This is a genomic window from Chryseobacterium vaccae (genome assembly GCF_009602705.1).
GTDB classification, from domain to species: domain Bacteria; phylum Bacteroidota; class Bacteroidia; order Flavobacteriales; family Weeksellaceae; genus Chryseobacterium; species Chryseobacterium vaccae.
Window position 1 is genome coordinate 4935418 of sequence record NZ_VSWH01000001.1, and the last position, 57671, is coordinate 4993088.

Consider the following 57671-nt stretch of genomic DNA (forward strand, 5'->3'; position numbering starts at 1 on the left):
AGACATTTTTATTTTTTAAATTGAGATTAATCAAAATGAGAAAATAGGTTGGGAGACTGTTTCTGATATCGTAAATTGCATCTTTAAAAATGAAGTATGAAAAATATCTGCAGAATAGTTCTGATTGGTTTGGTTTTCGCATTGATAAACTGTCAATCTGTAAATAAAAGCAACATGTTTTATGATGGGGTACAGCCTGAAAAAATTTCAGATCAGTTCAGTTTTACGGAAGGTCCTTCATCCGATAAAGAGGGAAATGTGTATTTCACGGACCAGCCTAATGATAAAATTTACCTGTGGGACTGGAAAACCAATCAGGTGACTTTGTTTCTCGATAAAACAGGACGAGCTAACGGAACCCATTTTGATAAAGATGATTTTCTGATTACCTGTTCCGATGAGCAGGGCGAAATGTGGAAAATCTCAAAGAATAAAAAAGTGGAAATTCTGTTTAAAGGTTTTGAAGGAAAACGCCTGAACGGGCCCAACGATATCTGGAATGATGCTTTTGGAGGAATGTATTTTACAGATCCTCTGTATGAAAGAGATTACTGGACGGATTTCAAACAGGAGCTGCCGCACAAAAGTCTCTATTACAGAAATAAAAATGGAAAAATCAGTAAATTAGAGACCTTCACCCAGCCCAATGGAATTGTAGGCAGTGAAACCATCAGGAAACTGTATATTTCAGATATTGATGCCGGAAAAACCTATGAATATGATATCCTTGGCGAAGGCAAATTATCCGAAAGAAAACTGTTCTGTGAAATGGGTTCGGATGGGATGACCTTAGACAAACACGGAAATCTTTATCTAACGGGTGATGGAGTACACGTCTTTAACCGCAAAGGGAAAAAGATCTATCACATCCCGATTCCTGAAAAATGGACTTCTAATGTAACTTTCGGAGGAGAAAACAACGATGTTTTATTCATTACAGCATCAAAATCAGTGTATATTTTACCAACAAAAGTACGGGGAGTGAAATAACCTTTAAATTCGGTTGAAATTTTTTTAAACTCCAACTTTCTATCGGAATCGATGATAACCTGTAATTTTTATAGAGCTTATTCAATAGAGGCGGGCTTTAGTCCGCCCAAATAATAAAAGAAATCCATTTGGCTTTAGCCAAAACTTATGCTTATACAGCCAATTTTTAAAATCACAATACATAAAAATTAGGTATTCGTGTCAATAAAGGACACATGAGTTTTGGAAATCTACAAATTCTATTGGCCTCTGAATAAAAGATCTGCCTAATCAAGATCAGCGAGCGATCTGAAAATAAAAAATTCGTGTATTCATGGCACCCACAAAAAAATGTGCAAACTTTCCTAAATAAAGTTTGCACATCAATATCTCAAAATGGCTAAATCTTTTGCGTCTTTGCAAATACCTTTTAATAAGCAACCTCCATTTTTACTTTCTTGCCTTTCAGTTTTTCATTCTGAAGCTTTCTTAAAACAGCATTCACCTTATTTCTGGCAACAGCAACATAGGATGTGGTATCTTTTACTTCGATAACCCCAACATCTTCTTTCTGTAGCTCTCCTTTTTTAAGTAAATATCCTACAATATCCACCTTATTTACTTTATCTTTTTTTCCTGCACTGATGTAAATTGTCTGGAAAGGCGTCTTCTGAGGGGCCCTGTCAAATCCCGTAACGCTTTCTTCCGGAGTGTTATTTTTAATGAAAGGGAAATTTTCATCTTCAGTCATAATCAGATAAACAAAACCTTTGGCGTTCATCCTTGCCGTACGTCCGTTTCTGTGAATAAAAGCATCTTCTTTTGGAGGGAGCTGATAATGGACGATGGATTCCACTTCGGGTATATCAAGTCCGCGGGCAGCAAGATCGGTGGTGATAAGAATTCTGGCCGAATCATTTCTGAATTTCAATAAGGCGCGTTCTCTTTCGTCCTGTTCCATTCCGCCGTGGAAGGTTTCCCTGTCGATTCCCATTTGATGAAGAAGCTCTGAAATACGGTCCACAGCCTCGCGGTGATTACAGAAAATAAGGGTTCTTTTATTTCCTATTTTACAGATTAAATGAAACAATGTATCCAGTTTTTCCTCCGAAATGGTCATTACTTTTCGTAACTGAATATCCGGTTTTACTTCACTTAACTTTAAAAAGTCAATCGTTTTCTCATTTTTTAAGCCTGTAAACTTTGGAATCTCGTCCATGGCTGTGGCTGAAGTTAAAATTCTTTGTGAAAGACCTTTTAGTGAACCTGCTATAAACTCCATATCTTCATGGAAGCCCAGCTCCAGGGCTTTGTCAAATTCATCAAGAACTAAAGTCTGAATGCTTTTCGGATCAAAATTATGATTTCTCACATGATAAGCAACTCTTCCGGGAGTTCCGATTAAAACAGCAGGAGCTTCAATTAAATTATTGACCTCAATCTTTTTATCATGTCCGCCATAACAAACGGAAACCTTAAAATCTGTTCCCATTGCTTTGAAAACCTGCTCAATCTGTATAGCCAGTTCTCTTGCCGGAACTAATATTAAAGCCTGAACACCCTGTGCATCCTTTTTCAGATTCCTGAGAACCGGAAATAAAAAAGCAAGGGTTTTCCCTGAACCTGTAGGGGAGAGCAGGACGATGTCCGTATTGTTTTCAGAGGCGTTGTATGTGGATTTCTGCATCTGATTCATATCCTGAATCTGCAGTTTTTGATAAATTGATTCTAATTCCATGGTGCAAAGGTAGTGATTTGAAGAGTAGATTTTATAAAGAGTCAATAGTGAATGCTCAATCCGCTTCGCTTGTGAATTTTTGATGTTGTAATCATTGACATTTCACTTGCGCAGCAAAATTCACAATTCATCCTTCTCTAGATCAGTCGTTTACAGACTGTAAAGGTCAGGGTGGAAATATTGCTTATCTCAAATAAATTTTATATCTTTGCACCCACTTTTGTGGCGAAAAGGTTTGATGAGTAAATTACTTATAATTAATTACTTCCGTATTTTTTAATCCGCATTTATTCAAACCGTTAAAAAAGAAGGAATACAAATTTTTATTAGAAAATGTCAAAAGAGACAAATTCAGCAGAGGTTTTATTAAACCAAAACGTAGCACCAGAACAATTTGATTGGGATTCTTTCGAATCAGGTCTTGATGCAGATGCGAGAAAAGAAAAAAGCGATTTAGAAGAAATCTACAACGGATCTTTAAACAACCTGGACGATAATGACGTTTTAGTTGGTAAAGTTGTAAGATTAACTGACAAAGAAGCTATCGTAGACATCAACTTCAAATCTGAAGGTGTTATCTCTCTAAACGAATTCCGTTACAACCAAGGCCTTAAAGTAGGTGACGAGGTAGAAGTAATGGTTGACAAGAGAGAAGACAAAACCGGACAATTACAATTATCTCACAGAAAAGCTAGAACGCTTAAAGCTTGGGATAAAGTAAACGAACTTCACGAAACTGGAGAAATCGTTAACGGTTTTGTTAAATCTAGAACTAAGGGTGGTATGATCGTTGACGTTCACGGAATCGAAGCATTCTTACCTGGTTCTCAAATTGACGTTAAGCCAATTAAAGATTACGATCAGTTCGTAGGAAAAACTATGGAGTTCAAAGTTGTGAAAATCAACCCTGAGTTCAAAAACGTAGTAGTTTCTCACAAAGCATTGATCGAAGCAGATATCGAAGGTCAGAAAAAAGAAATCATCGCTCAGCTTGAAAAAGGTCAGGTTCTTGAAGGTACTGTTAAGAATATTACTTCTTACGGTGTATTCATTGACTTAGGAGGTGTTGATGGATTGATCCACATTACAGACCTTTCTTGGTCTAGAGTGAACCACCCATCTGAAATCCTTGAGGACGGACAGACTGTAAAAGTTGTAATCCTTGATTTCGATGATGAGAAAACAAGAATCCAGTTAGGTATGAAGCAATTAGAAGCTCATCCTTGGGATGCTCTTTCTGCTGACATGAAAGTTGGAGATAAAGTAAAAGGAAAAGTAGTAGTTCTTGCTGACTATGGTGCATTCGTAGAAATCGCTCCAGGTGTTGAAGGATTAATCCACGTTTCTGAAATGTCTTGGTCTACTCACTTAAGATCTGCTGGAGATTTCGTAAAAGTAGGTGATGAAGTAGAAGCTGAAGTATTAACTTTAGATAGAGAAGAAAGAAAAATTTCTCTTGGTATCAAGCAATTGTCTAAAGATCCATGGGAAAACATTGAAGCTAAGTATCCGGTAGGATCTCAGCATGTAGGAACGGTAAGAAACTTCACTAACTTTGGTGTATTCGTAGAGTTAGAAGAAGGTATCGACGGATTAATCTACATCTCTGATCTTTCTTGGACTAAGAAAATCAAGCACCCATCTGAATTCTGTGCAGTAGGTGATAAATTAGATGTTGTAGTTCTTGAGCTAGATATCCAGGCTAGAAGATTATCTCTAGGTCACAAGCAATTGACTGAAAACCCATGGGATAAATTCGAAACTAAATATGCTGAAGGAACGATCCACGCTGGTAAAGCTGTAGAAGTTCACGATAAAGGAGCTTCTGTACAATTCGAAGATGCTGAGGTTGAAGCATTCTGCCCTTCAAGATTATTAGAGAAAGAAGATGGATCTAAAATCAAGAAAGGTGAAGATGCTCAATTCAAAGTAATTGAATTCAACAAAGAATTCAAGAGAGTTGTAGTTTCTCACACAGGGATCTTCAGAGACGAAGAAAAGAAAAACGTTAAAGAATCTTCTTCTAGAAACGTATCTTCTTCTTCAAACAACGAAGAAAGATCTACTCTTGGAGACATCGATGCATTAGCAGAGTTGAAAAGAAAAATGGAAGAAGGTAAATAATCTTTGAACCATTGATAAATATTGAGCCGCTCATTTGAGCGGCTTTTTTTGTTTTATATTTTTCAGGAGCTTTTTCCCGCTATCCACTCATACTCCTCACGCCATGGCTTCCCCTGGCCTGAATCCTTCACTTCTCCATTCATGTTGCGGGGTAACCGTTACTATCGAGGCTATCTGTAATGACGGAATAAACCTGTTAGGTTTGTGAGTAGACTTGAATAAAAATAACATCTATTTTCTCAGGATTAAACCTTCGTTTTTGAACTTGGACTTTGAATATTTTTAATTTTTTTCTAATTATGTTAAAATATTTCACCAATTAAGGAAATTATGTTATTTTTAGCCAGCTAAAACAAACTTTTAACTATGAAAAAAACATTTTTATTTTTATTCATGGCATTCATGATGTCGTGGAGTGGTCTTAAAGCACAAGGACTTGATTACATTTTTATGCTGGATAACGGAAGTTCTATTACCGCTGCCGAATACGCTAACATGAAGCGGGGGGCTATTAAACTGATGGAAGAGCTTCTAGCCTGTAATAACAGAAACAGAGTAGCTGTTGTACAGTATGGAACAGGAAAGTATGGGGATACCAGCGGGACATATAAGCCCATGATTTATATTGAATCCGATTTTACCAGCGATCAGTTTGTCGCCCAGAATTTTGACAGACGCTTGGATTTCGGAGATCTTTTTAATGAATCCTTAGGAATGATTGGCGATGCACTTGATGGAAATCCCAATGCTAATATTATGAGTCCTCAGACAACTTTAGGGCTGGTGCAGGATCTTAGAGTGGTTGTATTTACTGACGCAATGAGAAATCTGGGTAGTGCTCTTACAGGCTCTTATCTTGTGAACTCTAGCAGCCCGGCCTATGGTACTACTGCAGCATTTGTGAATGAGCTGAAGTTCAAATATAGCAGAGGGGCAAGGTTTACCATGGTCCATACCAGTACAGTGATGTCTGCAATGAGGGCAGCAGCAGCTATTGCCTCGCATGGTTCAGGGTCATATTCCGGAGCGGTAGAACCTGTTCAGGGAGATCCTAATATTAACTCAACTCCAAGAACATATTTTAACAGACCTAATGGGTTTGAAGTTGGCTCTGGTGAAATGGGTTATTGGAGAGACCTGGCACAGAATATATGCGAAACGAATGGTATGGGAACCGTAGATTTCAGATACGAGCCGGGAGAATGTATAGGATATACACAAGGTGTTGGCGGATATCATCATCTTCCAGCAGGGGCTACTTTATTGAGTCTTAAGCTGGAGCTGGTAGGCTTACAGACAGGAACTGTTTTCCCTGTGCCATATAACCCTTCATTCGGACCAGGTAACTTTTTTGTCTATTATCCACAGACTTCAGACTTTGCTGCTGCTATTAATGGCGGAGCAACAGGACCGCAGAAGTTCAAATTGACCATGGAATACTCTTATAACGGTCAGACTGAAGTAGCATATGCCTGGAATAACTATCCGTTTTTTGATTATGACATTAATATGGAATGCCCGGTATTAAAAACAGCGAAACCATTAGCAGAAGAAAAGATGTTCAAGCTTACTCCTAATCCTACCAATGGATTATTTAAAGTAATCCTGAATAAAGAAGCTAAATCAGGAAAACTTGAGATCAGAGACCTGAGCGGGAATACAGTTTATAATAAAATAGTACGCGGGGAAAAAGAAATAAATGTAGATCTGAGCTCTCGAAAAGAAGGAGTATATGTGGTGAATGTAACGACGGATAAAAATGAAACCTATTCAGAGAAAATAATAAAGAAATAATCGAAATGTAAATAACAGAGCTGCCTGAAAAGGCAGCTTTTTTTTATAAATGGCCTGATAGTGCAGAGTTAGCATAATCGTAAAAAAATGATGATTAATTTTGTATGGTATAATGAGTGTTATTTTTAAAAATATTCTACTAAAACATGTATTGACTGTGAATTATTTGTAAATTAGCGCCTTTATTAGTAAAAAATGAAAAAGATAACTCTACCACTCTTATTTGCTGTATTCACAGCATTTCCTTTAACTTTGTTTTCACAGGATAATAATAATCTGATTAAAGATTATATTTCTCAAAACACAATCAGAGAATATAAAAAGTCAGACCTTACTAATTTTGTTATTGATAATATTGACCATTCAAAATCAATGAATGGGGATGTTGTCAAATTCCAGCAGACATATAACGGCCTTCCTGTATATGGTACTGCAGGAACAGCATTGGTAAGAGATCAGAAAGTTATTTATTATACTGATAACTTTATCAAAGACTATAAAGTATCTGCTTTAGCCAATGCAAGGCTGACGAAAGAAGAAGCCCTGAAGAAAATTGCAGGTGATCTGGGAAGTGAAGAAATTTCCAACCTTAAGATCATGGCTTTCTTTGAGAAAGGACCGGGAAAAATGACAGCAGCCAAACAGCGTTTGGTTTATACAGTCGATAATAACCAGGACCTGAAGCTGGCTTATGAATATTTGTTAAATGAACCAGGTACACCCAATCACTGGGATATCCTGGTAGATGCCCATGACGGCAAAATTTTAAATAAAACGAATCTTACAGTTTCATGTAATTTCAGTGAAGGGGCTTACGCTCATGATGAACATGTAGCTGCGGCATTACCTCAATACGAAGGAACTTATCATATCAATCGTACAAATTTTGTTACGCTGGCTCCAGATAATGCAACATACAATGTATTCCCTCTACCGGTGGAGGCACCAACCTTTGGTTCCAGAGCTTTGGTAAGCAACCCATGGATTCTGGCTTCTTCTCCGGAAGGATGGCATTCCAACGGTACTACCCATTATACCGTAACAAGAGGAAATAACGTGTATGCGTATGATGATAAAGATGCCAGGGAAAGTACATATGGGGTTTCTCCGGATGGAGGGGCTTCCAGAACTTTTGATTTTCCATATGATCCTAATGCATTAACATATAACAATTTATCTGCGGCCACAACCAATTTATTTTATATAAGTAACATGGTGCATGATATTTTCTATAAATTCGGATTTACAGAGTCTGCCAAAAATTTCCAGAGCAATAACTTCGGAAAAGGAGGTCTGGATGATGATGAGGTTTTTGCACAGTCTCAGGATGGAGGCGGTTTCAATAATGCTAATTTTGCCCCATATCCGGATAATTATAATCCTGTTATGCAGATGTATCTATGGCTGGCTTCAAATCGAAAACTATTCTATAGTGCACCGTCTGATGCTGTTGGTCGTAATGTAAACGCAGGAGTTGCACAGTTTGGAGCACCTGTGAATGATATAGGAATAACAGGAGATGTAAAATTGGCCAGTGTTATTGATGGCTGTACTGCTCTGCCGGCTGGTGAAATGACAGGAAAAATTGGTTTAATTGAGAGAGGAGGAACCTGTAGCTTCCCTGCGAAAGTAAAAAATGCTCAAAACGCAGGAGCAATAGGGGTTGTTATTTATAATAATGCTGCAAGTGGTTCTACATTAGGAAATATGGGAGGAACAGATACTACAATTACGATTCCTTCTATATTAATTACCAATTCTGAAGGAGAATATATCAAAACAAAATTAGCAGCCAATACCACTGTAAATATTGCCGTAAGAGCTGATACAAAATATGACGGAAGTTTTGATAATGGTATCGTTACTCATGAATATGGCCACGGGATTTCCAACAGACTTACAGGAACAGGATCTAACTGTCTGAATTCAGGAGCTGATAAAGAGCAGATGGGAGAAGGATGGTCAGATTTCTTTGCATTGATGCTGACTAACAGACCAGGGGATAATGCTTCTGTAGCAAGAGGAATGGGAACTTATCCTATCGGGCAGCAGACTAACGGAAATGGAATCAGACCATTAAAATATTCACCTGATTTTAACGTGAATTACGCTACCTATGGACATACCAACGGAATGGAATACAACAACGGTTCTGCTATAGTACCTGATGTACACTCAATTGGCTTTGTTTGGGCCACCATGCTATGGGATCTTCATTGGAAATATGTTGAAAAATACGGATATTCTTCAGATGTAACTTCAAATACACCAAACGGAAGCACCAAAGTATTACAGTTAGTAACCGATGCCCTTAAGCTTCAGGGATGTCTTCCTACTTTTATTGACGGAAGAAACGCTATTCTAAATGCGGATTTAGCCACAACAGGCGGACAGGATAAGTGTATGATCTGGAGAGTTTTTGCTAAAAGAGGCCTTGGTTTCGGTGCTTCAGCAGGATCTAAAACGGATATCAATGATCAGGTGGAAAACTTTGATCTTCCTGCAGGATGTTCTGCTCTTTCCACAGAAGAAGTAAAAGCAGCTAAAAATAAAATTTCTATCTATCCGAACCCGGCTAAAGATGAATTCTACATTAACTTCCCTGGCGATATGCTTGGAAAAGTTAGTGTTGAAATTTACGATATGTCAGGAAAACTGATTTCTTCAGAAGATAAAGTTTCTCCGGATGCTAAAAAAGCCGTTTCAACCAATAAAATGGTTAACGGAACGTATATGGTAAAAGTAAAAGGCCTTGGTTTTGAATCATCATCTAAAGTGATTGTAAAGAAATAATCATCTTTTTTAATCCTATAAAAATCGCCGCAGAGAATACCTGCGGCGATTTTATTTATCTATCATGCTGACATTGCCGGCGATTTTAATTATTATATTGTAAATTTGCAGGCTGTTTTAAAAAAATATGAAGAAGAAAAATATACTGAAAGGAGTTTTATTTGTAGGGATCGGTGCTAGTATATACGGTATGTTGGCTACATTTGTAAAGATGGCTTATAAGGATGGTTTTACCACCTCTGAAGTCACAACATCCCAATTTTTACTAGGATTAACCGGACTTTTGGTCCTGAATTTTATCCAGACCATCACCTCTAAACAAAAGTTGTCGTCTCCAAGCGGCAAAGAAGTTAGAATGTTAATGCTGGCAGGAACCTCTCTGGGATGCACCAGCCTGTTTTATTATATTGCGGTTCAGTACATAGATGTTTCCATTGCTATTGTATTACTCATGCAGTCCGTTTGGTTCAGTGTGGTGGTAGAAAGTTTTATCTCCAAAAAATTACCGAATGCAAGAAAAGTAATATCAGTAATTATTGTACTGGCAGGAACTATTCTGGCAACCAACCTGATGAATATGGAGATTGAGCTGGACTGGCATGGAATATTCTGGGGACTGATGGCTGCAGCTTCCTATACGCTGACAATGTTTACATCCAATACTCTGGCGACTCATCTTCCGGTGTTCAGGAAAAGTATTATTATGCTTTGTGGTGGTGCGGTAGTGGTATTTGCTTTCCTGTTTTTCGCACAGATCGGGCCGATGTATTCAGACAGCCTGAAGTCATTTTACCTGAATTTTACAGAGAATACAGAGCATATTCATTCTTTCAACTATTCTATATTCTGGACATATGGATTTGTACTGGCACTCTTCGGAACTATTATTCCACCAATTTTGTTCAACGTTGGATTCCCGAATGCCGGACTTGGATTAGGAAGTATTGTTTCATCACTGGAGCTTCCGGTTTCCGTGACGATGGCCTTTGTTTTACTGGGTGAGAAAGTAATATTCGTACAATGGATAGGAATTGCACTGATTCTTTTTGCTATTGTATTGATGAATCTGCCTTCCAAACAAGAATACAAAGCCGTGGAATTATCTTAAAAAATAGTAATTAATCTAAAAATAACAATCTTAGACCGTTCCTTTGGAGCGGTTTTTTTAATTTTATGTTTCTAAAATAAATCGGAATGAAAAATTTCAGAAATGCAGTTACGGTAATAATGCTGTCAGCAGCTCCGGCCCTTATGTTTTCGCAGGTAAAACCTTTAGATGCTGTATTGTCGGAATACAAATATCCCTATGAAGTTCATTATCTCGATCTGAAATCCCAGAATAACGACCTGAAAATGGCGTATATGGATGTACAGCCTCAAAAAGCCAATGGAAAAACCATAATGCTTCTTCATGGAAAAAATTTTAATGGAGCATATTGGGAAAGAACAGCTAAAGATCTTTCTGCTAAAGGATTCAGAGTGATTATTCCCGATCAGATAGGATTTGGAAAATCTTCAAAACCTCAGAATTATCAGTTTTCCTTTTCACAGCTTGCAGAAAATACAAAAGCCATTCTGGATCAGCTGAAGATTGAAAAAACAATAGTTTTAGGACATTCTATGGGAGGAATGGTTGCTACGAGATTTACATTGCTTTATCCAGAAAGAGTTCAGAAACTCATTCTGGAAAACCCTATCGGGCTTGAAGATTATAAAACTTTTGCTTCTTACCAGACCATTGACCAGGCTTATCAGTCAGAATTAAAAAATACAGCGGAAACCTACAAAAATTATCAGCTGAAATTCTATTATGACAACAAATGGAAAGATGAATATCAGCCGTGGCTTGATCTCATTGCCGGATGGACACTGCATAAAGATTATCCTAAGGTAGCATGGGATGCTGCACTGACTACCGATATGATCTATAACCAACCAGTTTGCTATGAATTTAAAAACATTAAAATACCTACGCTCCTCATTATTGGAACAAGAGACAGAACGGCAATCGGGAAAGACAGGGCTCCCAAAGAACTTCAGCCCAAAATGGGGCAGTACCAGGAACTTGGTAAAAAAACACAGCGTGAAATTGCCGGTTCAAAATTAGTAGAGCTTGAAAATGTAGGCCATCTTCCTCATATTGAGGTATATCCTAAGTTTTTTAGTACGTTATATGATTTTATAAGATAATTCTGAATCTGACCTTAAAATAGTAGTTTACTAACAAAACAAATAAGGCTGAAAAAAGGAGTGCCATTCTGGTAACCCCGTATTTTCAGCCATAGAGCCTGTCCGAAATTCAGAATTTCTTTTTGTTGATTTCTGCTTTATCCATAGGCGTTTTTAAATTATCCGGCTTATAAAAAATCTTTGATTTTTTCCTTAACTGATCTTATCCCTTAATAAATCTTAATGTTTCAAATAAAATTTATCTTTTAGTTCATAACTTACTTTTTCCCACGGAGCAGATAAAATGATACAAGTCCGATTCCTGAAAAAAGAAGACATGAAATCCCCAGATTCTGAATATAACCGATGCTTATTAATCCCAGTCCAATAAGGATATAATAAATCAACCCGAGCAAAGCACCCGCACTTCCGGCTTCATTCTTATATCTGATCAGAGCGGTACTCAGAATATTAGGAATAGCTATACTGAATGCCATCACAATAAAGCAGAAAGGAATCAGAAAAAACATTCCCCGGCCGAAGACCCATACAAAGACTGAAGCAGTAAATGAGATCCATACACCTGTTTTTACCAGCGTTTCAGAAGATATACTTCTCAATAACAAATATCTGTTAAGCTGTGCACCGATAAAAGTCCCGATTGCTAAAATAAAACTACTGTATCCAAAATCATAAGAACTAAGCTGGTTTTCTTTGAAAATAAACGGAGCCAGTGAATAATAGGAAAATAAAAGGACATTAAAACTCATAATCAGCAGACAGCTTCTGATAATTTCGGGATCCCTGAGCATGCGTTTCAGCAAATGAATCAATGTTCCTGAATTGATTTGCTTTTTTACCTGAATGGTTTCTGATATTTTGTTTTTTGAAAGAATCCAAAACAGAACGGCAAGTAAAGCCAGTGTAATAAATACTCCCTGATACCCTGAGAATGAAGCCAGCACAGAACCGGAGACCATCCCGATCACAGGGCTTACCGACAAGCCAATTCCAATCCAGGAAAATACTTTACTGATGCTGTTTTTATCATACAGATCCCTTAAAATGGTCTGGGCAATAATAGAACCTACAGAAATTCCAAAAGCAGAAACAACTCTGGCAGCAAGCATGAGGGTGAAATCAGTTGCTAAAAGTGCAGCCAGTGCCCCGATACCATAAGTGATCAGTCCATATTCCAGTGCTTTCTTTCGCCCGATACGGTCACTCTGGATTCCCCAAAAAGCTACTCCTAATGCGAAAGATATAAAATACAGACTTATCGTCAATGCTGCAGATTCCTCACGAATGGAAAAATGTTCCTGTATCATAGGAAGTACAGGGCTGTAAATGGTTTCTACAAACTGGGGAAGCATCACCAAAAGAGTAAGCAGCCACAGTGGATTAGTCTTTTTCATTTTTTTCTGCAAAGTTTTGAAAAATTGAACGTATATTTATAATGATATAAATACAAAAAACATCGAAAATAAGACATGGCTATACTCCAGCAGAATGAAGAATTTAATCCCGACAATATTGCTGAAAAAGTGATAGGCATAGCATCCGATATGGTGATGCATGATTCTGGTTTTCATTTCCATCAGACCAAAGCTCAGCTTCTGTATGCTCCTTCGGGGTGTATGACGGTTACAACCTCTGAGAAGCAGTTGGTTCTGCCGCCTTTCAGAATGCTCTGGATTCCTGCAAAAGAAGTTCATAGAGTCAACTTTCGGAATGTTGTAGCGTACAGATCTATCTATTTTGATGAAGATTATGCCGGGAAACATATGAAGGCGGATCTTAAAGTATTGCAGGTAAATCCTTTACTAAAAGAAATTATCGAAAGAATCTGCTTTTGGAAATGGACTGTGCTAAGTCAGCATCAGGAAAATATTCTGAAAGTATTCTGGAACGAATTAAAAACAGCTCCTGAAGAAAAACTGGATCTAAGAATGCCAATTGACAGGCGTTTTAAAAAAGCAACGGAAGAGTGGACACAAAGAAATTCTGTACCACCCATGTTAAAAAAGCTGACAGAAGAAATAGGAGCTGTAGAAAAAACAATCAGCCGGATCTTTAAAAAAGAAACCGGATTATCTTATCAGGAATGGAGACAGCAATGGCGCTTGCAGAGGTCGATAGAGCTTCTGGTAGAAGGTAATTCAATAGGCGAGGTGTCTTATATTCTGGAATTCTCGTCAGACAGTGCGTTCATTGAATTTTTCAAGAACCATACAGGATCTACACCACTGCAGTATCTGATGAAAAATGAACAGTGAACCGGAATGTATTTCTTGTCTTATGCAAAGTCTGCTAAGAAATATTTTACATAAAATTGTAGTAATCAATGGTATAATTTTATGCATAACTAAAAACAAAATTCCATGAATAATTACACCCATACCATCGAAATCAAAACAACAGCAGATAAAGTATATGGCGCATTGGCATATAACATTTCTCTCTGGTGGACGGAAATGTTTAGCGGCTCATCAGAACAAGCTGATGACCTGTTCACGATAAGATTCGGGGAAAATATTTACAAAACAATGCGGGTGAAAGAATTAGTTCCCAGTTCAAAAGTAGTCTGGTATGTAGAAGATTCGCTGATCAATCTTCCTGAATTAAAGAATCAGACCGAATGGATAGGAACTACCATTATATGGGAAATAGGGCAGGAGAGGAATAGTACTGTAGTTAAGGTTACACATCTTGGTCTTCATCCGGATATTGAATGCTATGAAATATGTTCTGGAGGTTGGCTGCAATTCACCAACAGTCTGAAATTATTTCTGGAAACAGGAAAAGGAAACCCTTATAGAAAATAATTTTTTGCTATTAATTCACCAACCCTACCTGTCAGAATCAGAAATTTTTATTCCGAACTAAAGTCAATACATAGAGCTTATGTTGGTTTAACGCTAAAGGGCGTAATGCTTTTTAGTGCTTATGTTATTAGGGTGCAAGGGCGTTTCACTCAGCAATGGTTTCATAAAATTTTATTGATGTTGAAGATAAATCTGCTCAATCCGCAGAGTCTGCGGAAAAATACTGTCCCGGGTCTCCAAATAAAGAACAAAAAAGAAGCTGTTCACATGGTAAACAGCTTCTTTTGTATGTATTGTTGTCTGAATTATTTCTTCTTGTAAGCAGCGTCTTTAATTCTAGCTTTCTTACCTCTAAGATCTCTGAAGTAGTAAATTCTAGATCTTCTAACTCTACCTCTTCTGTCAACTTCAATTTTTTGAAGAGCAGGCATGTTGATTGGGAATACTCTTTCTACTCCTACATCACCACTCATTTTTCTGATGGTAAATGTTTTTGTAGCACCAGTACCTCTTAATTGGATAACGGTACCTTTGAAGAACTGAGTTCTTGTTTTTTGTCCTTCTTTAATTTCGTAATACACAGTAATTGTGTCTCCTGCTTTGAATTCAGGGAAATCTTTTTTAGTAATGTACTGGTCTTGTACGTACTTTAATAAATCCATTATTAATAAAATAAAATGTTAAAGCTAAGCAACTTACACGTTTTTCGTCAGAGGTTAAATAACAGGTTGCAAATGTACAAAATAGTTTTTGAATGTACCAAATAAATTATATGCTAAAAACTATAATTTTTTCACCCTGATTAAGGCTAAAACTTAACAGATCTTTTAAGTTCCCATCAGACTGAGTTTACATATGAGTTCTACTTTTGCCCGAAAATAAAAAGGCTGGAATGCTTTTTTATAATCTGCTGATTTACAAATTGAAACTTAAAAATAATTATCTACAACAAAACCACTATGAAACACTATTTCTTTTTTTTCTGTTTTGCCGTCCAGATGGCATTCGGGCAGGTATTATTTCCGTACCTCCAGAATCCGACGCCGAATTCAATGATCGTGAACTGGAAAACAGCTTCCAATAACGAAACTACAGTAATCTACGGAACTTCTCCCACTACCCTGAATGTTACCGTAACCGGAACAACCAACATTTTTTCAGATACAGGCTATAATAATAACTACTATTATCACACCGCGAAGATTGTCGGTCTTCAGCCCAATACAAAATACTATTATAAAATAAAGACCGGAACCAGTGAGTCGGCGGTGTATAATTTCAGGACACTTCCGCTTCCGGGGCAGCCTGTAACGGCTAATGGAAAAATCCGCTTCCTGATCATGGGAGATAACCAGATTAAAGCTGAGCCAAGATATGACAGTCTTACGCTGAATGCATTCAAAAAGCTGAAAGAAAAATATGGGGTAGATGCAGATCCTTCCGATAATATTGCACTGACGTTCATGGTAGGTGATCAGGTGGATGTAGGAACACTGGATCATTATGAAAATGTACACTTTAAAAAGAACACCAAATTATCACCTTATCTTCCGATTCAGACCACTGTGGGGAATCACGAAACATATGGAACCCTTGGGATGAATTCTTATTACGCCCATTTTTATATTGATGAAATCAAATACAAAAATATCACTTCCGGAAACGAAAACTATTATGCCCAACAGGCCGGAAACGTTTTATTTGTAAGTTTAAGTTCTGAACACACCGGAACAGCCCAGCAGACCTGGCTTTCCCAGATTCTTAATGAAGCCAATAATGATCCTACCGTAGACTGGATTATCTCTTTAAGCCACAGACCTTATCAGGCTGAACAGTATGTTGGGGATATTTCAACCTGGGTAAGAAACAATGCTGTTCCTTTACTGGCGACTTCAGGAAAATACCTGATGCATGTGGGAGCCCACCATCATTTATACCACAGAGGACAGTTGAAAAACACTCCGAACTACCAGATCATTTCCGGCGGAACTGCATGGGACCAGTATTGGGGAATGTCTAATGAACAGGACTTTGATGATGTTCAGAAAACCCTTACAGACTGGACGTACCAGATCGTAGAAGTAGATATACCAACCGGAAAAGTAGATGTGGAATGCTACTCAATCGGGGGAATTTACAACAGAAAATACAATGAACTGGTGGATACTTTCCACCGTTATAAAAACCAGCCGCAGCCTGCAAAACCGTCCGTTGCCAATACTTTCTCAGGTCCTGTCACTTTACCTTTGACACTGGATGGAAGCGCTTTTGTCTCAAACAACGGAGAACAGCTGAATACAACACAATTCCTTATCAGTAAAGCACCGGATTTTTCAGTCATTGAAAAAGAAGTGTACCGCGATTATGAAAACTGGTTTGGAAAAGACGGGAACGGAACCCCGGATAAAACAAAAAACCTAAATGCCGGAGTAGATATTACCAAAGTGACCCTTCCTGCCAATTCCATTTCCAACGGAACCTATTATGTAAAGGTACGTTACAGAGATAGGAATCTAGAGTGGAGTGACTGGAGTGAAGTAAAGCAGTTTGAGATCACAGGAAGTGTAGTATCGAATCCTACATTTACTTTAGATAAAACAGAATACACACAAAACGAACCGATTACAGGAACGTATACCGGAGGTCCCGGAAACCAGCAGGATTGGGTGGGAATCTATAAAAAAGGACAAACTCCGTCAACAACAACTTCTCAGGGATTTGTATATACGAATGGCCAGACGGCGGGAACAGCTTTATTCAGCAACGGCCTTCCAAATAAAGGACAATATTTCGCAGGTTTCTTTGCCAATAATGAGTACACGGAAATCACGCCGAGAAAGAACTTTTATGTAGGCCCGAAAGTACAGCTTCAGACAACTGCCGACACTTATCCGGTAGGAGGAACAGTAGTGATCAATTTCAGTAACGGACCAAACCTCGTAAAAGACTGGATCGGAATTTACAAAATGGGGCAGACCCCAGGAACCAATACTTCCATCAAATGGAGCTACGTAACCACACCATCAGGAACACTGAATTTTACAGGCCTTCCTAAAGGATATTACTATGCCCAATATCTGCTTGAAGATGGATATACCGGAATTGGTGATAAAGTGTTCTTTAAAGTAGGGGATATCGTTACAGAATTATGGATCAATAAACCGGTTTATACATTAGGGGAGAATATTACCGCTTCATGGACAGATTCTCCGGGAATCATCAAAGACTGGCTGGGAATCTATCCACAGAATATCCAGACCCCGGATGATAACTTTGTTTCGTATACCTATTTTGACGGGATTACTCAGGGAACAAAATCAATTCAGGGAACAGCGGTTCCTGCCACACCGGGGAATTACTATATGGTGATGTTCACCAATGATTCCTACACCGAAGTTTCCAACAGAGTACAGTTCCAGGTAACCTCACCAACACTGGGAATAGAAGAAGCTAAGGCTACCGAAAAGAACGTCGTTCTATACCCGAATCCAACCAAACCAGGAGAGCCTACTTTCATCAAAAGTGATTACCCGATTGAGAAAATCGAACTGGTATCCGCTTCAGGAGAACTCTTGTATGAATCGAAAAATATAAACAATCAGCGTTTTTCTCTGGTGAATGAAAACCTTCCGAAAGGAGTATACTTTGTAAAAGTTCATACCAGAAAATTATTTACGCTAAAGCTTATTGTACAGTAAAATTCAGGTAAATCCTTATAAAAGTAAAGCGGCCGTCTCCACAGACGGCCGCTTTTTTCAAAATTTATCTTTAATAATTACAGATGGTAATTCAAATATGATTTAGAACTCATTCAACAAATCATCCTCATTGAGGTTGGTTTGAAGAGCGCTGTAAGCATCCTGGTCTTCTGCTCCTGCCAGTACTTTGGTATCCTGAATCAGCTTTCCGTCTGCATTGTAAACCTTCAGTAAAATCCATTTTCCGCTGCGTTCCAGTTCTTTCATTCCGGATTCTGTTCTGTATTTCACTTTTCCGCTCTGAAGAACACCTTCTTTCACGGTTGCCTTATTGCCGGGTTTACCTTTTACATACTGCACAATCTGGCCTGTAAAGCCGTCTGTTCCTTCCAAAGGCTGCGTATAGGTATAAATAACAGCTCCTTTTTCATCATATACGGTAGAATCATATCCTGTCTGTTTGGCATTCAGCTTTTTCTCAGATTTTAACCTTTCATCTTCTTTAAATGCTTTGGACAGTGTTACAACCCCATCTTTATAATGATGTTCGCTGTAATCTTCATATACGGTTCCGTTGTAAGGCATTTCATCCTTGTAGGTTACATTACCTTTTAATCTTCCATCCGGATAATAATACTTGATCTCCTGAACAGAATCATCAACAGAAATCTTTTCAGACGAAAGTTTCCCGTTATCATCAAAATTCTTATTAAGAACCACAGAACCATTTTTATAAACATCAATCATGGAAATATGGGAAAGATCATAGTTGAACTGGTAATCTTCACCTTCCCAGGCGGTATACGTATCAGATTCTTTACTGTACTGGTACACAAGGTTGCCTATTTTCTTTCCGGTTTCATCATAGGTTGTTTTATAACCGTCTTTCTTATTTTTCTTTTCCTCCTGAAGGATTTTTCCGTTTTTAGAATAGATAATTCCTTCTTTTACCGTGCCATCACTTTTATATTTCTCGATCTTGGAAACCCTCATCGGATCATAATAGTACTCAACCATGACATTATCAGCGGAGCTTCCTGCATTGCTGGTTCCGATGTGTTTTCCTTTTTCACCGTAATATTTGGTTTCATACTTTCCGCTGCTGTCAGTGGTTACCTCATAACGAATTCCTTTAATGTCTTCATCGTAAACAATCGTTTTAAAGTTTTCCGCACTTTCGTATACCGTAATACTGTTGTAGTAAGAAAAGTTTTCCGGATCCTTGTAGCTGTATATTTTTCCTTTAAAAGTTCCGTCAGCCTTATAAACAAGGTCTTCAGTAGGTCTTCCTTTTTCATCAAACGTCTGGGCAGGTCCTACCTGTTTTCCTCCGGAGAATGTACCCATGCTTGCAATTTTACCCTCTGGAGTATACCAGGTTACCTTACCTTCAAAAACCTCACTGCCCGGGGTAGTGTTTGAAGCCAGGCCTTCCATCTGAAGCTTTCCGTCTTTGTAAAAATCTTTGATTAAAGTGAGCTTGCCTTTGGATTGAGTTTCACGGTAAAACTCCATATTTTCCTGATTAGTCTGTTCCCAGTTTTCATCAAAATACGTTTTTTCCTGGGCGTATACATTAAAGCCGAGTACAAATACAAACAGCGCCGAGGTCAATAATTTTTTCATGTTTTTATTAAAATTTAAATGATTTTGAATGGTGTATAAGGCTGGGTTCTGAACAGTATGGAAATACTGCTGAAATACAAGATGAAAACAGCTGTTAACTGTTACAGAATAACCTTTTTACATAGAAGTTGTGTTGAGTTAAATGATACCTGAAATCACAATACAAATCATGACTCTAGGGTTTGAAGCCCCAAATATAAATCAATTTAATGAGAAATAGATGTTGAACGGACAGATTTGTTCATTTATGTTATATAACGTATTGAATATTATTATTTTAAATTTTAGATTCAAAATAGAAGAAAAACCGACTAATTCCGGCCACCGGATATCCGGGAAAATTTTATTAAATTTAGCCAACAGAAAATCTAATATTTCATGATAGATAAAAGAGTACAAAATGCGAAAGAGGCCATCGAAGGAATTAAGGATGGAATGACCCTGATGCTGGGCGGATTTGGTCTTTGCGGTATCCCTGAAAACTCAATTAATGCTTTGGTAGAAAGCGATGTGAAAGATCTTACCTGTATTTCGAATAATGCCGGAGTAGATGATTTCGGGCTTGGTTTACTTCTTCACAAAAGACAGATTAAAAAAATGATCTCTTCTTATGTAGGGGAAAATGCAGAATTTGAAAGACAGATGCTTTCAGGTGAATTGGAGGTAGAACTTACTCCACAGGGAACTTTAGCCGAAAAATGCAGAGCGGCACAGGCAGGAATTCCCGCTTTCTATACCCCTGCAGGCTATGGAACAGAAGTAGCAGAAGGAAAAGAAGTAAAAGAATTCAACGGAAAACCTCACATCCTTGAACATGCCTATAAAGCAGATTTTTCTATCGTAAAAGCATGGAAAGGTGATCATGCCGGAAACCTTATCTTCAAAGGTTCAGCCAGAAACTTCAACCACCCGATGGCCGGAGCAGCAAAAATTACCATTGCTGAAGTGGAAGAACTGGTAGCTCCGGGAGAACTGGATCCGAACGAGATACATATTCCGGGAATTATGATCCAGAGAATTTTCCAGGGTGAAAAATTTGAAAAAAGAATTGAACAGAGAACGGTGAGAAGTAAAGAGTAATTTCTGACCCTACCTGATTATAAAAAAAACAAAGCGCTGAACCTACATTCAGCGCTTTATTTATGGTTGTGGGGCTATCATTTTTCGTTCCCCGATCTGTTGTCGCCACATAGCGTAGTACAAGCCTTTTTCGACAATCAGATTATCGTGGGATCCGGTTTCAATCACCTGGCCGCGCTCAAGCACATAAATTTTGTCTGCATGCATGATCGTACTTAAACGGTGGGCGATAAGAACGGTAATCTGTTCCCTTTCTTTTGATATGTTTTTAATAGTAGATGTAATCTCTTCCTCTGTGATACTGTCCAAAGCGGAAGTCGCTTCATCAAAGATTAACAGATGAGGTTTCCTTAAAAGGGCCCTTGCAATGGCAATTCTTTGTTTTTCGCCGCCACTAAGCTTCAGTCCGCCTTCTCCGATTACTGTTTCAATACCTTTTTCTGCTCTTTCCAATAATGCAGTACAGCTTGATTTCTCCAGAGCAGCTGCCAGTTCTGATTCCGTAGCCTTAGGATTAACAAAAAGAAGGTTTTCCTTAATGGTTCCCGCAAAAAGCTGGGTATCCTGGGTTACAAAACCAATCTGGTTTCTGAGTTCATCAAAATCAAATTCCTTTCCGTTAATTGAATTATAAAAAATATTTCCTTCCTGAGGCCTGTAAAGCCCAACCAGCAATTTTACCATCGTACTTTTCCCGGAACCGCTCGGCCCTACAAAAGCAATGGTTTCACCATTTTTAACATCAAAAGAAATATTATTTAAAGCTTTATACTGGGCAGACTGATGCTTGAATGAAACATGCCTGAATTCCAGTTCCTCAATAGCTCCGATCTGTTTCGGATGAAGTGGCTTTTCTTCCACATCCTTTTTCATTAAACGGTCAAAATTCTGAAGAGAGGCTTCCGCTTCACGATAAGAAATAATGATATTCCCAATTTCCTGCATCGGTCCGAAAATGAAAAAACCATAAAACATCAACGACAGATACTGGCCTGGAGTTACAATATTTTTGAAAATTAAAAGCAGTAAAGTCAGAGTGATCATCTGCTGAAGGAAATTAACCATCGTTCCCTGAATAAAACTTAAAGAACGGATGCTTTTCACCTTTCTCAGCTCAAGCCCAAGAATCTTGTACGTATTGTTATTCAAACGGATAACTTCCTGGTTAGTTAATCCTAAGCTTTTTACAATTTCTATATTTCTAAGGCTTTCTGTGGTACTTCCGGCCAAAGAAGTCGTTTCCGAAACAATATTCTTCTGAATAACCTTTATTCTTTTGCTTAATAAATTGGTAATAAAAGCAATCAGGAAAATTCCGCAGATGTAGACCGGCATAATAGACCAGTGCAGACGGATCGCATATACCGAAACGAAAATAATGCTCACTAAAATTCCAAAGAAAATATTAATAAAATTAGTGATGAATTTTACAGAATCTTCTCTTACTTTCGTTAAAATAGACAGCGTTTCACCGCTTCTCTGATCTTCAAATTCCTGATACGGCAACGCCATGGAATGTTTTAAGCCGTCTGTGAAGATTTTAGCCCCAAACTTTTGGGTAATCACACTTACCACATAATCCTGGAAAGCCTTGGCAATTCTGCTTATCATAGCCGTTCCAATCAGTAATCCTAAAAAATAGAAAGCCCCGTGATAAACGCTGGTTCCGTATAAATATTCGTTCAGGTTTCGAGGTAAAAGCTTTTCCTTATCAAAGAAATTGGGATGGGTGACCAGCCTGTCCAGAATATTCCCTGTAATAGCGGGAGCAAATAAAGAAAAAACCTGATTGATGGTTGCCAACAGCAAAGAAATGATAATCAGCCATTGGTAAGGTTTAAGGTATCTTAAAAGTATTTTCATTCGATTAAATAAAGGTACAAAATTAAAGATATTATTTTTACTAACAGTGTTAATTTTTAAGTGGAATAAAGTCCTTTTGTATTCAGCTGAAAATAATTAAATTGCAGTCTAAGTTTTTACTATGCTTACAAAAGAACAAATTGCCAAAAGAATTTCAAAAGAACTGAAAGATCGCTATTATGTAAACCTGGGAATAGGAATTCCTACTTTGGTTGCCAACTATGTTCCGGAAGGTATTTCCGTAGAATTCCAGAGTGAAAACGGAGTTCTCGGGATGGGGCCTTTCCCTTTCGAAGGTGAAGAAGATGCCGATATCATCAATGCCGGAAAACAAACCATCACTATTTTAGAGGGAGGTTCATTCTTCGATTCTGCATTCAGTTTCGGGATGATCAGAGGCCAGAAAGTGGACTTGACCATTCTTGGGGCGATGGAGGTTTCTGAAAACGGGGATATTGCCAACTGGAAAATCCCTGGAAAAATGGTAAAAGGAATGGGAGGTGCTATGGATCTGGTAGCTTCCGCTGAAAATATCATCGTAGCTATGATGCATGTGAACAAAGCAGGAGAAAGCAAAATCCTTAAAAAATGTACCCTTCCGCTTACCGGAGTGAACTGCGTGAAAAGAGTAGTGACGGAACTGGCGGTTCTGGATGTTACCCCTGCAGGTTTCAAACTGGTAGAAAGAGCACCGGGAGTTTCGGTAGAACATATCATCAATTCCACAGAAGCAGATCTGATTATTGAAGGTGAAATTCCTGAAATGCAGTTTTAGAGGTTCTGAGAAACGATCAATAATTTAATATCAATATAAAGCAGCAAGGATTTTTTCCTGCTGCTTTTTTATGTTCCGGTATTTACCATTAAAAGAAATTACAATGTAAAAAGTGAATTTCTCTTTACAAAGCAGTAACAGGAACTTTATAACAATTATTTTTCATTAAGAATGTGTTGTAATATTAATGCTGTTGCTTTTGCATCGTCTAATGCCCTGTGAAACTTAAAATCTTCTTTTACATTCATTTTTTCTAACACTCTTTCTAATGAAATTCCAGAGGTAGAGATGTTTTTTTTCGCCAGCCAGTAAACACCCAGTGCTCTGATGTCAAAACCTCCACCAACAAAATATTTATTATAATCAAATCCAAATTCCGTAAATTCTTTCCTCAAAAGAGGCAAGTCGTAATACAATCCCCAACCAGCTAAAGTTGATTTATTTTTTTCTCCATACCAATCTAGAAACAGGAGAATTGCTTCATCAAAATACTTTTCATTTTCAACCATTTCATTTGTAATGTTTGTAATGTCCGTGATTTCAGGTAGAATTGGAAAATTTTTTGGTTTTATTAAAATTGAGAATTCGCTTTTTATTTCAAAAGTTTTCCTATCTAATTTTACAGCCCCTATTTCTATTATATTAGTTTCATTTATTTCATTTCTTCCAAAAGTTTTGCAACTTCCTTCTAAATCATAAATCACTAAATCACTTGAAAATTTCATACTATAGTTTTTAGGGGTTTTTAAGTTTGCTTGCTACTAATTTGATCAACAATTTTAAAATTCTCAATATTGTTTTCTATGTTGTTATTAAAAACATTCATATTAAGTTTTTACAGATCTTTTTTCAAAGATATATTCTTACTACGCAATCTATTAGCGCATCTAATCGTTTGAAATTTAGAGTTGAAAAGAATAACCAAAAAGATCTGTGGAATTCGAGAGATCTGTGGGAAACTTTTAACTATAGAATTGATCTTAATGGTTTAAATAAAATTAGAAAATCAGCGTCATCTGCTCGATCAGCGAGAATAAGAAATATCCGCAACTGATTCCGGTAAAAACAAAAACCTTGTCCATCGACAAGGTTTTTTTTGATCTGTATTTGTTTCTTATTTCTGATCTTGTGCTCCGAAAACTTTCTGCAAAATGCTTGTAGTTCTCATCGCCGGAGTATTTCTGATACCGCTTTCTTTATCAGCTACCATTTTGAAAACCCCATTAATCGTTTCTGTAGTCACATACTCATTAAGATCAGTCGTTACCGACTGCCCTGTAAATGTATTGTACTTGGAGATCAGGTTTTTCCATACCGTATCAGCGCCTACTTTCCCGAGGGACGCTTTTACCTTAGGCTGAAAAGCTGTGAACAACTGGCTTTGGGTTTTACTCTGAAGATAATTAGTCGCTGCGTTATCACTGCCTAACAAAATATTTTTTGCATCAGTAATCGTCATAGAAGTGATTGCTTTAGTGAAAATTGGAGCAGCTTCTGTTACGGCATCTTCAGCGGCCCTGTTTAAAAGTTTTACGCCTTCATCAGCCAGACTTCCCATTCCTATAGAACGTAAAGTATTGTCTATTTTTCTTAATTTCTCAGGCATTAAAATCTTCACCGCTTCATTCTTTAAGAAACCATCAGTAAGAGCCAGCTTCTTTACACCATCGGTAACCCCCATGCTTAAAGCCTCTTTTAACCCTGATGAAATCTGTGTAGAAGTAAGACTCCCCAGATTCACAGATGAGTTTTTGGTGGGAGTAGTAGCCACTGGAGTTGTTGTTGTGGAATTTTTTGTTTTCGACGGATTTTCAAGATCCACACCTGTTTTATCTTTTACTGTAGATTTAATAATATCGAAGAGTTGTGCCTGCGCAGAAATAGAAAATAATAAACCGGCCGCCAGCAAAATGCTTTTTCTCATTGTATTTTTTTACAAATTTAGATCTTTTATTTTTTGATAAGTTAAATGCAGCTGAAGATTTGGAAAATAATTATCTTAGCGAAAACCTTATCCACATCCAATGGTACGAAATCTTTTATTATTTTTTGTAGTACTTTCAAACGTAATTTTAGCTCAAAATAAATTGAACCTAATTCCTTATCCCCAGAAAATTGAAGTTTTAAAAGGAGAGTTTATTATTCCTGAGACTTTATTATTAAGCGGTGACCTGCCCAAAGAAGAAACGGAATATTTCAAAAAACGTTTGGGTTCTATGATGAAGTTTCAATACGCTCAAAAGGGTAGTGGGACGCATCTGACGAACTCCATCATTCCTCCGGTTTCTGTAACAGATGTCGAAAAGAAAAAAGAATATTACTCTATAGAAATTTCTCCAAAACAGATTCACGTAAATTCTTACTCCCGACAAGGATATTTTCTGGCACTTCAGACTTTAATTCAATTATTTGAAGATCACCAGGCTGACAGGAAAATTCCTGTTTTAAAAATTGAAGATCAGCCAAAGTTTTCATGGCGTGGAATGCACCTGGATGTCTGCCGTCACTTTTTTACGGTAGATGAGGTAAAGCAATACATTGACTATCTGGCAATGTACAAGCTGAATACTTTTCACTGGCATCTAACGGATGATCAGGGCTGGAGAATTGAGATTAAAAAATATCCGAAGCTTACCCAATTAGGGTCAAAACGTAAAGAATCCATGATCGGGGCTTATGTAGATAATACATTTGACGGAAAACCATACGGGCCGTTTTTCTATACTCAGGAACAGATTAAAGACGTTGTGAAATATGCACAGCAAAGACATATCACCGTAGTTCCGGAAATTGAAATGCCGGGACACGCTCTTGCCGCCCTTACTGCATATCCAGAATTAGCGTGTACCAAAGGCCCTTTTGAACCGGCTACGAAATGGGGCGTATTTGATGATGTTTTCTGTCCCAAAGAAGAGACATTCACGTTTCTTGAGAATGTTCTGGATGAAGTGATGAAGCTTTTCCCGTCACAATACATTCACATCGGGGGTGATGAATGCCCGAAAACAAGATGGAAAGAATGTGCCCACTGCCAGGAACTGATTAAGAAAAATAATTTAAAGGACGAACATGGTCTTCAGAGCTATTTCATTCATAGAATTGAAAAATATGTGAACAGTAAAGGAAGAAAAATCATTGGCTGGGATGAAATTTTAGAAGGTGGTCTGGCTCCAAATGCTGCCGTAATGAGCTGGACAGGCGTAAACGGAGGCATTGAAGCCGCAAAATCAGGACATTTCGCGGTAATGACACCAGGAGCCTTTTGCTATTTTGATCATTATCAGGGCGATCCACAGTCGGAACCCAATGCTTTCGGCGGATTTACCCCACTGGACAAGATCTATTCCTACAACCCCATTCCTTCTGAGCTGAATGCTGAACAGGCCAAATACATCATGGGAGTACAGGCTAATCTGTGGACTGAATATATTACTGATTTCAGACAGGTGCAGTATATGATTTTCCCAAGACTGATGGCACTTTCCGAGGTTAGTTGGGGTACATCGGACCCAAAAAACTATAAAGAATTTGAAAACCGGGTGATTGATCAGTTTAAAGTTCTGGATAAAATGAAAGTGAACTATGCCAGAAGCATCTACAACCTTTCAGGAAAAGTAATTCCTTCTAGTAATGGTATTGCTTACGAACTGTCGACTTCACAAAACTCAGACGGAATCCGCTATACTTTAGACGGAACAGATCCGTCGATAAATTCTAAAACTTATCAGGGGCCTGTTTCAATTCCGGGTTCTTTAACCATTAAATCAGCTTATTTTGAAGATGGCAAGCTGAAAAGTGCAGTTTCATCACAGCAGTTTACCATCTCAAAAGCAACGGGAAAAAATATAACCCTTGAGCAGCAGCCAAGTGAGAATTATTCTTTCGGAGGAGCCTTTACTTTGGTGGACGGAATTATCGGAAACACCAGACAGTTGGGCAAAACATGGCTTGGATTTCAGGGAAAAGATGTTACCGCAGTAATTGATTTCGGACAGAAAACCAACTTTTCAGAAGTTTATTTCAATACTTTAGAAAACAAGGGAAGCTGGATCCACCTGGCCAATTCCGCACAGATTTTCGTTTCCGATGATAACCGGAATTTCAAAACGATCAAAGAGATTGGTAAAGAAGAAATTCAGAAAGCCAAAGGGAAAATTAAATTGGGAGTCGGCAGTCAGAATTCAAGATACATCAAAGTTAAAATAGAAAACGCAGGAATCATTCCATCCGGAAATCCCGGTGCCGATTCCAAAGCCTGGCTGTTTGTTGACGAAATTGGCGTAAATTAACCGTAAAAGCACTAAAAAATGCAGGAGTCTGTACTTTCGTCCGAATTTTCCTCTTCACCGGAGCTTGTAGAAAAGCTTTATCAGAACGGTATCACCAAACATTATCATGAAGGGGATATTATTCTAGATGAGAATGCTTCTATCCGTTCCATTCCAATCGTGATGAAAGGAATGATGAAAGTGATCAGAACAGAAGAGGATGGGCGCGAGATCCTGCTGTACTATATCAAATCCGGAGAAAGCTGTATCATGTCTTTCCTCGGCGGAATGCATAATGAAAAAAGTGTTGTAAAAGCAGAAGTGGAAGAAGATTCCGAAATTCTTTTCCTGCCGGTAGATAAAGTTTCATTATTCATCAAAGAACATCCGGAATGGCTGGATTATATTTTCAGGCTTTATCATAAACGTTTTGAAGAACTGCTGGATATTATCAATGCCATTGCTTTTAAAAAAGTAGACGAAAGACTGCTCGATCTGTTGAATAAAAAAGCAGAACTTACCCAATCCCAAACCATCACCACGACCCATGAACAGCTTGCCAATGAACTGGGAACCGCCAGGGTAGTCGTCTCAAGGCTCCTCAAACAGCTGGAAGACGCAGGTAGAGTAAAGCTTGGCAGAAATAAAATTATTCTTCTTTCATAAAAATAAGACTTTCCCTCTCAAATTTTTACCTTGAAGTTTTCCAAAGATAGACACGAATTTCACAGATTTTTTGCTGTTTTCTCTGGCGAATCAGGCAGATTGAGCAGATTTAAAACTTTTGTGGTTAATTAAATCCGTTATGTAACAAAAGTAGCTGTACTCCTCGCAAAATAATTCCACTTTTGCCCCGTAATTATTGATTGAAATGGAAATTATAGGCTACACGTCAGCAGTTTTAATAGGAATTTCTCTGGGGTTAATAGGTGGGGGAGGCAGTATTCTCACGGTTCCGGTTCTGGTTTACCTTTTTGGATTGGATGCTTTTCTGGCAGCAGAATATTCACTTTTTATCGTAGGAATAAGCAGTGCCGCTGGATCTCTGGCTTATCTTAAGAATGGGCAGGTTGATCTTAAAACAGCAGTGGTTTTTGGAATTCCTTCCATTATCTCCATTTTTCTTACCAGGATTTATATTGTGCCTTTGATTCCGGTGGAGGTTTTAAGAGCAGGAGATTTTGCTTTAACAAGAAACACTTTTTTATTACTCATTTTTGCCGTTCTGATGATCGTTGCCTCTTATAAAATGATCAGAAAAAATAAAAATGAAAATACAGCTGTTATAAAAGAAAATATTTTTCTGGCAGCAGGAGAAGGGTCTCTTATCGGGGTCTTAACAGGCCTGGTAGGAGCCGGTGGCGGGTTTATGATTATTCCTGCTTTGGTAGGACTGTTAAAAATACCGATGAAAACGGCAGTAGGAACCTCTTTAGTCATTATTTCTCTGAATTCGTTAATAGGATTTTCCTCATCAGTAGGTAATACCGTAATCGAATGGAAATTTTTAATTTCTATTGCAGGAATTGCCGTTATAGGAATCATCATCGGTTCTTATTTCTCCGGGAAGATTGATGGTAAAAAACTGAAACCTGCATTCGGATGGTTTATTATGGTGATGGGAGTGTATATTATTTTTAAAGAAATCTTCTTTTAAGTTTCTTATGTAACAAAAGTAGCTGTACAGGAAACCGGAAAGCCGGAAATTTGAATGATTAAAAAACAAAGAAATATGAAAATAGAACAGATTTATACAGGATGTCTGGCACAAGGAGCTTATTATATTGTATCAGAAGGTGAAGCGGCTATTATTGATCCGTTACGTGAAACAAAACCCTATCTGGAAAAGTTGAAAAAAGATGGCGTAAAACTGAAATATATTTTTGAAACCCATTTTCATGCAGATTTTGTAAGCGGACATATAGACCTGAGCAGAGAAACCGGAGCTCCTATCGTCTATGGGACTTCTGCAGAACCGGAATTTGAGGCGGTCATTGCTGAAGACGGACAAGTATTTGAAATCGGGAAAATCAGAATAAAAGTATTGTATACCCCGGGACATACTCTGGAAAGTGCTTCTTATCTGCTGATTGATGAAGGAGGAAAAGAAAAAGCGTTATTTAGCGGAGATACCTTATTTTTGGGAGATGTAGGGCGTCCGGATCTGGCCCAGAAAGCTGCCGATATGACCCCGGAAGAGCTGGCAGGATTGCTGTATGACAGTTTATATCAGAAGATTCTTCCTTTAAACGGAGATATTATGGTATATCCGGCACACGGTTCAGGCTCAGCATGTGGTAAAAATATGCAGAAAGAAACGGCAGATACTCTGGAGAATCAGAAAAAAACGAATTATGCTCTGAATCAGCCGGATAAAGAATCATTCATCAGAGAAGTTCTTGATGGATTGCTGCCACCACCTGCTTACTTCGGAATGAATGTAGTGATGAATAAAAAAGGGTACAGCAGCTTTGATGAGGTATTGTCTAAAAGTCTGCATGCCTTATCACCACAACAGTTTGAAGAAATAGCGGAAGCGTCCGGTGCCTTAATTGTAGATGTAAGAAATAACAGAAAATTTGCCAAAGGTTTTATACCGCAATCCATAAATATAGGTCTTGACGGTGATTTTGCACCATGGGCAGGAGCACTGATTGCAGATGTAAGCCAGCCAATACTGCTGGTTGCAGATGAAGAAAACGAAGAAGAATCGGTTACCAGACTCAGTCGTGTTGGTTTTGATAATGTCCTGGGTTTTCTGAAAGGAAGTTTTAACGCCTGGAAAAACAGCGGAAGAGAAATAGACGCTGTCAACCGTATCACAGCAGAACAGTTTGAGAAAGAAATAAAAGGAAAATATACTAAGATCATCGATGTAAGAAAGGAAAGTGAATACGATGCAGAACATATCGAAGGGGCATATAGCAGACCTCTGGCCTATATCAATGAATGGATTGGTGAAATAGATCCCGAAGAACATTTTTATCTGCACTGCGCCGGAGGGTATAGAAGTATGATCGCAGCCGGAATTCTTCAGGTAAGGGGATACAGAAATTTTACCGATATTGAAGGAGGATTCAATGCTATTGCAGAAACCGGTATTCCGAAAAGTAATTTCGTATGCCCGTCTAAAATTTTAAACCAATAAGATTAAAAATAAAATATTTATGTTGGAGATTATAAAAGAACCTTGGCCCTGGTATATAGCAGGACCTTTGATTGGGCTTACCGTTCCCGCTCTTCTTATCCTCGGAAATAAATCTTTCGGGATCAGTTCATCACTGAGACATATTTGTGCCGCCTGTGTTCCTGCCGGAATCAACTTCTTTAAGTATGATTGGAAAAAAGAAGCCTGGAACCTGTTTTTTGTGCTCGGAATTTTCTTCGGAGGACTGATCGCTTCTCAATTTCTTCTCAATCCTGGAGAAATTACCGTAAATCCGGAACTGAAAACTGAGCTGGCAGGCTATGGAATTACAGATTATAGCAATCTCGTTCCCGGTCAGCTGATGAATTTTGAAAGTCTTTTTACCCTGAGAGGATTTATCATGATGGTCATCGGCGGATTTCTTGTGGGGTTTGGAACCAGATATGCAGGAGGCTGCACAAGTGGTCATGCGATTATGGGACTTTCAAATCTGCAATGGCCGTCATTGGTGGCAACCATATGCTTTATGATTGGTGGGTTTTTAATGGCTAACTTGATATTACCTTTTATTCTTTCATTATAATTTAAACAGATAGTACTCATGATAAAAGAAAAAGAACAGGATATCCGTCATCAGGATGCCGTTTGCACCAATGAGACCAATCTTGACCACAAATGGTATTATCATCTTAAATATCTCGCTGCCGGAATTATTTTCGGAATTATCTTCGTAAAAGCCGAAGTGATCAGCTGGTTCAGAATACAGGAAATGTTCCGCCTGCAGTCGTTCCACATGTACGGAATCATTGGTAGTGCGGTTTTAGTGGGAATAATTTCCGTTTGGCTGATCAAAAAGTTTAAAATTAAAACGATTTATGGTGAACCCATTACAATAGCATCCAAAAAGTTCAGTAAAGGGCAGATCTACGGTGGAATTATTTTTGGCTTTGGATGGGCTATTACAGGAGCCTGTCCGGGACCTCTTTTTGCCCAGATCGGAACGGGAGCATTGGCTGTAAGCGTTACTTTATTGAGTGCCATTGCCGGAACATGGGTTTATGGATATTTCAGAGATAAGTTACCCCATTAGTGATAAGGGTTTAATCAAAAAAGACTGCCGATGATCTTCGACAGTCTTTTTTGATGTATAAAATTATGAATAAATGAAGTTTTTTGCTCCTAAAGCCATATAAAGATTAATCCGTTCCATTTTGTCCTGAAGTTCCAGATTGATGAGGTTCATTTCATTTTTAAGAAGATCCCTCTGTTTTCTGATCAGTACAAAACTGTTATTGGTTCCCACTTTAATCTGCTTTCGGGTGAGATTAATATTATTTTTCAGTTCATCAATGGCTTTGCGGTTATAACTCATCTGCTTTTCAACAGACTGTAAATTAGCTAATGAAGATTCCACTTCGTTCAATGCGTTCAGAACAGCCTTTGAATATTCTTCAACAACCTGTTTCTGCCGGGAATTCTTTATTTCCACATTCTTTTTCAGTTTTCCGCCGTTGAACAAAGGAGAAACAAGTCCTCCGCCTACCCGGAGCAGCGGATTGGAAAATATAGAGTTGATAGCTTCTACATTGCTGCCTGCTGTTCCCAGAGAAGAACTTATGGTAAGTGATGGAAGCCTGGCAGCTTTGGCCTGCTGGACTTCATAAAAAGCTTTTTCTATCTGGAAATGATAAGCCTGTATATCTGATCTGTTTTCTAATAATTCCAGTGGGAAAGATTCAGGGATATCATTTTCTACAGGCTCAAAAGAATGTTGTGTGGCCAGTTTTCCTTCCGGATATCTTCCGGTGAGAAGCTCAAGAGATCTTCTGGATTGGGTATTGGCATTTCTGATCTTTTCCAGATAGCCCTCCAGGGAAATAATTTCCGCAGAAATATTAGACAGATCCAGAGCATTGGCTGTTCCTACTTTTTTCTGGATCATATAGAGCTTTTCCAACTCCTTTGTCTGCTGAATATAACTTTCTATTTTATCCTCCTGAATGTTTCCTGCAATATTCAGGTAATAGGCTTTAGCAATCATCGCAGCTATGGACTGATGTAACAGAGTATTCTGATGTTTCACAGAAAAATAATCACTTATGCTGGCCATTTGAGCTGATTTATTTTTACCCCACAGATCTATTTCCCAGCTGGCTTTTAAAGCAAGACGCCGGATCTGGCTTTCACTCACCAGATTATTAGAGGTGTTGGCAACAGCACTGACGCTCGGATAAAGATTGCTTCCCGCAATTTCCATAGCCAGTTCAATCTGGTTAAGCTTTTCTCTGGCAATAATAAGATCTGCATTGTACAGCATTCCTTCCTTAATCAGTATTTCCAGCTGAGGCGTTTTAAGATCTGTAATCCATCCATAAGATAGTGACCTGGAATTAGTCTCCCTGTCGAAGATCCAGTCATCGGGAATAGTTACATGAGCAGCGATTTCACTGTTTTCCTTAAGCTGGTTTATATTTTCTTTGGTAGGCTCTTTGTAGCCTATGCAGGATGTTAAACCTACAGAAAGGATCCCAAGTATAATTAACTTTCTATACATATTAATGAAGTTTTGGGATCAGGAAGTTGATTTTACTGTTCACACGGACCATTACTTTTCGGATAAGATGTAACGGTTTGATATGATCGGAATAAATCACTGCAGTTCCTCTGGCTCCAACGGTAAGCTGCTTCTGGTCATCTTCCAGTACAAATTTTGCGATAAGTTTTCCATCGGTCTCCGGTAATTGTCTCGCAGTATCAGGAAGCCCTGCGGTAGAGCCGTTTCCTCCAAGCATTCCTCCGGCATTGTTCATAATCCCCTGGCTTGTTGCATCAATTACATACTCAAGTCTGGCTTTAACCACCTTACCCGGTTCTGTTTTAAGGGCTAGTTCAACTTCATCCCCCTTTTTTACCGTTTCAAGTTCGTTTTGCGCAAAAAATCCAATAACAGACTGCTGCTTCTGAATTAAAACAAAAGCTGATTTAAAAGGAGCCATGATAGCACCTTCATTAAGCTGAACATTGGGAATAACCCCGTCTGTAGGAGCTAAAACAACCGTTTGGGAAAGATTCCATTTAGCCTGGTCCAGTTTAGCCTGGATTTCCGAAACCGATGAATTTTCACCGTTATAAGATGCATTGGATTTCGTTTCCAGAGATTGCTGTTGTGATTGGGCTGCACTGATACGTGATTGAAGATCACGTACATTGGTAATGGCCTGTTCCAGATCAAATTTGTTGGCTGCTCCGGCCTGTACCAATTCCTGATACTGAGCCACTCTCTTATTCGCCAGATCCAGCTGATACTGAAGTCCTGCAATGTTTTTTCTGGATGCAGAAATATCTGTATTATAAGAGCTTACCGTGGCTTTCATATTGCTGAGTTTTGCCTCCAGAGATTTGATTTCCTGTACGTAAGGTTCCCTGTCCAGTACAAATAAAGTATCTCCTTTTTTTACTTCCTGATTGGTGGTTACATACACCTTCTTTACCTTTCCCAGAACCTGAGTGGTTATGTCCACACTTCGGTTTCCTACCTTTACATCTGAGGTAATGGGACAAAAATAATTGAGGCTTAATATTAAAGCAATAGAGCCAAAAATAGGAAGGGAATAAACAACAACCTGAGTTGTGAATGTCCAGGGAATAAGTTTTAATTTTTTAATAAGCAGCCAGCAGATTCCGGCATATATGGCGATGAGTAATTCAAGCATGAGTGTTAATTTTCTGTTATTTCTAATTTTTCTTCTTCTTCGGTAATAGCACTGTCTTCTTCCGGGGTATTCTGATTCCCGTATTCATAATTGGCCCAGATTAAAGCAGCGGGCCACAGCAGACCTCCGAAAATCAGTGAAAGAAGGCACATGCTTTTAATTGCTTTTAACTGAGGATGATTCTTTTTCTCAGCCACTTTTTCCGGATAAATATGAGCTTTCCAGAAAAGGTAAATACCAGCAAGGGGTAAAATCAGTAAAATGAGCCATGAAGCGGCATCAGCTATAGTGTCTTCCATATGACCTGTTGATGCATGAACAAAATTGCATGAAAATAACAGGCAGAGAAGTAAGGATATTCTTTTCATAAAATAATAATGATATAAGGTAATAATGAAATTAAATTGTAAAACAAGGCGTTGCAGCCAATCCGTTAATGAATATTCGGCTGGTTACTCTAAATCTTTGAAAGACTAAAGATTATTCAATAATATTTTGTTTTTAGGTGATGTTTTTCTCATTTTGCTTTTAATTGTTTGGGTAATAGTATTTTGAGTAAGCAAAATTAGGCTGAATAAAACGGGAAAAAGTATTCCTAAGTTATTTTTTTCTTTCGTTTCTTTTTTTATGAATCCGGGCGGTCATGCGTGAAAGAGAGTTGGGAGTAATTCCGAGAAAGTTAGCAATGTACTTTCTGCTGGCATTCTGGGAAGTAAAAGGACGCGATTCCAGAAATTCTTCATAACGGGAATGCGGAGAGGTAGAACAAAACTGTTCTGTGCGTACTTTTAAGATGCTGATGATTTGCTTCAGAGACTTCAGATACATATTGTAAATACCTCTGTACTGAAATGCCTTTTCTTCAAATTCATTTTTATTAAACATGAAAATTTGGGTTTCAATAACAGCTTCTATCGTATATTTTCTTTCATGTTCATCAGAATAGGATTCCGGGCTTTCCATAATGGCAGCTTCTCTCTCCGAAGGTAAGAATAAATTACTCTCAACCCCATTTTCATCATCAAAGAAAAACCTTAATAGTCCATTGGAAAGTATAAACAGCTGATCGAAAGATCTGCCTGGTTCTGCAAGCTTTTCTTTCTTACGAAGAAGCCGGGGAGTACTGATACTTACCAGAACATTAATTTCTTCATCAGATAATTCCTGAAAGAAAGCAATACTCCTGAAAGTTTTAAAGGTGTCCATTACAGGAGTAAAGATAAATAAAAAATAATATGAAAATTTAGTTAGCCTATTTTACAGATTTCATTGAAGTTTTTTTAAGATATTTGTGAGGTATTATATAATTCTTAGATACCATGAGCAATAACCGAAGAAGCTTTATCAAAAAACTGGGAATAGCAACAGCAGCACTTGCGGTAAACCCGTTAGATTTAATGGCTGGCGAATTACCTGAAAATAATAAACCCTTAAATAAGCCAATAGTCCTGTCCACCTGGAATTTCGGACTGAAAGCCAATGAAGAAGCCTGGACCATACTTGGAAGGGGAGGAAAAGCACTGGATGCCGTTGAAAAAGGAGTTCGCCTTGTAGAGTTAGATCCCAAAGAAAGAAGTGTTGGTTATGGCGGACGTCCGGACAGAGATGGAAGGGTAACGCTGGATGCCTGTATCATGGATGAAAACTATAATATTGGCTCAGTTGCCGCTTTGGAATACATCAAAAATCCGATTTCTGTTGCCAGAGCCGTAATGGAGAAAACACCACACGTTATGCTGGTAGGAGATGGCGCATTACAGTTTGCTTTATCACAAGGCTTTAAAAAAGAAAACCTTCTCACTCCGGATTCAGAAAAAGAATGGAAAGAATGGCTGAAAACAAGCCAGTATAAGCCCGTTGCCAATATTGAAAATCACGATACCATAGGAATGATCGCCCTGGATGCACAGGGAAATCTGTCAGGAGCATGTACCACCAGTGGAATGGCCTTCAAAATGCACGGAAGAGTAGGAGATTCACCCATTATAGGTGCCGGATTGTTTGTAGACAATGAAGTGGGAGCTGCTACTGCGACGGGGCATGGAGAAGAAGTAATCAGGACAGTAGGAACTCACCTGGTTGTAGAACTGATGAGACAGGGCCGGAACCCTCAACAGGCCTGTAAAGAAGCTGTGGAAAGAATTGTAAAGATCAATCAGAGAAGAAATAAAAATCTTAAAGATATTCAGGTAGGCTTTATTGCCTTAAATAAAAAAGGAGAATATGGTTCTTACTGCATTCAGGACGGGTTTAACTTTGCTGTTTACGATCAGAAAGGAAACCGCCTTGAAAAACCGGAATTTGCCTTGAAATAAAAGAATTAAAGGTTAGTCTTTTTTAAATCAGCGGAACCAGTATCCGGAATAATATATTCAATAGAAACGGACTAAATCCCGTTTAAAATTTTAATGATCAAGAACACATGAAAAGAACGATTATCGCATCCTTATTTTTAGTAATAGCCTGTAAAGAAGAGAAGAAAGAACCTATGGCGAAGGATGAACCACAAAAAGTAGAGGTAAAAGAAAATGTAGCAGCAGAAAATACCGAAGATGAATCTCAGGCAGCACAAAAGTGGCTGAAAGAAAATATCATAGCCTATTTTAAAACTGATCTTGGCAGCATGGATAAAGCGATGCAGAAAATAACGACCAAAGATTATTACGAGTATAAAACCGATGCCATGAATGTGGATATGGATGTTGACGGAAGTCTTACGGAAAAGGAATTTCAGGATAAATGGAAAACTAAATTTGATACTAAGAAAGCAGGAGTTGGTTCCGGGTTTCTTATTTCCGGACAGGACTGGATCAATGTTGAGGTTGGAAGCTGTGAACTGAAGTCTTCTTCAAAAGATTCATACCTGTTCAATGTCGTTTTAAATGATGATGGATTTAAAGCAAAATATCCCAGTCAGGTCAAGGTTGTAAAAGAAGATGGCAAATTCCTGATTGCAGACGTTCTTGAAGATCACTCAAATTAAATCAAAAAAATAAAATGTCAAAAATAGAAATAGCATGTTTCAATCCCGAATCAGCAATCATTGCTTTTGAAAACGGAGCAGACAGAATAGAATTATGTGACGGATTAAGCGAGGGAGGAACAACTCCGGATTTTGAAATAACAAAAGAGCTCAGAACAGAGATTGACATTCCTGTTTTTGTGATGATTCGCCCAAGAGGAGGAGATTTTACCTATTCAGAAGTTGAATTTGAACAGATGAAAACAGACTTGCTGCAACTAAAATCTTTAAATGTAGACGGTTTTGTATTCGGGATTCTGGATGAAAATGATGAAGTAAATATTGAACAAAATAAGACATTGGTTGAATTGGCAGAACCGCTTCCGTGTACTTTTCACCGTGCCTTCGACAGAGCGAAGAGTCTGGAAGAATCTCTGGAAAAAGTGATAAGCTGTGGTTTTAAAACCATTCTGACTTCAGGGCAGAAGCCTAATGTTTCAGAAGGAATGGAAAACCTGAAAAAGCTGGTTGAGCTTTCCGATGGAAGAATAGAAATCCTTGTCGGCGGCGGACTTCGTTCCATTAATATTGAAGAAATCAGAGACTTTACAAAAGCCGGTTATTTCCATTCTTCAGCGATTACAGATGGAGGTTCCATGGCCAATCCTGATGAAGTTATTGCATTGAAAAATAAATAATCTTAGCGATAGGGCCTACTTGAGAAGATCAAATACGGAATCCACAGAATCGTAAACAAACTTACCGATGAATAAAACTACTTTTTTTCTTTTTATATTTCTCTTCCTTCAGAACATTGCTTCTGCACAGTTTTCAGAACGCAGCCTGTCTTCTGAGAAATGGCAGTTTAAAAATGTAAAAGAAAAGAAGTGGCTAGCTGCAAAAGTTCCGGGTACTGTTCATCTTGATCTGATGGATAGCAACATCATTCCCGATCCTTTCAAAGATGAAAATGAAAAAAAAGTACAGTGGATAGAAAACGAAGACTGGGAATACCAGACCCGGTTCAGTATTTCTCAAAAAGAATTGACAAAACAGCACATCGATCTTGTATTCAACGGACTGGATACGTTTTCAGAGATCTATCTGAACGGAAAACTGCTGACAAAAACAGATAATATGTTCAGGAAGTGGGTAATTCCGGTGAAAGAATTTTTAAAAGAAGGCGATAATGAACTGAAAGTTAAATTCAAATCATCCGTTAAAGAAGGAAAAAAGCTTGCTGAAAAAGTTCCGTTCACCATGCCTGAGTCTCCGAGAAGTTTTGTAAGAAAAGCACAATATCAGTTTGGATGGGACTGGGGCCCAAGACTGGTAACCGCCGGAATCTGGAAAGACGTAAAACTGGAATTCTGGAGCCGCGCCAAAGTAAATAATATCCAGGTTCAGCAGCATACAGTAACGGATTCACTGGCTAAAATTTCTTTTAATATGGAAATCTTTGCTGAAGAAGAAGGGGAATATTATGTAGGAATTAATATCAACAAAGGAATACACCGCTTTAACCTTAAAAAAGGATTGAATACCATTGCTGTTCCCTACACCATTAAAAAACCAAAGTTGTGGCAGCCCAACGGATGGGGAAAACCCAATTTAATAAGAACGAAAATTACACTGTATAAATATAAGGGAGGGTGGATTATAAAAGACAGCGATGTAAGATATGGTCTCAGAACGGTAGAATTGGTTCAGGAAAAGGATGGAAAAGGAAAATCATTTTATTTTAAAGTGAACGGAAAACCTTTATATGCAAAAGGAACCAACTGGATTCCTGGAGACAGCTTTTCACCAAGGATCACCAAAGAAAAATACCGCAAGCTCATCAAAGATACCAAAGATGCCAACATGAATATGATCCGCATCTGGGGTGGTGGAATTTATGAAGATGATGAATTCTATAAAGCCTGTGATGAAAATGGAATTCTGGTCTGGCAGGATTTCATGTTTGCAGGAAGTTTTTATCCGGCTGATGATCATTTCCTGAAGAATGTAAAAGAAGAAGTGAAAGATCAGGCCCGCAGATTGCAGAACTATCCGTCAGTAGCTTTATGGTGTGGTAATAACGAAATTGATGAAGCCATTGTCAACTGGGGCTATCAGAAACAGTTTAAATATTCAAAAAATGATTCACTGCAGGTATGGAAAGATTACAGAAAACTTTTCCATGAAGTAATTCCCAATACCCTGAAAGAAAACCTTACCCCAGACAGAAATATATACTGGCCGAGCTCTCCGTCAATAGGATGGGGTCACAAAGAAAGCCTTACAGAAGGGGATTCCCATTATTGGGGTGTATGGTGGGGTGAACAGCCTTTTGAAATCTATAATGATAAAGTAGGACGCTTTATGTCAGAATACGGGTTTCAGGGAATGCCATCTTTAGAAGCGGTAAAATCCATGTTTTCAGGAACTTCTGACTTAAAACTGCAAAATCCTGTCGTTAAAGCCCATGAAAAACATTCCAGAGGATGGGAAATCATCAACGGATATATGAAACGGGATTATAAAATTTCCGAAGACTTTGTGAAATACAATTATATTTCCCAGTTGTTGCAGGCCCGCGGAATGAAGATTGCCATAGAAGCCCACCGCCGGGCAAAACCTTACAATATGGGAACTTTATACTGGCAGCTGAACGACTGCTGGCCTGTCGTTTCATGGTCTTCCATAGATTATCTTGGAAACTGGAAAGCTCTTCATTATCAGATGAAACGAAGTTTTGAGCAACAAGTAATTTTGACAGAAGAAAAAGACGGAATTTTAAATTTTTATGCAGTTAATGACGGTTTGGATCGATTTGATGATGTTAATATTGAAATCAGAGCTGTAAATTTTGATGGAAAAATTTTAGCGGATATCAACTCCGCTCCGGATGGAAAAGTACTGGAAAGTATCATTAAATTCGATCCGGTTGAAATTGAAAACCTGATTCCTGAAATCGATAAAAATAAAACATTTTTACAATTGACATTAAAAGACGGAAATGGGAAAACGATTGCACAGAATATTCATTTCTTTTCCAAACCCAACGAAATGAAACTTACAAAACCTAATCTTCAGGTTAAACAGATTTCCCCAACAGAAATTGAAATTTCTACAGACGTTCTTGCCAAAGATGTTTACCTGATGGGAGACACTCATTTCAGTGATAACTTCTTCGATCTGCTGCCCAATACTTCAAAAAAAATCACCCTTTCAAAACCATTGGATAAAGTTGATATGATGAGTCTTTGGGATGCATTGAGAGAATAGAATTTAAGTGGTAAATAATTAAATTCAAACAATAGTTTCAATAAAAAATTGATTTGGTAAGTTTTAAAAAAGTAATAAAATGGGAAGAAATACCTCAGTCTCTCTGGGAGACTATTTTGAAGATTTTGTAGATCATAAAGTTTCTGAAGGAAGATACAAAAATATTAGTGAAGTTATTCGTGCAGGATTGAGATTGCTTGAAGAAGAAGAAAATAAAATTCAACTTTTAAAAAGTGCAGTTCAGGAAGGATTAGACAGTGTATTGCTTCTGATTTCAACGCTGAAAAGCATTTGGAATTATTGAAAGTTAAAATGAAAAAATAATATCTTTCATATCTTATTTAAAATAGGAATCATACCCGAAAAAATATAAATATTACTCCTCCAACTGAAAAATCAGCCGTAAATTTGCAGAATATTTCTTTAACGTTATGGTAAATTTTGTTCTGATTGCAGTGTGCATTATAGCAGGAATGATATTCAAAGCAACAAAATCTATCCACCCCGATGCCCATAAAGGCATTAATACCTGGATTCTTTATCTTGCCCTGCCGGCAGTTTCTTTCAAATATCTGCCTAAAGTAAAATGGACTACAGAAATGCTGTTTCCTATTGCAGCTACTTTTCTGATCTCTGTGTTCTGCTTCTTCTTTATGATGTTTTACAGCAAAAGCAGAGGTTATTCAAGGCGTTCCAGAAGTACCCTTGAACTGGCAAGCGGTTATAGCAACACTTCTTTCATCGGGTTTCCGTTGATCAGTGCTTTTTACGGGGAAAGTCTGCTGAGTATCGCCATCATTTGTGATCAGACCATGTTTTTTGCCCTTTCAACATTAGGAATTATTGCCGCAGTAAAAGGCGGAAGCAGATCCGGAAAAGTAAGCGCTGTATTTATTTTAAAAAGACTGATCACATTTCCTCCGCTTATTGGTTGTATATCTGCTTTGGTACTCTCACAGTTCATCGATTTCACTTTTGCAGAACCTTTCTTTGATAAACTGGCAGCAACAGTAAGCCCTTTGGCTTTGTTTTCAGTAGGATTGCAGCTGAAATTCAACGGTTGGAAAAAGTTAATTCCGCAAATGTCCGCATCCATGATTTATAAATTGATTCTGGCGCCGGCCCTTGTTTTGGGGATGGCTTTACTTTTGGGAATAAAAGGAGATGTTGCCAAGATCACCATATTTGAAGCGGCCATGCCGACTTTGGTTACTTCCAGTATTATTGCTGAACAGTTCCGTCTCAATACAAAACTCACCAATCTCATCATTGGAGTCAGTATTATTGTAGGCTTTATCACCTCCGCAATGTGGTATCAGATTACAGAACTGCTTTTCTGAAACGCAAAGATTAATCTTTTTACTGCCTATTTTCAGAGAGTAGAATCAACACTGTTATTTTCGATGATGCAGATGTTGAATTAGTGAAAATATTATTTTGAAAACGTAAAGATTCAATTCCAATAAAAATTGCAGTTCTCTGAAGAAAAATCTAATTTTACACTTTAAAATTTTCCCTTGCAGTACGCCCAGATTGTTTTACCACTTAATTTGAAAGGATCTTTTACCTATAAAGTTCCCGAAGAACTGATGTCTAATATTCAGGCCGGAATGCGTGTTCTTGTCCCATTTGGAGGGAAGAAAATCTATACTGGAATTGTTTTTGAACTTCATGACAACGCTCCGGAAAGCTTTGTTGCCAAGGAAGTGATCAGTATTCTTGATGAAAATCCGATCCTGCCTGAAGAACAGATCCGTTTCTGGAAATGGCTTTCGGAATATTATCTGTGCGGATTAGGAGAAATCTACAGATTTGCGTTTCCTTCCTCCCTGAAGCTGGAAAGTGAAACGTACTTAAAATTAAAACCCAATGTAACCGTTGATTTTGAAAACCTGGATGTCAATGAAATGTATCTTATCCAGGCTCTGGAGGTCCGACAGCTGATCAATCTTACTGATATTGAAGCTTTTATTCCTAAGAAAGAAATTATTAAAACGATCAACTCCCTGATTGATCTGCAATATATTGAGATTGATGAGAAAGTTGCGGAAAAATATAAAGCGAAGGAAGTTGCCTATGTTAAAATAAATGATGAGGTTTTAAAGAACCAGAATCTGACGGATATTCTGATAAAACTCAACAGAGCTGCCAAGCAGAAAGATCTGTTTCTTGCCATTCTGGAAAAGCAGACAGAGCATCCTGAAATCCCTATTAAAAAAGCTGAACTCTTTGAGGATGGTTATTTTGGAAGTTCTCATTTTAAACCGCTTGCAGATAAAGGTCTTGTTGAAGAATATTATATGCAGAAGGACAGGATTGAAAGCTATGAAGGAGAAATTGAAGAGCTTGAAGAGCTTTCCGAATCTCAGAAAATCGCTAAATCTGAAATTGATGAAGCATTTGAAGAAGGGCGGAATGTATTGCTTCATGGAGTGACATCTTCCGGGAAAACCCATATTTATCTTGAAAAAATTGAAGAATGTATCAGCGAAGGTAAAAACGTACTTTTCCTCCTCCCTGAAATTTCTCTGACCAAACAAATCACTCAAAGGCTTGAAAAAAAGTATGGCAGACTGCTCGGATTCTATCATCAGAAGCTTACAGATTTTGAACGGGTGGAAGTATGGCGCAGAATCAGACAGAATGATATAAAAATTCTCATTGCGACAAGAAATGCCCTGTTCCTGCCTTTTCAGAATCTGGGACTTATTATTGTAGACGAAGAACATGATTCTGCTTACCGTCCGAGAGAAGTTTCCCCTTATTTCAATGCAAAAGATGCTGCTTTGGTTTTAGGGAATTTCTATAGAGCCGGAGTGATTCTGGGATCAGCGACGCCATCTGTAGAAAGCTATTACGCAGCCAGAAAAGAGAAAATGAAATATGTTTTCCTGAATGAAAGATTCGGAAATGTAAATCTGCCGGAATATGAGCTGATCAATTTTAAAGAAGCCCAGGAATCCAAAAAGGTCTCCGGAAATTTTTCTTTACACTTAATTGATGAGATCAAAAAAACACTGGCTGAAAAAAATCAGACCATCATACTCCATAACCGCCGCGGTTATGCCAATGTAGTGGAATGTGAGACCTGCGGTTACGTGAATTACTGCTCAAACTGTGATGTGGTAATGACATATCATAAAGCGGCTAACGAAATGAAATGCCATTATTGCGGCCAGAAAGCTTCAAAACCCAGAACCTGTCCGAAATGCTATTCCGAAAATCTTAACGAAAGAGGTGTAGGAGTGGAGCAGATTCATGAAGAAGTTTCCAAGTTGTTTCCTGAAAACGAAGTAGATCGGATGGATGTAGATTCCATGCGTAAAAAATTCGCCTACGAAAAACTCTATGAGAAAATAGAAGAAAGAGAAACGGATATCGTAGTCGGAACTCAGATGATTTCCAAAGGTCTTGACTTCGATCATATTGAACTGGTAGCCATTCCCAAGGCAGATTCGCTATTGTATGTCCAGGATTTCAGAGCGGAAGAAAGAGCTTATCAGCTGATTACGCAGGTTTCCGGAAGAGCGGGAAGAGTTTCCGGAAAAGGGAAAATCTTAATTCAGACTTATAATCCGGAACATTCGGTCTTTCAGCTGATCAAAATGAATAATCCTGCGAAGATCTACAAATACATTCTTACCGAACGTCAGAAATTTCACTACCCGCCGTTCACGAAACTGATTATGATTGAGCTAAAACACAGAAGAGAAGATAAAGCCAACCGTGCTTCCCAGTTTTTAGGTTCTGTTCTGAGGAAATACCTTCCCGGAGACTGTGTACTGGGGCCGGAAAAAGCTCAGATCGGAAAATTAAATAATTTATATCAGTTCCAGATTATGCTTAAACTCCCACGTGGAAAGAACTATGAAAAGTTCAAAACTTTGGTTTTGTTAAGTTTGAAAGAATTTGATGAAATTACTGCTTATCAAAGCATTAAAAAAGGTGTTTTTGTTGATTTTTAACAATTTTTAACAAAATTTACAGTCTTTTATAACGGGTAAGTGACCCTTTATCTGACAATAATTTCTACTTTTGGTCGTTAATTAGATGTTTGGCTTCTTTATTGAATGATGTAATCCATCATTTTTTATGGTGTCAAACTATAGAACAAAAAAAGATAGATGGTAAATTTCAGAAAATATATTTCAAGTGCAGCGGTATTGGCTTCTGGGTTTTTCCTTGCTCAATCTACCGTTTCTACTGTTCTTTACTCACAGGCTTACGACAATCAGAAAAATAGTTTGAATCTGCCTTCTCCCATCACATCGGTGGCAGAGAAAGCCGTTTTGTCAGCCAAAGAACTTGTAGACATTAATGTAAACACAATGGTAGCGGATCCCGTGCTGAAAAATGCAAATTGGGGATTCGTAGTGTATGACCCTAAAACGAAGAAAGTCATTTCTTCGTACAACGAAAGTTCTCCTTTGGTTCCGGCTTCTACTACTAAACTGCTGACTACAGAGACAGCAATGAGTTTATTAGGTGAAAACTACCGATGGATGACCCAGCTGGAATATTCAGGAACGATTGACGAAAACGGCACCCTGAACGGAAATCTTTATGTAGTGGGCAGCGGCGACCCTTCTCTGGGAACCAATAAAGCAGGTGCCTGGTCATACAGAGACATTGTTTCAGACTTCATGGGCGGACTTTCACGCGAAGGAATCAGAAAGGTAAATGGTGATATTATCATTCAGACAGCGCTTTTCAAAGGCAATATTACAAGGCTTCCGGAAAATGTTGTATGGCTTGAAAACAATAATTACTATCTGCCTGTAGGAACTACGCGGGAAATTAATCCAGCCAACGAAAAGCTGATTGTAAAAAAAGCAGGTTTCTCCTCTGAAAAAAAGTTCTTCTATGTTTCTCCATACGCCAATCAGATGGTTTATGCCGAAAAATATGACGGAAACGGAACTTTAACCACCAAATTGCCAGATGCTCCGGCTTACCTGGCCAATACCTTCAGAACCACCATGGTAAAAGGTGGAATTCCAGTTACTGGAAAGGTAACTCCTAAAATGACAGATGCGACCCCTGAAAGCAGAAAACTGGTTGCATCGTATAAATCCCCAACCTTAGCCGATATTATTTATTACACCAACCAGCACAGCGACAACTCGCTTGCCGAAGCGTTGTTGAAAACGGTAGGCTTCCAGAAAATGGGCGACCAGACCTCCGAATCAGGAAGAATGGTCGTAACCAGTCATTTGAAAGAATCAGATTTTGATATGCTTGGTTTAACTTATATGGACGGAAGCGGACTTTCAAGAAGCAACAATGTGACACCAATCTCTCAGGTGAAGTTTTTATCTTCTCTGATGGATGAAAAGTACTATAAAACCTACCTAAGCTCACTGCCAGTAGGCGGACAGTCCGGTACACTGAAAAGAATGTTTATCGGAACAGGAAACGGACAGGTTTTTGCTAAGACAGGTACCCTGAATAAAGTAAAAACTTTAGCGGGATACCTGAAGACCAATTCAGGAAAAACACTGGTTTTTTCTTTAATGGTGAACAACTATTCAGGATCTGTAGATATGGTAAAGAAGAGAATGGAAAAAATTCTTGAACCCGCTCTGGATCTGTAGAAAAATAATTATTTCAATAATATAAAAGCCTTTTAATCAATGATTAGAAGGTTTTTTTTATCTTTGGTTAAATCTAATGATCTGAGTATGATAAAATTTTATCTTTTAATCATAAGTATACTGGTTTCTCCTCTGTTTTATGGCCAGAAACAGGATTCTAACATTGAAATGAAAGGGCTGATCGCAAAGGAAATGAATGCTTTTTCCAAGAAAATGACCACTTTCAACGTCAATCCCAATACCCTGAACTATGATCTTCAGTACCAGAGGCTGGATGTATCTTTAGATCCGGAAGACCATATGATTACCGGATCAGCTACATCGCATTTTAAACCTAATCAATCCATCAGCAGTATTTATTTTGACCTGACAACTGTTCTTACGGTTTCCCAGGTACAATATCACGGGGTCAGTATTCCTTTTCAGCAGCTGGCTACCAAAGAAGTAAAAATAGATTTTCCGGCTTCCGTGCCTGCCAATACACTGGATTCTCTCACAATTCATTATTCCGGACCGCCATCTACTGAATATAATGCTTTCTCAATTGGTTTGCAGAGCGATGTACCGGTTCTTTCAACATTGAGTGAGCCTTATGGCGCACAGGATTGGTTCCCGACAAAACAAAGCCTCAATGATAAAATCGACCGGTTTGATTTTAAAATTACAACTCCCTCCCAATACAGTGTTGCCGCCAATGGAAAACTCATGTCTGAAAACGCTCTTCCGGGAGGGCAGAAACTGACTTTCTGGAGAACCATGTATCCGACAGCTGCTTATCTGATTGCGCTTTCTGTTACCAATTTTGTTAAAATAAACAGTACTATCGGCAATCCGCCATTTCCGTTTGTTAATTATGTGTATCCGTCTACCAATGGAAATACAACAAGCATGGATAATATAGAATGGACCAAACAAATCATGAATACTTTTGAAACCTATTTTGGTCCTTATCCTTTCCGCAATGAAAAATACGGGCACATGGAATTTAAGTACGGTGGTGGAATGGAGCATCAGACCATGACCTCCATGGGAGGCTGGACTAAACATCTTATTGCCCATGAGCTCGCTCACCAATGGTTTGGTGATAAAGTTACCTGCGGAGCCTGGAATGATATTTGGTTGAATGAAGGGTTTGCCACATTCGGGACACACGTTTCCAATGAAAAATTGATCATGACCCATGCTGAGTTTATGAATTACCTGATAAGCCAGATCAATATTATTACAACTTTTCCTGATGGAAGCGTATATGTACCGGATGGTGGTCTGCCAAGTGTAGGGCGGGTTTTCGATAACAGATTGTCATACATTAAAGGAGCCTATCTTTTAAGAATGATCAAATGGATATTAGGTGATACGGCTTTTTATCAGGCCATCAGAGAATACCATGCAAGGCCAGCTCTTGCTTACAATTATGTGAGAACTTCGGATTTTAAAGCTTCACTTCTTCAGTCTACAGGAAAAGATTTTACAGAGTTTTTTAATGACTGGCTGTATGGAGAAGGCTATCCGTCCTATACAACAAAATGGAGGCAAACCGGGAATCAGCTCCTGTTTAAAGTTTCCCAGACTCAAAGTTCACCAACAGTTAGCTTTTTTGAAATGCCTTTGCCTATAAAAGTTACGGGAACAGCCGGCGAAACTGCTTATTTTATCTTGAACAATACCTTTAATAACCAAGGATTTGTAGAAACAGTACCTTTTCCTGTAGCAAGCATTCAGTTCAATTATGAATACCAGATTCTGGAGAAAAATTCTACAGTGGTTCTGGATAATACATTGAGTGTCTCTTCTGTGGAAAAGGAAGATTTTGCACTGTATCCGAATCCTGCTAAAAACGAGCTTTATATTAAAGGAATACACAGAACTACTGAGTTTTCTATTCATACTGCAGACGGAAGGCTTGTTAAAAAAGGAACTTACCAGCCGGAAAAAGTGGTATCTGTTTCAGACCTGGTGCCTGGAACCTATATTTTCACAATACAAGAGAAAAATATAAAGTTTTTAAAACATTAAGAATATTAGAAAAGGTTAATTTTAAACCTAACTACAAAAGAAACAAAAGCTATTTGTACAGATGTTATGGTACCATAAAAGTTCTCAAAAGAATAAAAATCAAAGATTTTTGAAGATTATGTGTTCTCTTTTTTCATAGTAATGATCAACTTTAAATAAGGTATTTTGATCTTTTGTGTCTTTTGTGGTTTAATAAAAAAGTTTGAACCACTTTAGTATTAAGGTTCTTGGAGATTGTTAATTTTTCAATAAAAAAATCATCTTATTAGAAATATCTTTTATTTTTAGGGTAAAAAGTGTTTATTTTGTGTTCAGAATTAATTTCTGAATATGAAAACACTTTATTTTTTTGTTGCATGTGCATTGCTGTCACAGCCGTTTTACAGTCAGGACCGAAAGGAAAATATCGAAAGAAAAGGACTGGCTGCAAAGGAAATGCAGTCTTATGCCAACAAAATGGCCGCCGGTAATATCAACCCGAATACTTTAAATTACGATCTGCAGTATCAGAGGATGGATCTTACCCTCACTCCGGGATCGTCTAATATTTCAGGTTCGGTGACTTCTCATTTTAAACCGAATCAGAATATAGGAAGTATTTATTTCGACTTCACGAATGTACTTACGGTTTCCCAGGTGAAATATCATGGAACGAATATCCCTTTTCAGCAGTTGGCCACCAAAGAAATAAAGATCGATTTTCCGGCTTCAATTCCCGGGAATACGCTGGACTCGCTTACGATTCACTATTCCGGAGCTCCTACAGCAACGGATATTTTCTTTAATAACACGCAGGGCGGAACTCCTGTTCTTTCCACATTAAGTCAGCCTTACGGGGCGCAGGACTGGTTTCCGACAAAACAAAGTCTTAACGATAAGATCGACCGGTTTGATTTTAAAATTACAACCCCTTCACAATATAATGTAGCTGCCAACGGTAAACTGATGTCTGAAACCTCAGTTGCAGGAGGACAAAAACTGACATTCTGGAGAACGATGTATCCCACAGCTGCTTATCTGATTGCGCTTTCCGTTACCAATTTTGTTAAAATAAACAGTACGATTGGCAATCCGCCATTTCCGTTCGTTAATTATGTGTATCCTTCTACGAATGGAAATACAACAAGCATGGCCAATATAGAATGGACTAAGCAGATGATGGATACTTTTGAAACCTATTTCGGCCCTTATCCTTTCCGTAACGAGAAATACGGTCATATGCAGTTTACCTGGGGCGGAGGAATGGAACATCAGACGATGTCATCTATGGGAGGCTGGAGCAAAGATCTTATTGCTCACGAACTTGCCCACCAGTGGTTCGGTGACAAAATTACCTGCGGAACCTGGAATGACATTTGGTTGAATGAAGGTTTTGCTACTTTTGGTGAGCATCTGGCGTATGAAAAGCTCCTGATGACCAATAGCGAATTTTTAAATTACCTGCAGGGAGAGAAAACTTATATTACCGGTGGTGCCGGTGGAAGTACATATGTTCCTGATACAGGATTGTCTAACGTAAACAGAATTTTCGATGGTAGATTGTCTTATTCCAAAGGAGGATATATTGTAAGAATGATCAAATGGATTCTTGGAGATGCTGCTTTTTACCAGGCTGTGAAAGACTACCTTTCAAGACCGAATTTAGCGTATGGCTATGCAACAACCTCAGATTTTAAAGCTTCATTATTGCAGTCCACCGGAAAAGATTTTACAGAATTTTTCAATGACTGGTTGTACGGCGAAGGATATCCTATTTATACTACCCGATGGAAACAGACCGGAAATCAGATCAGGTTTAAAGTTTCCCAGACACAAAGTTCACCAACGGTTAGCTTTTTTGAAATGCCTTTACCTGTAAAAGTCATCGGAACAGCCGGACAGACCGCCTATTTTACCTTGAATAATACGGCAAATAACCAGTATTTTGTAGAAACGGTTGCTTTCCCGGTGGCCAGTGTGCAATTTAATTATGAATACCAGATTCTTGAAAGAAACTCAACGGTGATCCAGGATAATACACTGAGTGTGTCTTCTGTGGAAAAAGAAAATTTCGCCCTGTACCCGAATCCTGCCAAAAACGAAATGTATTTAAAAGGAGTTGACAGAGCAACGGAATATTCTGTCCATACAGCAGACGGAAGACTGGTAAGAAAAAGTATCTATCAGCCGGGACAGGCGATCGGTATATCAGACCTGATTCCGGGATCTTATATTTTTACGGTAAAAGAACAGCATATTAAATTCATTAAACGTTAAAAATATTTTAAAACAGGTTTTTAAAATACAACGATATTACGATTTCATTATTTTTGTTATTGTTAATTAAAACTTTTAACCAGAAATTGAAATTATGAGAATTTTATTACTGTTTTGTTTATTCGGAAGTGCATTTCTGTCTGCCCAGCAGGAGAACTGTAGCCTTAAAAAGTCTGAATTCATAGAAGCGACCGCGGTGGATAAAAATGATATTCTGTGTATCGCTAAAAATTCAGGAAAACCCAATACTGTATTTTATACCCTGGCGAGTTGGTGTGTGCCTTGTATAGAACATCTTCCTGATGCTCTTCAGCTCGAAAAAGATTACAATACCAGTGTGTACATTGTTTTGGTAGAAGGGGAAGATGACAGGAAAATAAACAGAGCCATGAGTATTGTGAAGAGCAGGTCCGCAGATGCAAAAATACTGGTGTTGAAAAATAAAAATTTCCCGGGAGGAGTTAAAAAGCGCAACAGGGCTTTTGCAGAGCAGATGACCCCGCCACAGTTTGAAATGATCCCAGATTTTTCCAAGTTTATGGTGGTGAATAATCAGGGAGAAGTAAAAATGGTAACCAACTGGAAAGATTATAAAAAATTAGATAAGAAAACCACAGAAAATGTACAGCAGATGCTGGCACATACCGTAATTCCGATCATTAAATAATCTGGTTTTCAGAATCCATAAATAACACCGCCGTTTCATAAGATTGAAACGGCTTTTTTTATTAAATTAGCACATCTAAAAATTTACTAAAAAATGATCTCTGAAAAATATCTTCAACATTTACAGAACGAACTTCAAAACATTGAAAATGATGGTCTTTTTAAAAGAGAAAGAATCATTACTTCTCAACAAAGTGCTGAAATTGAAGCCAACGGGAAAAAACTTCTGAATTTCTGTGCCAATAATTATCTGGGATTATCCAACAATCCTGAGGTAATGAAAGCTTCACAGGATATGATTGAATCTCATGGATACGGAATGTCATCCGTACGTTTTATCTGCGGAACACAGGATATTCATAAGCAGTTGGAAAAAAAGATTGCGGATTTCCTGGGTCTTGAAGATACTATTCTTTATGCAGCTGCTTTTGATGCTAATGGAGGTGTTTTTGAACCTTTATTTACTGAAGAAGATGCGATTATTTCAGATGAACTGAACCATGCGTCTATTATTGACGGGGTACGTCTTTGTAAAGCGGCAAGATACCGTTATAAAAACAACAATATGGAAGATCTGGAAGCACAGTTAATTGCTGCTTCTGAAAAGAATCACCGTTTCAAAATTATCGTTACTGACGGAGTTTTCTCTATGGACGGAATTGTTGCAGACCTAAAAGGAGTTTGTGATTTAGCTGATAAATATGATGCTTTGGTGATGGTGGATGACTCTCACGCAACAGGTTTCATCGGAAAAACAGGCCGTGGAACCCACGAAGCTAATGAAGTAATGGGAAGAGTGGATATTATCACCTCTACTTTAGGAAAAGCTCTTGGTGGAGCTTTGGGTGGATTTACTTCCGGTAAAAAAGAAATTATTGACATGCTGAGACAGCGTTCAAGACCGTATTTATTCTCCAATTCACTGGCGCCGGGTATCGTAGGAGCGGCTCTGAAAGTTCTGGATATGATTTCCGATGATACTTCACTTCGTGATAAGGTAATGGAAAATGCAGAATACTTCAGAACCCAGATGAAAGCGAAAGGATTTGATATTCCTGATGGCGATGCAGCTATTGTTCCTGTCATGCTTTATGACGCTCCGCTTTCCCAGAAAATGGCTGAAAAATTGATGGATGAAGGAATTTACGTGATCGGGTTCTTTTATCCTGTGGTACCGAAAGGAAAAGCAAGAATCAGAGTACAGCTTTCTGCTGCGCATACAAAAGAACATCTTGACAAAGCCATTGCTGCTTTCGAAAAAGTAGGAAAAGAATTAGGGGTGATTTCTTAAGATAAAAAAATCTACGTTTGTAGAATAAAAACAGGATTTCTTATATTTAGAGAAATCCTGTTTTTTTATTCAGGGGATTGGACGTATTAACAATAAAGAAAAATTGAAATACATTAAAAATATACCACTTTTACAATAATTGATACTATTTCTTTTAGTAATTAAATAATTGTAGTTAAAAAAATGTTATTGCTGAATAGATGATAATATAATATATTTGGAGCACTAATTATAATAACCATTTTGTGAAAAAAAATTTACTTCTTTTTGTATTTTTTGGCTTTTTCAAAACAATTTATGCTCAATCTGATGATTACAAATCAATACTTACTGTAAGTGCTTTTGCTCCTTTTCGTGACCAACGCTATAATATAGGTTATATGCGGAAAATAAATGAAAGATGGTGGGTTGGAAGCGAAGTGGCATATGGAACCGATAAAATAATTCCTGTAAATATGGGCAATTTTGAAGGGGAAAACAGGGTTTTTGAGATAAAACCGGAAATTTTTTACAGCTTGGCACCCCAATCAAGATTAAAACATTTTGTATCAGCAGAAGCTTTCTATTTAAATCAAACAGGAAAAAATATTTCAGGAAAATATTACGACGAAAATGATATTTATTATTCTTTTAGTTCAGCAGATTATAAAAGAACCAAATATGGATTAAATATTAACTATAGCATTTTGATTCATAAAGAGTCTTCATGGTTTGGTTTTATGCCTAAAATTGGCTTTGGTATCAGACAAAAAAAAATTTCTTATACTAATATGACAGGAAAGGAAGAAGATTATGCTCCTATAGATGGTCTTCCTTTTGATTATCATTCAAATCGGCAAGGTTCCAATTTGCGTTTCAATTTTAATGTTGATATGAAATTCATTTTCAAATTCTAAAAAATATTTAATCTTTATTATTTTAAGCTAAAGATTTTAGATTAAATTCTCTTTTTTTCCGAAATAAGCTATCTTTGCAAACAAATTTTTAGGATGCTGTATACCATCATCAAAGCTTTACATATTATCTTCATGGTAAGCTACTTTGCGGGAATTTTTTATCTCGTAAGGATTTTCGTTTACTATAAAGATACCGATGAGTTTCCGGAAGAAAAAAAGAAAATTCTGAGAGAGCAGTACACTTTTATGGCCAGAAGGCTGTGGAATATCATCACCGTTCCTGCCGGGGTAATCATGGCGGTATGCGGATTGGTCATGATCTTTTTAAATACCGGGCTGATGAAAATGCCGTGGTTTCATTTAAAACTTACCTTCCTTATCGGGCTTGCCATTTATCATTACTGGTGCTGGAAAAAAGTACTGAAACTTAAGGAACTGAACGGAAATACCATGGAAACAGCCAATATCAAACTGAGACAGGCCAATGAGATTGCAACCTTCATTCTCTTTCTTGTCGTATTTACCGTGATCCTGAAATCTTCAGTAATTGAATACTGGTGGCAATTAATTGCAGGATTTTTCGTTCTTGTATTTTTGATCATGATGACTGTTAAACTCGTTAATAAAAATAAAAGAAAACCTTAAAGATGTATTGGTTTTGAAAGACTGTTGCAAATTGATTAAAACTCAACCTATAATGGTTTCTTCTTACCAATCATTCATAACTCATAACTATAAAACATGTTTGCAATTTTAAAGAAAGAACTTTGGAGTTATTTCGGAAACTGGAGCGCGTGGGTAATCATTGCCGCCTTCAGTCTGATAACAACTCTTTTTCTGTTTTTTTTCGAGAATGATTCTAATATTTTTGAAATTGGAATGGCCTCTCTTCAAAGCTATTTTGTACTCGTTCCGTGGCTGTTGATGTTCATTATTCCGGCCCTTTCCATGAAAACCTTTGCCGAAGAACAGCAGACGGGAACCCTTAACTGGCTTTTTTCCCAACCGTTGAAAGTTTCGGAACTGGTAACAGGAAAGTTTCTTTCCGTATGGATTGTAGGTATTTTATGCCTTATTCCATCACTCATTTATCTTTATACGGTTTACGTTTTAGGCGTTCCTGCAGGAAATATTGATCTGGGAATGACCTTTGGAAGTTACATTGGACTGGTTATTTTAATTGCTGCTTTTTCAGGAGTAGGGATCTTAGCTTCTTCATTATCACAGAATCAGATCATGGCTTATCTGCTGGGCGTTTTCATGTGCTTCATCATGTATTTCGGAATAGAGCAGCTGGCGAGTTATAAACTTTTAGGGGGAGCGGATTTTATTCTTCAGAACCTGGGCTTCTATCAGCATTTCTTAGGCTTTACCAGAGGGCTTATCGATCTTAAAGATGTGGCTTATTTTATCCTGGTCATTGGTGCCGCTTTAGTATTGTCTAATCATTTTATCAATAAAAAGAAGTAGAATTATGAAGAAGATACACGCTAAATCTCCGATAGGAATTTTCCTGTTTGCTATTGTACCTTTGGTTATTCTGCTGACTTATTCAGGAATAAGACTGGATCTTACCAAAGAAAAAAGATACACGCTTTCAGACAACACCATAAAAGTGCTGGAGTCGGTTAAAAAGCCGGTAACGGTTGATGTTTATCTTGAAGGCGACTTTCCGGCAAGCTTTAAACAGCTTCAGAGTGAAACCCGTTTCATGCTGGAAGAATTCAGAAAGATTAATCCAAAGATTGATTTTAAATTTATTGATCCTATTAAAACCAAAATGTCACAGGATACCCTGATGGCAATGGGAATGCAGCCTTCCGTACTTCCGGATGTGAAAGACGGCAAGATTTCCCAGATTACCCTTTTCCCATATGCGGTAATCAAATATGACAAGAGAGGAGTTTCTATTCCTTTGGTGGTGCAGCAGGCCGGAATAGATGCTAATGAACAGCTTACAAGATCTATTGAAGGGCTGGAATACAGTCTGATTTCCAATATTAAAAATATTGCAGCTGATAAAAGAAAGAAAGTTGGAGTTTTGGTTAATCAGGATGAACTGAGGCCTGAAGAATTCCACGGATTTATGCAGCTGGCACTGGAAAATTACGATGCAGGACCTGTTATTCCAAAAAACCAGACCGAGCTTACACAGGCTGATATTCCATTGCTGAAGCAGATGAGCGCTTTGGTCATTGCGAAGCCAAGAAAAGCATTTACCGATAATGAAAAAGTAATTCTTGACCAGTATATCATGAATGGCGGAAAAACGCTGTGGATGATTGATGCCGTGAATGCTGAAATGGATACCCTTACAAGATCTAAAAAAGTAATGCCTTTCCCTGTGGATATCAATATGACAGATTTCTTCTTCAACTACGGACTGAGAATCAATCCGGCGTTGGTAAAAGATGTGAAGAAATTTGCATTGTTGAGGTTAGTGACCGGTGAAGTAGGAGGGAACCCGCAGTATACAAGCCTTCCGTGGCCGTATTTCCCGCTGGGAATTGCTGAAAATGATAATCCGGTGACTAAAAATATCAACCCGGTGAAATTTGAATTCCCGACTTCTATCGATACACTGGGAAGAAAAAATATCAAGACGAAAGTCCTTTTTGAATCCAGCGAAAGAACCCTTCTGAAACAGGTTCCGAATTATGTGGATCTTAAAGAGATTGCCAGTGTAGACAGTCTTGGGCAGATGGAAAAACCAAGTACCCCAAAAATCTTCGCAGTGGCACTGGAAGGAAAGTTTGAATCTGCTTATGCTTCAAGAATTGAAAGAAAATCTTATCCGGGCTTTAAAAACCAGAGCCCTGAAAATAAAATGATCGTAATTGCTGATGGTGATGTGGGAAGAAATAAAGTCCTTAAAGGGGAACCGCTTCCTCTGGGTGTTGATCTTCTCACGAATCAGGAGTTCGGAAATGAACAGTTCCTGAGAAATGCCCTGGATTACCTTCTGGACGACAGCAACCTGATGGAGCTGAGAAACCGAAATATTGAAGAAAGACTTCTGGACAGAAACAGGATCACCGAAGAAAAAACAAACTGGCAGTGGCTGAATTTACTGCTTCCGTTAGCCGTAATAGGTCTTCTGGGAGGATTGTTCTTCTGGATGAGGAAGAGAAAATTCGGATAGAAAATATAAAAAAGGAGAAACTGATATTGAGTTTCTCCTTTTTTATTCCGGAATTATCCTTTGAATATTTTATCGCGTCTTTCTGCGTTAACTTCTTTTGCCATGATAGTCTTTTTCTCAAGTATCATTTATCTTTTTGATTCTTTCAAACGCATTTGATACTTTTCCAGCACATTCCATATCCCGTAAAAAGCATCATTCCCTTTCTTATCTGAGAAATTAGTATTGAAAATCATAATTCTTCCCAGATTATTTTCCGGGTCAAAAAACATCATCGACATTACGCCCGGATCGCCTCCGGTATGCCCAATGTAGCCTGTATAGCCAAAACCGATGAATATTCCGGTGTTGTAAGATTCGCTGTACGGGTTTTTATCATTCCGTTCCGTGAAGTTGGAAGCAGAAAGTTGTGGTGTAAAGTATTGCTTATAGCTTTCTTTGGTAAGAATTGTTCCTTTTCCGTTATAGCCTTTCATTAATTCGCTCAAGTAGAGGCTCAGATCATGGATGTTGGTTATAAACCCGCCATCAGGATAGGTGATGGAATAATAATAGGGTAGAACCGTAGTTGGATTTTCATAGAGCTTGGAGAACTTTGAGAAATCAACTTCTTTAAACTTCCATCCTGAATGATTCATTTTTAGAGGCTTCAGGATATATTGTTTGGTGAAATCACTGAAAGACTGTCCTGTTGCACGCTCTACAATGTATGCAGCCAGTGTGGTTCCCACATTAGAATATTCGTACATACTTCCCGGCTGAGAGGAAGAAAAGCTTTCTTTGTTCCATTTTCCGTTCTCTGTAAGGACGTTTTCTAAATAATCGGCCATTGAAATCGCAGATTCAGAAGGATTGAAAACCTGTTCATCATCAAAGTTCAGTTTGGCTCCGGCAAGGTTCTGATCAGGTTTCAGGTAATAGGTTTTAGACAGATAAAATTCATTATCAAGAATGGAAGAAGTATGGGATGTTAGCTGCCGGATGGTAATTTCGGT

The 57671-nt window shown here is 38.1% G+C and carries 44 protein-coding genes and 1 pseudogene (1 of these 45 running past the window's edge); 33 read left to right on the forward strand and 12 right to left on the reverse strand.

What is annotated here, in order from left to right; all coding sequences use genetic code 11:
• Positions 1-96 precede the first annotated feature (96 nt).
• Positions 97-990: an SMP-30/gluconolactonase/LRE family protein gene (locus FW768_RS22605; protein WP_153399470.1), complete on the forward strand. Its 894-nt coding sequence runs from the start codon at positions 97-99 to the stop codon at positions 988-990.
• Between the two features lie 409 nt (positions 991-1399).
• Here the strand turns inward: FW768_RS22605 and FW768_RS22610 are convergent, their stop codons facing one another.
• A complete protein-coding gene (locus FW768_RS22610) occupies positions 1400-2707 on the reverse strand; it encodes a DEAD/DEAH box helicase (protein ID WP_153399471.1) in 1308 nt (435 codons plus the stop codon).
• Positions 2708-3040: 333 nt separating this feature from the next.
• On the opposite strand from FW768_RS22610, the gene rpsA reads away from it, so the two are divergent.
• The 5 genes from rpsA (at position 3041) to FW768_RS22635 (ending at position 11608) form a co-directional block, all read left to right on the forward strand.
• Positions 3041-4831, forward strand: a complete 1791-nt coding sequence (gene rpsA / locus FW768_RS22615) for a 30S ribosomal protein S1 (protein ID WP_076597121.1) — start codon at positions 3041-3043, stop codon at positions 4829-4831.
• Between the two features lie 366 nt (positions 4832-5197).
• On the forward strand, positions 5198-6625 hold the full coding sequence (locus FW768_RS22620) for a T9SS type A sorting domain-containing protein (RefSeq protein WP_153399473.1): 1428 nt from the start codon (positions 5198-5200) through the stop codon (positions 6623-6625).
• A gap of 195 nt (positions 6626-6820) precedes the next feature.
• Positions 6821-9418 (forward strand): T9SS-dependent M36 family metallopeptidase, encoded by a 2598-nt coding sequence (locus tag FW768_RS22625; RefSeq protein WP_153399475.1) that lies wholly within the window; start codon positions 6821-6823, stop codon positions 9416-9418.
• A 127-nt stretch (positions 9419-9545) separates the two neighbouring features.
• Positions 9546-10526, forward strand: a complete 981-nt coding sequence (locus FW768_RS22630; RefSeq protein ID WP_153399477.1) for an EamA family transporter — start codon at positions 9546-9548, stop codon at positions 10524-10526.
• A gap of 86 nt (positions 10527-10612) precedes the next feature.
• Entirely contained in the window at positions 10613-11608 is a 996-nt protein-coding gene (locus tag FW768_RS22635; RefSeq protein WP_153399479.1) for an alpha/beta fold hydrolase, read from the forward strand.
• 257 nt (positions 11609-11865) lie between these two features.
• Here FW768_RS22635 and FW768_RS22640 read toward each other — a convergent pair whose 3' ends face one another.
• Positions 11866-13002: a multidrug effflux MFS transporter gene (locus FW768_RS22640; RefSeq protein ID WP_153399481.1), complete on the reverse strand. Its 1137-nt coding sequence runs from the start codon at positions 13000-13002 to the stop codon at positions 11866-11868.
• Positions 13003-13077: 75 nt separating this feature from the next.
• Here FW768_RS22640 and FW768_RS22645 point away from each other — a divergent pair, with 75 nt between their 5' ends.
• Both FW768_RS22645 and FW768_RS22650 read left to right on the forward strand, forming a co-directional pair.
• The gene (locus FW768_RS22645; RefSeq protein WP_153399483.1) at positions 13078-13863 is read left to right on the forward strand and encodes an AraC family transcriptional regulator; all 786 of its coding nucleotides are present in this window, start codon (positions 13078-13080) and stop codon (positions 13861-13863) included.
• Between the two features lie 105 nt (positions 13864-13968).
• On the forward strand, positions 13969-14412 hold the full coding sequence (locus FW768_RS22650; protein WP_153399484.1) for an SRPBCC family protein: 444 nt from the start codon (positions 13969-13971) through the stop codon (positions 14410-14412).
• Between the two features lie 305 nt (positions 14413-14717).
• On the opposite strand, the gene rplS is transcribed toward FW768_RS22650, so the two are convergent.
• Positions 14718-15074 (reverse strand): 50S ribosomal protein L19, encoded by a 357-nt coding sequence (gene rplS / locus FW768_RS22655; RefSeq protein ID WP_034704964.1) that lies wholly within the window; start codon positions 15072-15074, stop codon positions 14718-14720.
• A gap of 297 nt (positions 15075-15371) precedes the next feature.
• On the opposite strand from rplS, the gene FW768_RS22660 reads away from it, so the two are divergent.
• Positions 15372-18110 (forward strand): fibronectin type III domain-containing protein, encoded by a 2739-nt coding sequence (locus FW768_RS22660; protein ID WP_153399486.1) that lies wholly within the window; start codon positions 15372-15374, stop codon positions 18108-18110.
• A 102-nt stretch (positions 18111-18212) separates the two neighbouring features.
• On the opposite strand, the gene FW768_RS22665 is transcribed toward FW768_RS22660, so the two are convergent.
• On the reverse strand, positions 18213-19736 hold the full coding sequence (locus tag FW768_RS22665; RefSeq protein WP_153399488.1) for a toxin-antitoxin system YwqK family antitoxin: 1524 nt from the start codon (positions 19734-19736) through the stop codon (positions 18213-18215).
• Between the two features lie 378 nt (positions 19737-20114).
• Here FW768_RS22665 and FW768_RS22670 point away from each other — a divergent pair, with 378 nt between their 5' ends.
• The gene (locus tag FW768_RS22670; protein WP_153399490.1) at positions 20115-20816 is read left to right on the forward strand and encodes a CoA transferase subunit A; all 702 of its coding nucleotides are present in this window, start codon (positions 20115-20117) and stop codon (positions 20814-20816) included.
• 60 nt (positions 20817-20876) lie between these two features.
• Here the strand turns inward: FW768_RS22670 and FW768_RS22675 are convergent, their stop codons facing one another.
• Positions 20877-22679, reverse strand: coding sequence for an ABC transporter ATP-binding protein (locus FW768_RS22675; RefSeq protein ID WP_153399492.1), 1803 nt, complete (start codon positions 22677-22679; stop codon positions 20877-20879).
• Positions 22680-22800: 121 nt separating this feature from the next.
• Between FW768_RS22675 and FW768_RS22680 the strand changes: the two genes are divergently transcribed.
• On the forward strand, positions 22801-23454 hold the full coding sequence (locus FW768_RS22680; protein ID WP_153399494.1) for a CoA transferase subunit B: 654 nt from the start codon (positions 22801-22803) through the stop codon (positions 23452-23454).
• Between the two features lie 155 nt (positions 23455-23609).
• On the opposite strand, the gene FW768_RS22685 is transcribed toward FW768_RS22680, so the two are convergent.
• Both FW768_RS22685 and FW768_RS22690 read right to left on the reverse strand, forming a co-directional pair.
• Positions 23610-24179 (reverse strand): 3'-5' exonuclease, encoded by a 570-nt coding sequence (locus tag FW768_RS22685; RefSeq protein ID WP_153399496.1) that lies wholly within the window; start codon positions 24177-24179, stop codon positions 23610-23612.
• 389 nt (positions 24180-24568) lie between these two features.
• On the reverse strand, positions 24569-25378 hold the full coding sequence (locus tag FW768_RS22690) for a DUF4197 domain-containing protein (RefSeq protein WP_153399498.1): 810 nt from the start codon (positions 25376-25378) through the stop codon (positions 24569-24571).
• 100 nt (positions 25379-25478) lie between these two features.
• Between FW768_RS22690 and FW768_RS22695 the strand changes: the two genes are divergently transcribed.
• The 6 genes from FW768_RS22695 to FW768_RS22720 all read left to right on the forward strand — a co-directional run bounded on the left by FW768_RS22695 (position 25479) and on the right by FW768_RS22720 (position 31960).
• Entirely contained in the window at positions 25479-27743 is a 2265-nt protein-coding gene (locus FW768_RS22695; RefSeq protein WP_153399499.1) for a glycoside hydrolase family 20 protein, read from the forward strand.
• An 18-nt stretch (positions 27744-27761) separates the two neighbouring features.
• Positions 27762-28388 carry a Crp/Fnr family transcriptional regulator gene (locus FW768_RS22700; RefSeq protein ID WP_153399501.1) on the forward strand — a complete coding sequence of 209 codons (627 nt, stop codon included), beginning with the start codon at positions 27762-27764 and terminating at the stop codon, positions 28386-28388.
• Between the two features lie 205 nt (positions 28389-28593).
• On the forward strand, positions 28594-29379 hold the full coding sequence (locus FW768_RS22705) for a sulfite exporter TauE/SafE family protein (RefSeq protein ID WP_153399502.1): 786 nt from the start codon (positions 28594-28596) through the stop codon (positions 29377-29379).
• A 75-nt stretch (positions 29380-29454) separates the two neighbouring features.
• Positions 29455-30870, forward strand: coding sequence for an MBL fold metallo-hydrolase (locus FW768_RS22710; RefSeq protein ID WP_153399504.1), 1416 nt, complete (start codon positions 29455-29457; stop codon positions 30868-30870).
• 19 nt (positions 30871-30889) lie between these two features.
• Positions 30890-31453, forward strand: a complete 564-nt coding sequence (locus FW768_RS22715; RefSeq protein WP_153399506.1) for a YeeE/YedE family protein — start codon at positions 30890-30892, stop codon at positions 31451-31453.
• A gap of 18 nt (positions 31454-31471) precedes the next feature.
• Positions 31472-31960, forward strand: coding sequence for a YeeE/YedE family protein (locus tag FW768_RS22720; RefSeq protein ID WP_153399508.1), 489 nt, complete (start codon positions 31472-31474; stop codon positions 31958-31960).
• Positions 31961-32023: 63 nt separating this feature from the next.
• Here FW768_RS22720 and FW768_RS22725 read toward each other — a convergent pair whose 3' ends face one another.
• The 4 genes from FW768_RS22725 to FW768_RS22740 all read right to left on the reverse strand — a co-directional run bounded on the left by FW768_RS22725 (position 32024) and on the right by FW768_RS22740 (position 35789).
• Entirely contained in the window at positions 32024-33424 is a 1401-nt protein-coding gene (locus FW768_RS22725) for a TolC family protein (protein ID WP_153399510.1), read from the reverse strand.
• Between the two features lies 1 nt (position 33425).
• Positions 33426-34583 (reverse strand): HlyD family secretion protein, encoded by a 1158-nt coding sequence (locus tag FW768_RS22730; RefSeq protein WP_153399512.1) that lies wholly within the window; start codon positions 34581-34583, stop codon positions 33426-33428.
• A gap of 5 nt (positions 34584-34588) precedes the next feature.
• Positions 34589-34882, reverse strand: a complete 294-nt coding sequence (locus tag FW768_RS22735) for a DUF3302 domain-containing protein (protein WP_231128779.1) — start codon at positions 34880-34882, stop codon at positions 34589-34591.
• Between the two features lie 301 nt (positions 34883-35183).
• Positions 35184-35789, reverse strand: coding sequence for a Crp/Fnr family transcriptional regulator (locus FW768_RS22740; protein ID WP_185152033.1), 606 nt, complete (start codon positions 35787-35789; stop codon positions 35184-35186).
• A 113-nt stretch (positions 35790-35902) separates the two neighbouring features.
• Between FW768_RS22740 and FW768_RS22745 the strand changes: the two genes are divergently transcribed.
• From FW768_RS22745 to gldG, 16 genes and pseudogenes are all read left to right on the forward strand, one after another.
• The gene (locus FW768_RS22745) at positions 35903-36898 is read left to right on the forward strand and encodes an isoaspartyl peptidase/L-asparaginase family protein (protein ID WP_153399516.1); all 996 of its coding nucleotides are present in this window, start codon (positions 35903-35905) and stop codon (positions 36896-36898) included.
• 107 nt (positions 36899-37005) lie between these two features.
• Positions 37006-37566 carry a hypothetical protein gene (locus FW768_RS22750; RefSeq protein ID WP_153399518.1) on the forward strand — a complete coding sequence of 187 codons (561 nt, stop codon included), beginning with the start codon at positions 37006-37008 and terminating at the stop codon, positions 37564-37566.
• A 14-nt stretch (positions 37567-37580) separates the two neighbouring features.
• A complete protein-coding gene (locus tag FW768_RS22755) occupies positions 37581-38243 on the forward strand; it encodes a copper homeostasis protein CutC (protein WP_153399520.1) in 663 nt (220 codons plus the stop codon).
• Positions 38244-38310: 67 nt separating this feature from the next.
• The gene (locus tag FW768_RS22760; protein WP_153399522.1) at positions 38311-40815 is read left to right on the forward strand and encodes a beta-mannosidase; all 2505 of its coding nucleotides are present in this window, start codon (positions 38311-38313) and stop codon (positions 40813-40815) included.
• A 79-nt stretch (positions 40816-40894) separates the two neighbouring features.
• Positions 40895-41139: pseudogene (locus FW768_RS22765) on the forward strand (type II toxin-antitoxin system ParD family antitoxin).
• A 107-nt stretch (positions 41140-41246) separates the two neighbouring features.
• The gene (locus tag FW768_RS22770; RefSeq protein WP_153399524.1) at positions 41247-42155 is read left to right on the forward strand and encodes an AEC family transporter; all 909 of its coding nucleotides are present in this window, start codon (positions 41247-41249) and stop codon (positions 42153-42155) included.
• A 177-nt stretch (positions 42156-42332) separates the two neighbouring features.
• The gene (priA, locus tag FW768_RS22775; RefSeq protein WP_153399526.1) at positions 42333-44780 is read left to right on the forward strand and encodes a replication restart helicase PriA; all 2448 of its coding nucleotides are present in this window, start codon (positions 42333-42335) and stop codon (positions 44778-44780) included.
• Positions 44781-44939: 159 nt separating this feature from the next.
• A complete protein-coding gene (dacB, locus tag FW768_RS22780) occupies positions 44940-46409 on the forward strand; it encodes a D-alanyl-D-alanine carboxypeptidase/D-alanyl-D-alanine endopeptidase (protein WP_153399528.1) in 1470 nt (489 codons plus the stop codon).
• Between the two features lie 87 nt (positions 46410-46496).
• Positions 46497-48425 carry a M1 family metallopeptidase gene (locus FW768_RS22785; protein WP_153399530.1) on the forward strand — a complete coding sequence of 643 codons (1929 nt, stop codon included), beginning with the start codon at positions 46497-46499 and terminating at the stop codon, positions 48423-48425.
• A 330-nt stretch (positions 48426-48755) separates the two neighbouring features.
• Positions 48756-50681 (forward strand): M1 family aminopeptidase, encoded by a 1926-nt coding sequence (locus tag FW768_RS22790; RefSeq protein WP_153399532.1) that lies wholly within the window; start codon positions 48756-48758, stop codon positions 50679-50681.
• Positions 50682-50775: 94 nt separating this feature from the next.
• A complete protein-coding gene (locus FW768_RS22795) occupies positions 50776-51348 on the forward strand; it encodes a TlpA family protein disulfide reductase (RefSeq protein WP_153399534.1) in 573 nt (190 codons plus the stop codon).
• 93 nt (positions 51349-51441) lie between these two features.
• A complete protein-coding gene (gene kbl / locus FW768_RS22800) occupies positions 51442-52638 on the forward strand; it encodes a glycine C-acetyltransferase (RefSeq protein ID WP_153399536.1) in 1197 nt (398 codons plus the stop codon).
• A gap of 245 nt (positions 52639-52883) precedes the next feature.
• Positions 52884-53534 carry a hypothetical protein gene (locus FW768_RS22805; RefSeq protein ID WP_153399538.1) on the forward strand — a complete coding sequence of 217 codons (651 nt, stop codon included), beginning with the start codon at positions 52884-52886 and terminating at the stop codon, positions 53532-53534.
• Between the two features lie 93 nt (positions 53535-53627).
• Positions 53628-54179, forward strand: coding sequence for a CopD family protein (locus FW768_RS22810; protein WP_153399540.1), 552 nt, complete (start codon positions 53628-53630; stop codon positions 54177-54179).
• Positions 54180-54275: 96 nt separating this feature from the next.
• On the forward strand, positions 54276-55004 hold the full coding sequence (locus FW768_RS22815) for an ABC transporter permease (RefSeq protein WP_153399542.1): 729 nt from the start codon (positions 54276-54278) through the stop codon (positions 55002-55004).
• A 4-nt stretch (positions 55005-55008) separates the two neighbouring features.
• Positions 55009-56676 (forward strand): gliding motility-associated ABC transporter substrate-binding protein GldG, encoded by a 1668-nt coding sequence (gene gldG, locus FW768_RS22820; protein ID WP_153399544.1) that lies wholly within the window; start codon positions 55009-55011, stop codon positions 56674-56676.
• A gap of 128 nt (positions 56677-56804) precedes the next feature.
• Here gldG and FW768_RS22825 read toward each other — a convergent pair whose 3' ends face one another.
• Positions 56805-57671, reverse strand: the 3' portion of a protein-coding gene (locus tag FW768_RS22825; RefSeq protein WP_153399546.1) for a serine hydrolase domain-containing protein. It continues 384 nt past the right edge of the window; the window shows 867 of its 1251 coding nt (coding positions 385-1251); its start codon lies beyond the right edge, outside the window; the stop codon is at positions 56805-56807.

Coding starts and splice junctions, on each gene's coding strand:
- FW768_RS22605 (WP_153399470.1), top strand. CDS start 97: ATGAAAAATATCTGCAGAATAGTTCTGATTGGTTTGGTTTTCGCATTG.
- FW768_RS22610 (WP_153399471.1), bottom strand. CDS start 2,707: ATGGAATTAGAATCAATTTATCAAAAACTGCAGATTCAGGATATGAAT.
- rpsA (WP_076597121.1), top strand. CDS start 3,041: ATGTCAAAAGAGACAAATTCAGCAGAGGTTTTATTAAACCAAAACGTA.
- FW768_RS22620 (WP_153399473.1), top strand. CDS start 5,198: ATGAAAAAAACATTTTTATTTTTATTCATGGCATTCATGATGTCGTGG.
- FW768_RS22625 (WP_153399475.1), top strand. CDS start 6,821: ATGAAAAAGATAACTCTACCACTCTTATTTGCTGTATTCACAGCATTT.
- FW768_RS22630 (WP_153399477.1), top strand. CDS start 9,546: ATGAAGAAGAAAAATATACTGAAAGGAGTTTTATTTGTAGGGATCGGT.
- FW768_RS22635 (WP_153399479.1), top strand. CDS start 10,613: ATGAAAAATTTCAGAAATGCAGTTACGGTAATAATGCTGTCAGCAGCT.
- FW768_RS22640 (WP_153399481.1), bottom strand. CDS start 13,002: ATGAAAAAGACTAATCCACTGTGGCTGCTTACTCTTTTGGTGATGCTT.
- FW768_RS22645 (WP_153399483.1), top strand. CDS start 13,078: ATGGCTATACTCCAGCAGAATGAAGAATTTAATCCCGACAATATTGCT.
- FW768_RS22650 (WP_153399484.1), top strand. CDS start 13,969: ATGAATAATTACACCCATACCATCGAAATCAAAACAACAGCAGATAAA.
- rplS (WP_034704964.1), bottom strand. CDS start 15,074: ATGGATTTATTAAAGTACGTACAAGACCAGTACATTACTAAAAAAGAT.
- FW768_RS22660 (WP_153399486.1), top strand. CDS start 15,372: ATGAAACACTATTTCTTTTTTTTCTGTTTTGCCGTCCAGATGGCATTC.
- FW768_RS22665 (WP_153399488.1), bottom strand. CDS start 19,736: ATGAAAAAATTATTGACCTCGGCGCTGTTTGTATTTGTACTCGGCTTT.
- FW768_RS22670 (WP_153399490.1), top strand. CDS start 20,115: ATGATAGATAAAAGAGTACAAAATGCGAAAGAGGCCATCGAAGGAATT.
- FW768_RS22675 (WP_153399492.1), bottom strand. CDS start 22,679: ATGAAAATACTTTTAAGATACCTTAAACCTTACCAATGGCTGATTATC.
- FW768_RS22680 (WP_153399494.1), top strand. CDS start 22,801: ATGCTTACAAAAGAACAAATTGCCAAAAGAATTTCAAAAGAACTGAAA.
- FW768_RS22685 (WP_153399496.1), bottom strand. CDS start 24,179: ATGAAATTTTCAAGTGATTTAGTGATTTATGATTTAGAAGGAAGTTGC.
- FW768_RS22690 (WP_153399498.1), bottom strand. CDS start 25,378: ATGAGAAAAAGCATTTTGCTGGCGGCCGGTTTATTATTTTCTATTTCT.
- FW768_RS22695 (WP_153399499.1), top strand. CDS start 25,479: ATGGTACGAAATCTTTTATTATTTTTTGTAGTACTTTCAAACGTAATT.
- FW768_RS22700 (WP_153399501.1), top strand. CDS start 27,762: ATGCAGGAGTCTGTACTTTCGTCCGAATTTTCCTCTTCACCGGAGCTT.
- FW768_RS22705 (WP_153399502.1), top strand. CDS start 28,594: ATGGAAATTATAGGCTACACGTCAGCAGTTTTAATAGGAATTTCTCTG.
- FW768_RS22710 (WP_153399504.1), top strand. CDS start 29,455: ATGAAAATAGAACAGATTTATACAGGATGTCTGGCACAAGGAGCTTAT.
- FW768_RS22715 (WP_153399506.1), top strand. CDS start 30,890: ATGTTGGAGATTATAAAAGAACCTTGGCCCTGGTATATAGCAGGACCT.
- FW768_RS22720 (WP_153399508.1), top strand. CDS start 31,472: ATGATAAAAGAAAAAGAACAGGATATCCGTCATCAGGATGCCGTTTGC.
- FW768_RS22725 (WP_153399510.1), bottom strand. CDS start 33,424: ATGTATAGAAAGTTAATTATACTTGGGATCCTTTCTGTAGGTTTAACA.
- FW768_RS22730 (WP_153399512.1), bottom strand. CDS start 34,583: ATGCTTGAATTACTCATCGCCATATATGCCGGAATCTGCTGGCTGCTT.
- FW768_RS22735 (WP_231128779.1), bottom strand. CDS start 34,882: ATGGAAGACACTATAGCTGATGCCGCTTCATGGCTCATTTTACTGATT.
- FW768_RS22740 (WP_185152033.1), bottom strand. CDS start 35,789: ATGGACACCTTTAAAACTTTCAGGAGTATTGCTTTCTTTCAGGAATTA.
- FW768_RS22745 (WP_153399516.1), top strand. CDS start 35,903: ATGAGCAATAACCGAAGAAGCTTTATCAAAAAACTGGGAATAGCAACA.
- FW768_RS22750 (WP_153399518.1), top strand. CDS start 37,006: ATGAAAAGAACGATTATCGCATCCTTATTTTTAGTAATAGCCTGTAAA.
- FW768_RS22755 (WP_153399520.1), top strand. CDS start 37,581: ATGTCAAAAATAGAAATAGCATGTTTCAATCCCGAATCAGCAATCATT.
- FW768_RS22760 (WP_153399522.1), top strand. CDS start 38,311: ATGAATAAAACTACTTTTTTTCTTTTTATATTTCTCTTCCTTCAGAAC.
- FW768_RS22770 (WP_153399524.1), top strand. CDS start 41,247: ATGGTAAATTTTGTTCTGATTGCAGTGTGCATTATAGCAGGAATGATA.
- dacB (WP_153399528.1), top strand. CDS start 44,940: ATGGTAAATTTCAGAAAATATATTTCAAGTGCAGCGGTATTGGCTTCT.
- FW768_RS22785 (WP_153399530.1), top strand. CDS start 46,497: ATGATAAAATTTTATCTTTTAATCATAAGTATACTGGTTTCTCCTCTG.
- FW768_RS22790 (WP_153399532.1), top strand. CDS start 48,756: ATGAAAACACTTTATTTTTTTGTTGCATGTGCATTGCTGTCACAGCCG.
- FW768_RS22795 (WP_153399534.1), top strand. CDS start 50,776: ATGAGAATTTTATTACTGTTTTGTTTATTCGGAAGTGCATTTCTGTCT.
- kbl (WP_153399536.1), top strand. CDS start 51,442: ATGATCTCTGAAAAATATCTTCAACATTTACAGAACGAACTTCAAAAC.
- FW768_RS22810 (WP_153399540.1), top strand. CDS start 53,628: ATGCTGTATACCATCATCAAAGCTTTACATATTATCTTCATGGTAAGC.
- FW768_RS22815 (WP_153399542.1), top strand. CDS start 54,276: ATGTTTGCAATTTTAAAGAAAGAACTTTGGAGTTATTTCGGAAACTGG.
- gldG (WP_153399544.1), top strand. CDS start 55,009: ATGAAGAAGATACACGCTAAATCTCCGATAGGAATTTTCCTGTTTGCT.